Raw genomic sequence first — 57,671 nt, 5'->3', positions numbered from 1 at the left:
CGTTCGGGTCGATGCCCAGCGCGGCGATGCTGACCGGCAGCACGATCACGTTGGTGTCGAACACGTTGGTGTCCACGTCGCCGAGCTGACCGTTGACGGCCTGCAGGTCCACGGTCGGGTTGCCCGGCTGCGTCAGCGACACCGTGGCCGCCAGGAGCACGTCGGTCCCCGTCGCCTTCGTCACGAAGGTCTCGAAGTCCGGCGTGCCGTCGCCGGTCGTGTCGAAGTCGACGAACGGGATCGTGTTGCTGCCCAGGTTCGCGAAGTCGCCCCAGGTGGTGAGGCCGAACGCGAGCATGGCGTTCTCCGGTTCGCCCTGCGCCTTGGCGAGCGGGGCCGTCGACGCCGCGCCGATGTAGCGCAGGTCGCCGCCCTTCGCGGTGCCGTTGAGCGTGCAGTCGGACGAGACGCCCTCGCCGCACTCAGGCAGCTGCGCCGACTCCGCCTGCAGTTCCAGCACGCTGACCAGCGAGCGGTAGCGCTGCGCGCCGGTGCCCTGGTCGATGCCCTTGCCATTCAGGTTCAGCACGGCCTGGGTCTGGCTGCCGCCGAAGCGCACGCCGGCCGGCGTCGTGATGGCCGAGACCGGTTTCGGCGCCGAGTACACGGCCACCCGCAGCGGCACCGTGGCGCCGTTCTTCGGGGTGAACGCGACGCGGCCCGAAGCGTCGGCCACGAACTGGCGGGCGAGCCCGGCCTGCGTGGCCTCCATGGTCGGGTCCATGACCTTGCGCAGCGCCTTCGGGTCGGTGATCTTCAGCGTCACCTTCACCGTCGCGACCCCGCGCGGGTTGAGCTTCACCGAGCTCTTGTCCACTGTGTACTGCACGCCGGGCAGCGAGTTCACGGCCTCGTACGCCACCGCGTACTCCACCGGCGCGGTGCCCTTGTTGACGACCTTGATCGTCTTCTTGAGCGTGACCGGTCCCGCCGCCTCGACGGTGCCGAACGTGACGCTCACAGCGCCCGGGTCGTCCTGCACGTAGGCGAGGACCTGGTTGTCCAGCGCGGCCTTGGCGTCGATGCGACCGGTCCCGACGCGCTGCGGCGCGTAGGTGTGGCCGGCGCCGTCGGTGATGTCGTGCGCGGCCGAGCCCACGACGTCGGCCTTGACCTCCTCGACGTTCCAGTCGGGGTGCGCCTGGCGGACCAGCGCGGTGATGCCCGCGGTGTGCGGGGTGGCCATCGACGTGCCCGAGATGGAGAGCCGGCCGTTGCCGCTGCCGCGGAACGCCGACGTGATCGTGTCACCGGGCGCCGTGACGTCCGGCTTCACCGACGGACCACGGCCACCACGCGAGGTGAACGAGCTCGGGGTGTCCACAATGGTCTTGTCCGTGGTCTGCAGGCTGGCCCGGCCGGCGCCGAAGAAGCGAACCGAGAGCGTGCCCGCGGTCAAGCCCGAGCGCAACGCCGTGGTGGCCTTGCCGGTGAGCTGGAACATCGGCACACCCGCGTTGCCCGCGATGCCGGCGGCCGGGTGCTCCAAAGTGGACGAAAGCAGCACGCCCTTGGCCCCGGCGGCCTGCGCGTTGTTGGCGCGCGCGGCGGAACCACAGGCGCGGGTGGCGTCGTTGTCGTCCCACTCCAGCCACGCGATCTTGCCCGCGACCTTGGCCTTGTCCTCGGCGGAGAAGGCGGCGCAGCCCGCGTTGTTGGCCGCGGAGATCGGCACGACGGGCGCGGTGAGGTCGAGCGTGTCGTAGCCGGTGTAGTCCTGGCTGTACTGGCCTGGCTGCTGCCCCGACGTCGGGGCCGTGACGTCGAGGGCGTCCTTCAGCTCGCCGGCGTCGCGGCTGCTGGCGACGGTGAGGGCCTCGGGCGTGTTGCCCGGCGAGCCCGCGACGTCGTTGAGGTCGCCGCCGTTGCCAGCCGCGAGGACCGGCAGGACGCCGTTCTGGGCGAGCTTGCGCACGAACAGCGAGTCGGGGTCGTCCGGCGCGCCGAAGTCGCTGCCCAGCGACAGGTTGACGATGTCGAGGTGGTCGGTGAAGTCACCGTCGCCGTCGGGGTCGAGCGCCCAGTCGAGCGCCTGCGACGTGATGTTCGTGGAGCCGGTGCAGCCAAACACCTTGATCGCGTACAGCAGGGCCTTGGGCGCGGTGCCCGGGCCGATGCGCATGGCGTCGAGCTGCTTCTTGTTCAGCTTCTTGTAGTTGCCGGTGAACGTGGTGCCGTCGGCGTTCACGCCGAAGCCCGCGATGGTGCCGGCCACGTGCGTGCCGTGTTCGCCGCACGCGATGGGGTTGGGGTCCGGCTTCGGCGTCGGCGAGCCGGTCTTGCCCTCGGCGTCGTAGTCGTCGCCGGCGAGGTCCGTACCACCCACGACCTTGGCGCTCGGGAACAGCGGCGACGGCTTGGTCCGGTCCACTCCCTGGTAGGCCGCCGGCGTGCCCGGGCCGCCGAAGTCGGCGTGGGTGTAGTCGATGCCGTCGTCGATGACGCCGACGCGGATGCCGTCACCGAACTTGCCGGTCTGCTGCCAGCTGGCGAGGGTGTTGGTGAGCTGCTCGGCGCTGGCGTTGTTCTTCGTCTTCGGCACGACCGTGCGCACCGAAACGACGTCGGGACGCTTCGCGAGCTCACGGATCTTCGCCGCGTCGGCCGTCACCACGGCGCCCGCGACGGCGTTCGACGTCTGCGTGACCAGCTTCGTGCCCGCGTCGGCCTTCTTGAGCTGCCCGACGACGGAGTCCACCGCGGCGGCGACGTCCGCCTTCGCGGCGCGCGCGGCCTGCTTGGCCTTCTCCTTGCCGGTGCCCTTGCCCTGCTCGGCGTTGAACGCGTCGACGGCCGGCTTCTTCGCCAGCTCCACGAACGCGGTGATCTTGCCCCGCGCGGCGTCCAGCCGCGGCGAGATCTTGCCCTGCAACCCCGCGGCGGCGACCTTGGCCGGCGCGACCGGGTCGGCGAGCGGCGCACCCTGCGCGGACGCGCCCGACGCGGCGGAGACGGCCGCGGCCAGGACCACCGCGGACACGGCAGCCGTGGAACGCGCAGCCCACCCGGGCAACCGGGATCTGCTCATGAGTACCCAACCCCTTTACTCGAGGCCTGGATCGCGAACCTGCCTGGCGCTCCCCGATCAACCACCCCCGACAGGTGAGCACCGGCGCCGCACCGTGCTCTCACGGCGCGTGGTTCTGCCTCGCGGCACAGAACCTAGCTGCCCGATACACCTACTTTCGTGGCGAAAATGCTCCGTTATACGAATGTTGCCCGTCTGGGTGGACTCCACAAAGGAAAGCCCCTTCCCCCGCCACTCGGACGGGGAAAGGGGCTTTCGAAAAACAGGCGGGACTAGTTGAAGTCCACCGCGCGGATCGTGTGCGCACCCACGGTGGCGCCGATCGGCTCGAGAACGTTGCTGTCCACGTGGCGGTCGACGCGCAGCAGCATCACGGCGTCGGACCCGTCGGTGGTCTGGCTGATCTGCGCGGCCTCGATGTTGATGCCGGCCTCGCCGAGCAGCGTGCCGACGCGGCCCATCACGCCCGGGCGGTCCGGGTACTCGAGCAGCAGCACGTTGCCCTCGGCGCGCAGGTCGAAGTGCCGCCCGTTGACCTCGACGATCTTCTCGACCTCGTCCTTGCCCGTCACCGAACCGGAGACGGTGAGCACGGCGCCGTCCGCGTGGACCGCACGCACCGTGACGAGGCTGCGGAACTTCGGGCTCTCGCTCTCGGTGACGAGATCCACCTGCACGCCCAGCTCCTCCGCAAGCCGCGGCGCGTTGACGAACGTGACCTGGTCGTCGACGACACCGGCGAACACCCCGCGCAGCGCCGCGAGCTGCAGCACCGACGTGTCCTCACTGGACAGCTCGCCCTTGACCTCGACGGTCACCGACGTCGGCGCCTTCGGGCTCAGCGCCGTGAGCACCGTGCCCAGCTTCTGCGTGAGCGACAGGTACGGCCGCACGTGCTCGCCGACGGCGCCGCCGCCCGAGACGTTCACCGCGTCCGGCACGAAGTCGCCGCGCAGCGCCAGCAGCACGGAACGGGCGACGTCGGTGCCCGCGCGGTCCTGCGCCTCGGAGGTGGACGCGCCCAGGTGCGGGGTGACGACCACGTTGGGCAGCTCGAACAGCGGGCTGGCCGTGGTGGGCTCGGTGACGAACACGTCGATGCCAGCGCCGCCGACGTGGCCGCTGCGGATCGCGTCGGCCAGCGCCTCCTCGACGATCAGGCCACCGCGCGCGGCGTTGACGATGATCACGCCCGGCTTGGTCTTCTTGAGCGCCTCGGCGTCGATGAGACCCTTGGTCTCCGGCGTCTTCGGCAGGTGGATGGAGATCGCGTCGGCGCGCGCCAGCAGCTCGTCGAGCGGCACGAGCTCGATGCCGAGCTGCGCGGCGCGGGCGGCCGAGACGTAGGGGTCGTACGCGATCAGCTTCGTGCCGAACGCGGCGAGACGCTGGCTGAACAGCTGCCCGATCTTGCCGAGGCCGACGACACCGATGGTTTTGCCGTTGAGCTCGACGCCCGAGAACGAGCTGCGCTTCCACTCGCCGCCCCGCAGGCTCTGGTCGGCGGCCGGCACCCGGCGGGCGACGGCCAGCAGCAGCGCCACGGCGTGCTCGGCCGCGGAGACGATGTTCGACGTCGGGGCGTTGACCACCAGCACGCCACGCTCCGTGGCGGCGGGCACCTCGACGTTGTCCAGCCCGACGCCGGCGCGGGCGACGACCTTCAGCTGCGTGGTGTGGCCGAGCACCTCGGCGTCGACCTTCGTGGCGGATCGCACCAGGAGCGCGTCGGCACTCTTCACCGCCTCGAACAGCGCGGGACGGTCCGTACCGTCCACATGCCGGACCTCTACCTCGTCACCGAACACACTCAGCACGGAAGGCGCGAGCTTCTCCGCGATGAGGACGACGGGTTTGCTGGGCTTGGTCACGATGCGGCTCCCACTATCTGGTCACGAAATCGAGGACGCTCTCCTACGGCGCACGCCGTTGTGCCCGGATGGGCGGGAGTTTAGCCCGGTTGGGGGCCCCGGTGCTGCCCGCGTTGTTAACTCGCTCGTAATCCGCCGAAAACTCCATCGCGGGGCCGGTCAGCGGGGTCGGGGTCTCGACGGGCCGTCGGGGTGGGGATTGGGTTTGCGGCAAGGAAAACGGTGCCGGGGTGGTTGCGGTCGGGGTGCGGTGGGTGGGGTTTTGCGCGTTCCATCTGGTGAGATGGGATGGAGTGGTGAGCTTGGGGCGATTGGGGTGAAAGGGATTTATTACGTCGTGGTGGTCGGGTGGGTGATGGGGAGGTTCATTCGTTCGGGGGACTGTGGGGTGGGGTAAGGGTGAAGGGTCCCTTCATCCCTTCGTGGCCACTGCGGTCTGGTGTGCCGGTGCGTGAAGGTCCCGTTCAGGCCTTCTCGGTCGGGTGAAGGGGACCTCGTCCCTTCGCGGGCGGCGATCCGGCGCGCCGGGCGCATGAAGGTCCCCTCACACGTTCTCGCCCCGGATGAAGGGGACCTTCACGCCGCCCCGAACACCGACTGCAGTCGAGCGCGGGATGAAGGGTCCCTTCGTCGCTTAACGGCCGCACCGCCTCCGCAGCAATGGGTGAAGGGCCCCTTCACCGACTGCTCCTCACCCACGACCGGTCGCCGAAGGCGTGAAGAGGACCGTCATACCTTCGGCGGCGCGCTCCTGGCGCGACCGCCAATGAAGGGGACCTTCGCCCGCGGCTCGACACGCACAGTGACCCAGCGGTAGGTGAAGGGGACCGTCACTCCTTCCGCGGCGCGGTTCTGGCCTACTGCAGATGAGGTCCCCTTCATCCACGGTTCGGCACCTACGGTGACCCCGCAGTGGGTGAAGGGGACCTTCACCCCTTCCGGGGCGCGGTCCTCGCCCAACTGCCGATGAAGGGGACCTTTATCCACAGCTCGGCACCCACAGTGACCCAGCAGTGGGTAAACGGGACCTTCGTTCCTTCCGCGGCGCGCTCCTAGCGCGACCGTCGGTGAACGGGACCCTCATCCACAGCTCGGCACCCACTGCGACCCAGCAGGGCATGAAGGGGACCTTCATCCCTTCCCCACCCCAGCACCCACCACGCCCACGCCCGGCGGCCGGCGGCGTCGCCGTTGAGGGGCGAAAGCGGGGTGAGCGGGCGGTACAGTGGCGGAGCGCGGTGAGGGCCGCGTCCTGTCCGCGGAAAGGGCCGAGCCCACCCCCGAAGTCGAAGTGCGGTGTGTGCGCCTTCTTCCCTGCCCGGTGCCGGCGGACCACGGGCGAACCGAGGGAAGGAAGGACTCCCCCATGGCCACGTTGCCCGCAAAACCCGATCTCGCCCAGCTGCGCAAACGCGCGAAAGAGCTGGCGCGCGCGGAGTCGATCAAGTTGTCCGAGGCGCAGTTCCGTGTCGCGCGCGGGCACGGGTTTCCGAGTTGGCCGAAGTTGCAGGCGTATGTCCGGCGCGTCACCGAAGGCGGGCCGAATCTGCAGCACGCCTACCACGCCGACACCGAGTACTACAGCGAGCGCGCCCTCGGGCTGCTCGCGTCCGCCGAGGACGGGACGGCCGGGGCGCGCGAGGCGTTCGAGCGTCACCGGCAGCCGTTGACGCGCGAGGGCGCGCGGACGGTCGTCGCCAAGGAGCACGGGTTCGGGTCGTGGCGTGGGTTGCGTGAGCACGTCGCGGCGTTGGCGGACAGTGGTGAGCCGTTCGCAAGGGCGTTTCGCCTCCTGGAGGCGAGGGACGTCGACGGGCTGGCGGCGGTGGTCGACGAGTTCCCCGAGCTCGTCCACGCGCGCGGCACCAACGGCAACGACCTCCTCTGCATGGCCGGCGCCACCTGCGACGAACGGCTCTCGCGCGTCCTGCTCGAACGCGACGCCGATCCCGCACGGCGCAACGCCCACGGCTGGACCCCGTTGCACCAGGCCGCTTACAGCAATCTGCCGCTGCTCGCCGACCTGCTGCTCGACGCCGGCGCACCCCTCGACGTGTCGGCGCGCGGCGACGGCGGGACTCCTCTCGTCGTCGCGCTGTTCTGGGGAAACCAGGCCGTGGCCGAAAAACTGGCGACGCGCGAGCGGTCCCCTCGCAACCTCCGCGTCGCAGCGGGTATCGGGGACGCCGAGCTGCTGGACGAGCTCGTCCGTCCGAACGGGACACTCGCGCCGGCGGCGGGTGCGCACCGTGAGTTCTACCGGCCCCACAGTGGTTTCCCGTCGTGGCGCCCCGGCGACGATCCCCGCGAGATCCTCGACGAGGCCGTCAGCTGGGCCGCGCGCAACGACCGCACCGAAGCCCTGCGCACCCTCGCCGAGCGCGGCGCCGACCTGGACGCCGACGTCTACCGAGGCACCGCCCTCACCTGGGCCGCGGCGCAGGGCAAAGTCGCCTCCGTACGGACATTGCTGGAGCTGGGCGCGGACGTGAACCGCGTCGGGACATTCGGCGGGCCGAGGCACGGCGTCGGCATCACCGCCCTGCACCTCGCGGCGCAGAACAACCGGCTCGACGTCATCGAGGTCCTCGTCGAGGCCGGCGCCGACCTCGACGCGCGCGACGGCCTCTGGAGCTCCACGCCCGAAGGCTGGGCCGACGCGTGCGACAGCCCCGCCGCGCGCGACCTGCTGGCGAAAGCCTGGTAGACAAGCGGAGTCCGTAGTCCGTATCGTCGACGACACGAGACGGACTACGGACTCCGTTTCATCCACTGGGAGGACACCCATGACCACACCCCGACAAGTCTTCGAACGGCTCTCCGAGGGCATCACCGCCGGCCGGTTCGACGAGCTTTCCCGGCTCTACGCGGAGAACACCGTCGTCGAGCACCCCACCGCGATCCCCGTCCCCGGCCGCATCGAGGGGCGGGAAGCGGTGCACGAGCGGTTCGTGGGCGGACTAGGGGCGACGCTGCGGCTGTCGGCGAGCGACGTCGTCGTCCACGAGACGACGGATCCCGAGGTGATCGTCGCCGAGTACCGGTACACGGTGGAATCGTCACTCAGCGGCGAAAAGACCGAGACCGAGAACATCCAGGTGTTGCGCGTGCGCGACGGGCTGATCGTCCACAGCCGCGACTACCACGACTACCTGCGCATGGCCGCCGTCCAGGGCGCGGCGGCCGGACTCATCGACGCGTACGCCCAGGTCCCGCCCCACGAACCCGGCCCGGTCCAGCCGCGGCCCGCGCGGCTCGCCGACCGCAAGAGCCCGCTGGGCGTGTTCCAGCGGCTCTGCTTTGGCGTTTCCGACCAGCGCTGGTCCGAGCTGCCCGACCTCTACGCCGACGTCACCGACGTCCGCCACCCGTTCCTGCCGGGCGCGCCCGCACTGAAGTCCCGCGAAGACCTGCGCACGCACTTCGCACTGGCCGGCGAGATCGGCATCCGCATGCAGGCCACCGACCTCGTCACCTACCAGGGCACCGACCCCGAGGTGCTGATCGGCGAATTCGCCTACGAGGGGCAACTCGGCGCAACGCCGTTCCGCGTCAACAACATCTTCGCGATGCGCGTGCGCGACGGGGAGATCGTCGAGTCGCGCGACTACGGCGACCACCCGGCGCTCGCGGCCGCGGCCGGCCGGCTCCAGGAGCTGGTCGACAACGTGACCGCCTAAGCCTCGAGGTCCTCGGGCAGATCGAACTCGCCGTCGCGGACGCCCTTCACGAACGCGTCCCACTCCGACGGCGTGAACACGAGCACCACGCCGTCCGGTTTGGACGACTGGCGCATCGCGACGTACGTGACGCCGTCGGTGTGCGGCACGAACGCGTACTCCACGCAGTCCTCGAGCGTGACGCCTTCGGGCTCGGCCCTGATCCAAGGGGCGTCGGTGAGGTCCAGCTCGTGCCGGATGTGCGCCTTGTCGTCGACGGGCTGATCACTCATGCCACCAGCGTATCGACCCGCCACGGCAGGTCTCGCCGCTGAACGGCGAAACCACCGAAAAGGCCCCCTCACCTGCGGGCGAGGGGGCCTTTCCTGGAGATCACAAGACGATCAGGCGGTCTCGGTGATCGGCCGGTCCACCCACGACATGAGGGCCCGCAGCTTCTTGCCGGTCTCCTCGATCGGGTGCTGGTTGCCCTGCTCCTCGAGCTTGATGAAGTTCGGGCGCCCGGCCTCGTCCTCGGCGACCCACTCGCGCGCGAAGGTGCCGTCCTGGATCTCGCCCAGGATCTTCTTCATCTCTTCCTTGACCGCCGGCGAGATCACGCGCGGGCCGCGGGTGAGGTCGCCGTACTCGGCCGTGTCGGAGATCGAGTAACGCTGGCGCGCGATGCCGCCCTCGTACATGAGGTCGACGATCAGCTTGAGCTCGTGCAGCACCTCGAAGTAGGCGATCTCCGGGGCGTAACCGGCCTCGGTCAGCACCTCGAAGCCCGTCTGCACCAGCGCCGACGCGCCACCGCAGAGCACGGCCTGCTCGCCGAAGAGGTCGGTCTCGGTCTCCTCGGTGAACGTCGTCTTGATGACGCCCGCGCGCGCACCGCCGATGGCGGCCGCGTACGACAGGGCCAGCGCCTGGGCGCCACCGGTCGCGTCCTGCTCCACCGCGATCAGGCAGGGCACGCCCTTGCCGTCCACGAACTGGCGGCGCACGAGGTGACCCGGGCCCTTCGGGGCGACCATGGCGACGTCGACGTTGCCCGGCGGCTTGATCAGGTCGTAGCGGATGTTGAAGCCGTGGCCGAAGAAGATCGCGTCGCCGTCCTTCAGGTTCGGCGCGATGTCCTCGGAGTAGATGAAGCGCTGCTTCGTGTCCGGCGCGAGGATCATGATCAGGTCGGCTTCGGCCGCCGCCTCGGCGACGTTCAGCACGCGCAGGCCCTGCTCCTCGGCCTTCGCCCGCGACTTCGACCCCTCCGGCAGGCCGATGCGGACGTCGACACCGGAGTCACGCAGGCTCAGCGAGTGGGCGTGGCCCTGGCTGCCGTAGCCGATCACGGCGACCTTGCGACCCTGGATGATCGAGAGGTCCGCGTCGTCGTCGTAGAAGATTTCCACTGCCATGGGGGTACTGCTTCCTTTCGGGTTACTGCTGAAAAATCGACTTCTCAAGAATCAGCGGGGCGAGGTGGCGGTGATCGAGCGGGCCCCGCGACCCACCGCGACCATGCCGGACTGCACGAGCTCACGGATGCCGTACGGCTCGAGCATGCGCAAAAGTGCGCCGATCTTGTCCGATGTCCCGGTCGCCTCGACGGTGAGCGCCTCCGGGGACACGTCCACCACCTTGGCACGGAAGAGCTGGACGGTCTCGAGGACCTGGCTGCGCACGGTCGCGTCGGCCCGGACCTTCACGAGCAGCAGTTCACGCTGCACCGCGCTGGACTGTTCCAGCTCAACGATCTTGATCACGTTGACCAGCTTGTTGAGCTGTTTGGTCACCTGTTCGAGCGGTAGCTCTTCAACGGCGACCACGATCGTCATGCGGGACACCTCGGGGTTTTCCGTAGGGCCCACTGCGAGGGACTCGATGTTGAATCCGCGGCGGGAGAACAGGCCGGACACCCGGGCGAGCACGCCGGGCTTGTTCTCGACCAGCACGCTCAACGTGTGGACGGTCATCGGTCTTCTCCTTCCGCGGCGGCTTCGGCGGCTTCGAGGGTCTCGACGGCTTCCTGCGAAACCTCGTCGTCGTCGAACAGCGGCCGGATGCCGCGGACGGCCATGATTTCGTCGTTGCCGGTGCCCGCGGCCACCATCGGCCACACCTGGGCATCCTTCCCCACGACGAAATCGATCACGACGGGGCGGTCGTTGATCTCCATCGCGCGGCGGATCGTCGCGTCGACGTCCTCCTTGGTCTCACAGCGCAACCCGGCGCAGCCGAGGGCCTCGGCCAGCAGCGTGAAGTCGGGGATGCGGTGCTTGTGGGTACCGAGGTCGCTGTTGGAGTACCGCTCCGAGTAGAAGAGGCTCTGCCACTGCCGGATCATGCCGAGGTTGCCGTTGTTGATCACGGCGACCTTGATCGGCGCACCCTCGATGGCGCACGTGGCGAGCTCCTGGTTGGTCATCTGGAAGCAGCCGTCGCCGTCGATCGCCCACACCTGCGTGTCGGGCAGGCCGAACTGCGCGCCCATGGCCGCCGGGACGGCGAAGCCCATGGTGCCGAGGCCACCGGAGTTGATCCACGTACGCGGCTTCTCGTACTTCACGAACTGCGCGGCCCACATCTGGTGCTGGCCGACGCCCGCGGTGAAGACCGCGTCGGGACCGGCGAGCTCGCCGATGCGCTCGATGACGTACTGCGGCGACAGCGAACCGTCGTCCGGCCACTCGTAGCCGGCCGGGTAGGTGTCGCGCCACGAGTCGACCTGCGTCCACCAGTCGGTGAGGTCCGGCCGCTGCCCGTGCTCGAACTCGGCCTTCACGGCGGCGATCAGCTCGCCGATGATCTCGTTGCAGTCGCCGACGATCGGCACGTCCGCCTTGCGGTTCTTGGAGATCTCGGCCGGGTCGATGTCGGCGTGGATCACCTTCGCGTCGGGCGCGAACGACGACGTCGCGCCGGTGACGCGGTCGTCGAAGCGGGCGCCGAGGGCGATCAGCAGGTCGGACCGCTGCATCGACGCGACCGCGGCAACGGAGCCGTGCATGCCGGGCATGCCGACGTGCTGGGGGTGCGAGTCGGGGAACGCGCCGCGCGCCATCAGCGTGGTGGCGACCGGGATGCCGGTCAGCTCGGCCAGCTCCAGCAGCTGCTGCGACGCCTCGGCCTTGATCACGCCGCCGCCGACGTAGAGGACGGGCCGGCGCGCGTTCGCGATGAGCTTCGCGGCTTCACGCACCTGCTTGCCGTGCGGGCGCAGCGTCGGGCGGTAACCCGGCAGGCGCATCTCCGGCGGCCAGGAGAACGAGGTCATCTCCTGCAGCACGTCCTTGGGAATGTCCACCAGCACCGGGCCGGGTCGGCCCGTGATCGCGAGGTGGAACGCCTCGGCGATGGTCCGCGGGATCTCCGCCGGATCGGTGACGAGGAAGTTGTGCTTGGTGATCGGCATGGTGATGCCGCAGATGTCGGCTTCCTGGAACGCGTCGGTGCCAATGAGCGCACGCGACTGCTGCCCCGTGATGGCGACGACCGGCACGGAGTCCATGTTGGCGTCGGCCAGCGGGGTGACGAGGTTCGTGGCGCCCGGGCCCGACGTCGCCATGCAGACGCCGACCTTGCCGGTCGCCTGGGCGTAACCGGTGGCGGCGTGGCCGGCGCCCTGCTCGTGGCGGACGAGGACGTGACGGACCTTGGTGGAGTCGAGCAGCGGGTCGTACGCCGGGAGGATGGTGCCCCCGGGAATGCCGAAGACGACTTCGGCGCCGACGGCCTCGAGCGAGCGGACGAGCGACTGCGCGCCCGTGACCCTTACCGGGGTTCCCGCCGGCGGCGCCGGCTTCGGACGTGCTCCGGGGACACCGGGCGCGGTCGGCCCGGGCTTCGCGTCGCTGCGCGACGTGGCACTGGTCATCGGTTCTGCCTCGTGGGTTCTCGGTGTCACTCGTTCGGGTTGTCTGTGGCCGTACAGCCGGTCGGAATCCGGTTCTACGCAACAAAAAACCCCCGCCGACCGTAAGGTCGCACGAGGGTCGCGCGTCGACGCAGCGGACTCTTCCTAAGCGTCGACGCGCTGAGGAAGTACGAGGCCGGTCTGCGTTGTCACGGCGCTGACGTTAGACCGGCGTCCGCGCGAGTGTCAACTCTGCGAGACGGCGGTTCCGCATGCTGGACCGCCAGTACTGCCCTGCGGGCGGCCTCGCGACCCCGGCGCAAGCACGCCGGAGACGCGGTGCACCATTCATTGGTGGCCGAAAAAGAGCAGGACCAGCGCGCGGACGAAGGCCGGAAGGCCGTGTTCAAGATCCCCAGCACGGCGTACATGGCGATCGCGCTCCTGACCGTGTGTGTGACACCGATCGCACTCGGGGAGATCAACGGGCTGCAATGGCTGTACATCTTCCCGATCGCGCTGTTCGTCTTCGTCGTGCGCACGCGTACCGTCGCGACGCGCGAGGGCCTGGCCGTGCGGACGGTGTTCGGCAAGCGCGACCTTCCGTGGTCGGCGCTGAAGGGGCTCGCCATCACCGGCAGGGCGCGCGTACGTGCCGTGCTGGGCGACGACACACAGGTCACGTTGCCCACTGTGCGGACGCGCCACCTTCCGGTGCTCGCGCTCGTGAGCGAGGGGAAGATCAAGGACCCCTCGGGTGTGCTGAGTGACGAAGAGCTCAAGCCGGCCGCGGAAAAAGCCGCCGCGAAGCCGGCCGAGAAGGCCCCGGAGCAGGCTTCCGGCACCGGTCCCGCCGAGACCGGCGGTTCCGCGGCCGAACCCAGTGAGTAGAATTGGTAGGACCAGTTTGCGGAGCAGTCTCGTGACTCCGCCTGGACCAGCCTTCTGACCTGGGAGAATGCCGTGCCGCACCTCCGTTCCCGGACCACCACCCACGGCCGCAACGCGGCGGGCGCGCGCTCGCTCTGGCGCGCGACCGGGATGACCGACAGCGACTTCGGCAAGCCGATCGTCGCGATCGCCAACTCCTACACCCAGTTCGTGCCCGGCCACGTCCACCTCAAGGACCTCGGCGAGATCGTCGCCGAGGCCGTGAAAGAAGCCGGCGGCATCGCACGCGAGTTCCACACGATCGCCGTCGACGACGGCATCGCGATGGGCCACTCGGGCATGCTCTACTCGCTGCCCTCACGCGAGATCATCGCGGACTCCGTGGAATACATGGTCAACGCGCACCAGGCCGACGCCCTCGTCTGCATCTCCAACTGCGACAAGATCACACCCGGCATGCTCAACGCCGCCATGCGCCTCAACATCCCCACCGTGTTCGTCTCCGGCGGGCCGATGGAAGCCGGCAAGGCCGTGGTCGTCGGCGGCGTCGCCCAGGCCCCGACCGACCTGATCACCGCGATCGCCGCGTCGGCGAGCAGCGAGGTCGACGAGGACGGGCTGACCGAGGTCGAGCGTTCGGCCTGCCCGACCTGCGGGTCGTGCTCCGGCATGTTCACCGCGAACTCCATGAACTGCCTCACCGAGGCGCTGGGCCTGTCACTGCCCGGCAACGGCTCCACGCTGGCCACGCACGCCGCGCGCCGCGAACTGTTCTCCGGCGCCGGGCGCACGGTCATCGACCTGTGCAAGCGCTGGTACGGCGAGGACGACGCCTCCGCCCTGCCCCGCTCGATCGCCACCCGGGAGGCCTTCGAGAACGCGATGGCGCTCGACATGGCCATGGGCGGCTCGACCAACACCGTGCTGCACATCCTCGCCGCCGCACAGGAAGGCGAAGTCGACTTCACCATCAGCGACATCGACGCCATCGGCCGCCGCGTGCCCTGCCTGTCGAAGGTCGCACCGAACTCCGACTACCACATGGAAGACGTCCACCGCGCCGGCGGCATCCCCGCCATCCTGGGCGAGCTGTACCGCGGTGGCCTGCTGAACACCGGCGTCCACTCGGTCCACTCCCCCGACCTCGACTCGTGGCTGAACGAGTGGGACATCCGCGCGGAGTCTCCGTCGGAGAAGGCGGTGGAGCTGTTCCACGCGGCGCCGGGCGGGGTGCGCACGACCAAGGCGTTCTCGACCGAGAACCGCTGGTCGTCGCTCGACACCGACGCCGCCGGCGGCTGCATCCGCGACGTCGAACACGCGTACACGAAGGACGGCGGCCTCGCGATCCTGCGCGGCAACCTCGCCGAGAACGGTGCCGTGATCAAGGCCGCCGGCATCGACGAGGACCTGTGGCACTTCGAGGGCCCGGCGCGGGTGCTCGAGAGCCAGGAGGAGGCCGTGTCGGCGATCCTCAAGAAGGAGATCCAGCCGGGCGAGGTGCTGGTCATCCGCTACGAGGGCCCCGCCGGCGGGCCGGGCATGCAGGAGATGCTGCACCCCACCGCGTTCCTCAAGGGCTCGGGCCTGGGCAAGAAGTGCGCGCTGATCACGGACGGACGCTTCTCGGGCGGTTCGTCGGGCATCTCCGTCGGCCACATCTCCCCGGAGGCGGCGGCGGGCGGTCTGATCGGCCTGGTGGAGAACGGCGACCGCATCGTGCTGGACATCCACGAGCGGCGCCTCGAGCTCCTGGTCGACGCCGAGATCCTGGCGGAGCGCCGGTCCAAGATGGAAGCGTCGGAGCGGCCGTGGCAGCCGAAGGAGCGCGAGCGCCCGATCACGGCGGCGCTGCGCGCGTACGCCCGGATGGCGACCTCAGCCGACACGGGTGCGGTGCGGGACCCGAACAAGTGAGTCTTCGCTCGCGATTCAGAGTGCGGGAGGGCCGTCCACCTGGAGTGGGCGGCCCTTTTCGTTTGTTGCTGCTAGTGGTTCTCGACCGGCGAGGGCCGTCCACCCGGTGCGGGTGAACGGCCCTTTCCGCTGTTGCCGCCGAGTGGCGAACCGCAGGTCAGCGCGTCAAAACGATGACCACGACCGACGCCGCCGCGGCCAGGAGCAGCGAGACGATGCCGAGGGGTAGCGGCCGCTTGCGCCACGGCGTGTTCTTCTCCAGGGAGATGCGGCCGGCGCCGGTGAAAATGAGGGCGAGGGCGACGATGCCGATGAGGAGCTCGAACTCCCAGCCGCGGCCGTCGCCCTCGAAGAAGCCGCCGTGGAACTTCGCGTAGACGGCGTTCGCGGCGACGCCCAGGATGCCGGCGGCCGCGAGCGGCGTGAAGAGGCCGACGAGCAGCAGCGCGCTGCCGCCGACCTCGACGATGCCGGTGATCCAGGACAGCAGCGTCGTCTGCTTGTGGTAGCCGAAAGTCTCGAGCACGTGCGCGAATCCCGTGATCCCGGGTCCGCCGAACGCGCCGAACAGGTGCTGCAGGCCGTGGGCGCCCACGATCACGGCCAGCCCGACGCGCAGGATCAGCAGACCGAGACCGAGGCCGCCCTGGCGCACTTCGTCGTCGTTGTTGCTCGTCGAGTCCTCGACCCCGGACAGCAGGCCGGTCTGGTAGTCGTCCCCTTGACTGGTCACGCGCGAAGGGTAGGGGATACCGACCCCGGCCGCGAGCGAGCGCGCCGAGGTCAGGGGCCTCTTCGCGTCAGTATTCGCCGTGCACGATGTTGTCGGGCAGCTCGCCGCCCGCGTACCGCGCGATCTCGGCCGCGGCGACGGCGTACGAGCGTCGCCGCACACCGGCGACGGCCCCGCCGACGTGCGGCGTGAGCAGCAAGCCCGGCGCGTGCCACAGCGGGTGGTCGGCCGGCAGCGGCTCGGGGTCCGTCACGTCGAGCGCGGCGCGCAGGCGGCCGGCGGTGAGCTCGGCGAGCAACGCTTCGGTGCGCACGACCGGTCCCCTCGCGGCGTTGACGAGGACGGCGCCGTCGGGCATCGCGGCGAGGAACTCGGCGTCGACCATGCCCCGCGTGCGCGACGTGAGGGGGACCATCAGCACCACGATGTCGTGGTGGGGCAACAGTTCGGGCAGCTCGGCGACGCCGTGGACCCCGTCGCGCGCCGACATTCCGACCATCGTGCAGCGGACATCGAACGGCTCGAGCCGGCGCCGCAGCTGCCGCCCGAGATCTCCGGCGCCGACGATGAGCGCGTGCTGGCCCTGGAGCGTCTCGGCGGAGCGGCGTTCCCAGTGGCGTTCGCGGTGGGCGTCGGCGAAGACGTCCAGCTTCCGGTACATCGACAGCAGGACGGCGACGACCCACTCGGCCGTGCTGCCGCCGTGGGCGCCGCGGCAGGTGGAGAGCAGGACGCCGTCGGGGAGCTTGCCGACCCAGTCCTCGGCGCCGGCGGACAGCAGCTGCACGAGCTTGAGGTTGGGCAGCTCGCGCCACAGCTCGTCGCCCGCCGGGTGACGACCGGGGATGAGGACCTCCGCCTTCGCGGCTTCGGGCGGCACCGGGTCGCCCCACTGGTAGCGCACGGCCTGCACCTTGGGGAGCTCCGAGAGCGCCTCGACACCCTCGTCGTCGGGGACCAGCACAGTCAGCGTCATGATCGCCACGTTAGCCACTTACTCCGCGCTCACGCGGGGGCACCTAGGCTGGAGCATCATGCGTACCCGGTACCGGTGGTCGGCGCCGCTGGCCCTCCTCGCCTCGGGCGGACTCCTGCTGTCGGGCTGCGCGCGGTTCGACGACACCGCGGCCGGCCAAACGTTCAGCGCCGCCCCTGTGCCCAGCCCCGAGTCGCCGCCTCAGGTCCAAGACCCGGGCGACCCGTCGGGCGACGGCCAAGGCGGCGTGGGCCGCGGTGGTCAGCAGCAGTCGCCCACGCCGATCCCGCCGCCGCAGGGGTGCAAGGACTTCGACAAGGCCGTGATCGCCACGTGTTTGGACACCGTCGCGGCCGTGGCCGGCCTGCCGGGCGACGGCTCGACGCCTGCGGCTCTCGCCGGTGAACGGAAATCGGGCCGCGTGGTCCTCGCCACGGCCGGCCGAGACGCAACGCCGTTCGCGCAGCTCGACGTCGACGCCACGGGTGACGGCGGCCTCACCTCGCTGGCGCTGTCGCCGAGCTACGTCGAGGACCAGCTGGTGTTCGCCTACATCACCACGGCGACCGACAACCGCGTCGTGCGCTTCGCGAAGGGCCAGCCGCCGAAGCCGGTGCTCACGGGCATCCCGAAGGGCGCGACCGGCAACCGCGGCGCCCTCGTCGGCGACGGCCGCGGCTCCCTCCTCGTCGCGACGGGCGACGCGGGCAACCCCGCGTCCGCCGCCGACCCGAAGTCGCTGGCGGGCAAGGTGCTGCGCATCGACACGTCGGGCGCCCCGGCCGCCGGCAACCCGACCGCGGGCTCCGCCGTGTACGCCTCGGGCCTCCACGCCCCCGGCGGCCTCTGCACCTCCCCCGACGGAAAGCGCGTGTGGGTCACCGACCAGACCTCCGGTCCCGACGCGCTGTACCGCGTCCAGGCGGGCCAGGCCCTGTCGACGCCCGCGTGGACTTGGCAGGACAAGCCGGGCGTCCGCGGCTGCGCCGACTTCGCCGACCAGAACGGCATCCTCGGCATCGCGTCCTCCGTCGGCCTGCAGAACCTGCCGGTCAACCCGGACGGCGCCGTCACCGGAAAGCCGAGCGTCAGCCTCGACGGCAAGGGCAAACCCCCCACGACGTACGGCCGCCTCGCCGCCATGAGCATGATCAGCCCCCAACTGGCAGTCGCCGGCACCACCAACAAGGACGGCGGCAAACCCGTCTCCAGCGACGACCGCGTCGTCCTCATCACCATCGTCCAAACCGACGGCGGCCCGGGGAAGGACTGAGGTCCGGCTTCGGCCTGAGCTGGGTGTTTGTGGTTGTCGCCGTTGAGCGGCAACGGCTGGTGGCGGGCTGGTCCCCAGCCCGCTTGTTGCCTGAGCCGACAGCCCGTCGCCATCCACCCACGACCACCCGGCCTCCGCACCACCTCTCGCTGGCGCTTTCGCCGTTCGGCGGCGATGGGTCGCCCTACCTCGGCACCGCCCTGGTCACCGCACCTCGACCGCCGTGGTCGCCGCTCAGGGGCGAACCGCGGTCGCTGCTCAGGGACAGCGCCCTCGCCGTTCCGCTTCGAGCCGGCAGTCGCCGTTCATCTGCGAACTCCAGTTGCGGCTTCGCCGGCCGAGCGGCAGTCGCCATTCAAAGGCCAGCGCCCGGGTCGCACTTCCGGCGAAGTGGCAGTCGCCGCTTACTGGCGAATCACATCGCCGTTCACGGCTGAAGCGGCAGTCGCCACCCGGCGGCCATTCCCCCACGAAGCAGCAGTCACCGTTCAGACGCGAATCGCTGTGCACTTCACAAGCGAAGCAGCGGCAGTCGCCGGTCAGTGGCAAGCCTCCATTGTCGCTCTCAGCGGACCACCAGTCGCCACTCAACGGCGAATCCCAGCTGCCGCTCCAGACGAGCCACCGCTCGTCACTCAACGGCCAATCCCCGTTGCCGCTCGAGGCGAGCCGGCAGTCGCTGTTCAGCAGTGAATCGCGTTGTCGTTCAACCGCGAGCCAGCACTCGCCCCTCAACGGCTAATCCCCGTTGCCGCCCAAAGACGACTCGGCAGTCGCCGCTCAACGGCGAGGCCGCGCCGCCGTTCCCAGGCGTGCCGCCCGTCGCCGCTCAACGGCGAGGCTCCGTTACCGTTCCCGCGCGAGCCGCCAGTCGCCGTTCAGCGGCGAATCCCCGTTCTGGTTCCCGCGCAAGCCAGCTGTCGCCGTTCAGCGGCGAGGCGCGTTTACGCCCCAGGCGAACAGGCCGTCGCCGTTGAGAGGCGACGGCGAGTTCGCCCCTTAGCGGCGATACCGCGGAGCCCGACTTTCCGCCCGCGCAGCCCGGATGTCCAGGATCGAGGCGGCGATGGACACCAGCGCGGCGAGCAACGCGACGTACCGGCCAACCCCCGGGTTGATCATCACACCGGCGGTTTCCAGGAACGCCCGCTGGTCGCTGTCGAAAACCCAGTCCAGCGTCGTCCAGCCGATGACCATGAGCAGCAGCGCGGCGAGGCCCGCGACGAGCCACAGGTGCGGCAGGCCGCTGACCCGGACCTTCCGAACCTGCCCGAAGAACACCACCACCAGGCCGACCAGCACGAGCACCAACGGCGGGAACCACGAAAAGAAGTCCGAGTGCCAAGCCGATCGCACGACGTCGTCGTGGGGCAGGGAGTTGAAGGCGTCACGGACGTCGGCAGTGGCCGTGTCGGCGGTGAGGACCGTCCAGGGAAGGAACACCGCAACGAGCGCGAGCAGCCCGGCCCCCAGACCGAGCCACTCGCGCCACGTAACGCGTTTGATCGAGAACGCCACTCAGGAACCGACGCGCTCGATGATGAGCTCGCGCACGCGCTTGGCGTCGGCCTGGCCCTTGGTGGCCTTCATGACCGCGCCGACGATCGCGCCCGCCGCGGCGACCTTGCCGCCGCGGATCTTTTCGGCGACGTCCGGCTGTGCGGCCAGCGCCTCGTCGACGGCGGTGATCAGCGCGGAGTCGTCGGAAACGACCTTCAGCCCGCGCTTGTCCACCACCTCGCGCGGCGAACCCTCGCCCGCGAGCACGCCCTGCACGACCTCCTTGGCGAGCTTGTTCGTCAGCTCACCCGAGGACACGAGCCCGATCACCTCGGCCACCTGCACCGGCGTGATCGCCAGCTCGGAGAGCTCGACCTCGCGCGCGTTGGCCTCCTGTGCCAGCGTGTTGACCCACCAGCCGCGGGCCTCGTCCGGCTTCGCGCCGGCCTCGACCGTGGCCGCGACGAGGTCGACGGCGCCGACGTTCAGCAGGTCGCGCAGCGCTTCGTCCGACAGGTTCCACTCGGTCTGGATCCGCTTGCGCCGCTCGGCCGGCATCTCCGGCAGCGTCTTGCGCAGCTCCTCGACCCACTCACGCGACGGCGCGATCGGCACCAGGTCGGGCTCCGGGAAGTACCGGTAGTCCTCCGCGGTCTCCTTGGTGCGCCCGCCGGACGTGGTGCCGTCGGCCTCCTGGAAGTGCCGCGTCTCCTGCTTGATCGAACCGCCGCCCGCGAGAATCGCCGCCTGGCGGGTCATCTCGTACCGCACGGCGCGCTCGACGCTGCGCAGCGAGTTGACGTTCTTCGTCTCCGTGCGCGTGCCGAACTCGGTGGCGTCCTTGTCCATCAGCGACACGTTCGCATCGCAGCGAAGGGACCCCTGGTCCATGCGGACGTCGGACACGTCGAGCGCGCGCAGCAGGTCGCGCAGCGCCGAAACGTACGCGCGCGCCACCTCCGGCGCCCGCGCGCCGGTGCCCTCGATCGGCTTGGTGACGATCTCGATCAGCGGCACGCCCGCACGGTTGTAGTCCAGCAGTGAATAATCCGCGCCGTGGATCCGGCCGGTCGCGCCGCCCATGTGCAGCGACTTGCCGGTGTCCTCCTCCATGTGCGCGCGCTCGATCTCCACGCGCACGACCTCGCCGTCGTCGAGCGTGACGTCGAGGTAGCCGTTGAAGGCGATCGGCTCGTCGTACTGCGAGGTCTGGAAGTTCTTCGGCTGGTCCGGGTAGAAGTAGTTCTTCCGCGCGAAGCGGCACCACTCGGCGATCTCGCAGTTGAGCGCCAGCCCGATGCGGATCGCGCCCTCCACGGCCTTGCCGTTCACCACGGGCAGCGCGCCGGGCAGGCCGAGGCAGGTGGGGCACGTCTTCGTGTTCGGCTCGCCGCCGAACTCGTTGGCGCAGCCGCAGAACATCTTCGTCTTCGTGTTGAGCTCGACGTGGACCTCGAGCCCGAGCACCGGGTCGAAGCGCTCGACGACGTCGGCGTAGTCCATCAACTCGGCCACGGCAGTCACTTCGTTCCTCCCAGCTCCGGGACCTGGTGCACGAGCGACCCGCCGGCGGCGGCGTCGCGTGCGGCCTCGTAGGCGGCGCCGACGCGGTAAAGCCGGTCGTCGGCGAGCGCCGGGGCCATGATCTGCAGGCCGACCGGCAGGCCGTCCTCGTCGGACAGTCCACTCGGGACGCTCATCGCGGCGTTGCCCGCGAGGTTCGACGGGATGGTGCAGAGGTCGGCGAGGTACATCGCCATCGGGTCGTCCACGCGTTCGCCGATCTTGAACGCCGTGGTCGGCGTCGTCGGCGACACGAGCACGTCCACCTGCTCGAACGCGGACGTGAAGTCCTGCGTGATGAGCGTGCGCACCTTCTGGGCCGAGCCGTAGTAGGCGTCGTAATAGCCCGACGAAAGCGCGTACGTGCCCAGCATGATCCGGCGCTTCACCTCGGCGCCGAAGCCCTTTTCGCGCGTCAGGGACATGACTTCTTCGGCGCTGTGCGTGCCGTCGTCGGCCACGCGCAGGCCATAGCGCATCGCGTCGAACCGTGCGAGGTTCGACGACGCCTCGCTCGGCGCGATCAAGTAGTACGCGGGCAGCGCGTAGACGAAGTGCGGGCACGAGACCTCGACCACTTCGGCGCCCAGCGCGCGAAGCTGCTCGACGGCGGCCTGGAACGACCGCAGCACGCCGGCCTGGTAGCCGTCGCCGGCGAACTCCTTCACCACGCCGACGCGCACGCCCTTGAGGTCGCCATTGGCCCCCTCGCGCGCCGCGGCGACGACCGGTGGGACCGGTGCGTCGATCGACGTCGAGTCCATCGGGTCGTAGCCGGCGATGACCTCGTGCAGCAGCGCGGCGTCGAGCACCGTCCGCGCGCACGGGCCGGCCTGGTCGAGCGACGACGAGAAGGCGACGAGGCCGTAGCGCGAAACCCCGCCGTACGTCGGCTTCACGCCGACGGTGCCGGTGACGGCGCCCGGCTGGCGGATCGAGCCGCCGGTGTCCGTGCCGATGGCCAGCGCGGCCTCGAACGCCGCGATCGACGCCGACGAGCCACCGCCCGAACCGCCCGGGATGCGGGCGTGGTCCCACGGGTTGTGCGTGGGGCCGAAGGCGGAGTTCTCCGTGGACGAGCCCATCGCGAACTCGTCCATGTTCGTCTTGCCGAGGATGACGACGCCCGCTTCGCGCAGCCTGCGCGTGACGGTCGCGTCGTACGGCGGGATCCACCCTTCCAACGTGCGCGAACCGCACGTGGTGGGGATGCCCTCGGTGGTCAGCACGTCCTTGAGCGCCAGCGGCACGCCCGCCAGCGGCGACGCGGGCTGCTCCCCCGCGGCCAGCTTCTCGTCGACGGACTTGGCCGCGCCGAGCGCGCCTTCCGTGTCGACGTGCAGGAACGCGTGGACGTGGTCGTCGACCTCGGCGATCCGGTCCAGGTGTGCCTGGGTGACCTCGACCGCGGAGACCTCACGCGCGTGGATCTTCGCCGCCAGCTCGGCGGCGGTCAGCTTGACGAGTTCACTCACTGTTCTTCTCCCAGAATCCGCGGCACCCGGAACCGGCCCTCCTCGGCGGCCGGCGCGCCGGCCAGTGCCTGCTGCTGCGTCAGGCAGGGGCGGAGCTCGTCCTCGCGGAAGACGTTCGTCAGCGGCACGGAGTGCGAGGTCGGCGGGACGTCAGCCGCGGCGACCTGGCTCACCTTCGCCACCGAGTCCAGGATCTGGTCGAGCTGGCCCGCGAAGACGTCCAGCTCGTCATCGGTGACGGCCAGCCTGGCCAGCTTGGCGAGGTGCGCGACCTCGTCTCGGGAAATGTTGGGCACGCGGGTGACTCCCGGGGTGTGCTGTGCGGGTGCGGTCGGAAGCTGCAAGTCTATGGTGGCGGCGCCGGACGGCTCGACCGGGTTATGGCCGGACCTGCTGCGACCCGGGGTGTCCCGTTCGCCGGACAGCGGTCCCCAAGAAGTACCCGGTCTGTCACAATCGGCGCCCGGTTACCGCGTTCCGCGACAAGGCGGAACGCCTGAGGCGAGAGGGGCGTGTGGTGTCGTTCCTGCTGCGGGTCCAGCTTCCGGACTCCCCCGGCACCCTCGGCGCCGTCGCGACGGCGCTCGGCACCGTCGGCGCCGACATCCTCAGCGTCGACGTCGTGGAGCGCGGCGGCGGGGTCGCCATCGACGACCTCGTGGTCGAGCTCCCGTCCGGCCGCCTGCCGGACGCCCTCATCACCGCGGCCGAAAGCATCGAAGGCGTCGAGGTCGACGCCGTCCGACCGTACGCCGGGATTCTGGACACCCACCGCGAGCTGGAGCTGGTGGAGGAGATCGCCGCGCAGCCGAAGTCCGGGCTGGACCTGCTGGCCGAGGGGGTGCCGAAGATCATCCGCGCCGGCTGGGCCGTCGTCGTGGAGCACCGGGAATCGGGCACGCGCCGGCTGGCCTCATCGAGCGCGGCGCCGGAGAACCCGTTCACGGACCTGCCCTGGCTGCCGCTGGAGCGTGCCACCGTCCTCGATGGTGAAGAGGACTGGATCCCGGAGACGTGGAAGGAACTGGGCACGGAGCTGGCGGCGACGCCGCTGGGCAAGCCGGGCAAAGCTCTTCTCGTGGCCCGGCCCGGTGGTCCCAACTTCCGTGCCGCGGAGGTCGCCCGGCTGGCGCACTTCGCCGGCATCGTCGCTGTCGTCCTCGACGGCTGAGCGGAATTCTTCGCTGACCTGGGTTTGCCGCGGAACGGCGATGGCTTCGTGCGGGGAGCGACGGTCCTCTCAGGGCCGACTTTCCTAGCGTTCGACCGTGTCGCCGTTGAGAAGCGACGACACCTCATCCGGTAACGCCGACCAGTCACGCGTGAGCTGTGAGCTTGGCCGCCCGTCGACGACACCGATCTGTGGTCTCGCCATCTCGCGGCAACACCAAGAGCCGGCGAACCACAACCTCTCGACGCTCAGGCCATTCGCCCGACTGCCGCCGACGCGCTGTCGAGAGCCTCATCACCTCGGCGATCCGCCACCACAATCAGGCAGGCGTCCGACCCTGCCCACGCGCCCGGTTCCAGTCCCGCCCAACCCGTCGCCACTCAGCGGCAAAAAACCCTGACCAGCCCAAACCCCTTACAAATCGTACTCATACGCGATCAAGCTGACATTCGGCAACGGCCGCCAATCCCGCTCCGGCAATCGCCGAAACCCGATGCGCTCGTACAGCCGATGAGCCGTCCGCATCCGATCGAGACTGCTCAGCACGACCTTCCCCAGCCCCAACTCGCGCGCCCGCTCCAGCACCGCCCGCGTGAGCGCCTCGCCGATCCCACGCCCCCGCGCGGCACCGGTGACGGCCAGCATCCGGAACTCCAGCTCTCCCTCACGCGAGATCTCCGCGTACGAGGTGCCCGGTCGCACCACCGCGACCGTCCCGAGGACCGCGTCGCCCTCCGCAGCCACCAGCAGCTCGGCGTGCTCCGCCCGGTGGGCGACGTCGCGCAGCTCCTTCTCGTACCCGACCTCGTCGGAGAGCAGGCCGTCCAGGCGGTACGCCTCGACCGTCAGCTCCCCCACCGCCGCGAACTCCTCGGCCCGCGGCGGCCTGATCTCGACGTCACCCATCCGACGGCTCCCCGGCCGCCTCCTCGCCGGCGACGGTGTCCAGGGCCACCTCGGCGGCCTCGTCCGGGCCCCGCTCCAGCAGCACGCGGAAACCGTCCTCGTCGAGCACTGGCACCTTCAGCTGCACGGCCTTCTCGTACTTCGACCCCGGCGCTTCGCCCGCGACGACGAACGCCGTCTTCTTCGACACCGACCCCGCCGCCTTGCCGCCGCGGGCCATGATGGCTTCCTTGGCCTCGTCGCGGGAGAACCCGTCGAGCGAACCCGTGACCACGATCGACAGCCCCTCGAGGTGGCGTGGGATCGAGTCGTCGCGTTCCTCTTCCATCCGCACGCCGGCGCGTCGCCATTTTTCGACGATCTCCCGGTGCCAGTCGACCTCGAACCACTCCTGCACGGCGTGCGCGATGGTCGGCCCGACGCCGTCGACGTCGGCGAGCTCCTCCTCGCTCGCCTCCTCGACCCGCTGGATCGACCCGAACTCGCGCGCCAGCGCCTGCGCCGCCGTGGGCCCGACGTGGCGGATCGACAGCGCGACGATCACCTTCCACAAGGGACGGTCCTTCGCCGCGTCGAGGTTCGCGAGGAGCTTGTGCGCGTTGGCCGAGAGGTCGCCGGCCTTGGTGCGGAACAGTTCCACCTCGGACAATGCGTCCTCGCTGAGGTCGAACACGTCGCCCTCGTCGGCGACCACGCGCGCGTCGAGCAGCGCGACGGCCGCCTCGTACCCGAGCACCTCGATGTCGAACGCGCCGCGCCCGGCCAGGTGGAGCAGCCGTTCCCGCAGCTGCGCGGGGCAGAAACGGGTGTTCGGGCAGCGGATGTCCTTGTCGCCTTCCTTCTGGTAGGCGAGTTCCGTGCCGCATTCCGGGCAGTGCGTGGGCATGACGAACTCGCGCTCGTTCCCCGTTCGCGCGTCGACGACCGGTCCCATCACCTCGGGGATGACGTCGCCCGCCTTGCGGATCACGATGCGGTCGCCGATCAGCACGCCCTTGCGCTTGACCTCTTCCGCGTTGTGCAGCGTCGCGCGCGCCACCGTCGAGCCCGCGACCTTCACCGGTTCCGTGACGGCGAACGGCGTGACGCGCCCCGTGCGCCCGACGCCCACCTGGATGTCGAGCAACGTCGTGATCGCCTCTTCCGGCGCGTACTTGTAGGCGATCGCCCACCGCGGCGCGCGCGAGGTGGTGCCGAGCCGGCGTTGCAGCGCGACCTGGTCGACCTTGATCACGACGCCGTCGATCTCGTGTTCGGCATCGTGCCGGTGCTCGCCCCAGTACGCGATGTGGTCGGTGAGCTCCTTCGCCGTGTGCAGCACGCGCGTGTGCGGCGAAACGGGCAGGCCCCACGCCACGAGCGCGTCGTACGCGTGCGACTGCGTCACCGGCTCGAAGCCCTCGCGCTTGCCCAGACCGTGGCAGATCAGCCGCAGCCGGCGTTCCTTGGTGATGCGCGGGTCCTTCTGCCGCAACGACCCCGCGGCCGTGTTGCGCGGGTTCGCGTACGGCGGCTTCCCCGCTTCGACCATCTTCGCGTTGAGCTCCAGGAAGTCTTCGACGCGGAAGAAGACCTCGCCGCGCACCTCGATGAGCTTCGGCACGGGGAACTCGTCGGTGCCGGTGAGCTCGTCGGGGACCTGCTCCAGCGTGCGGATGTTGAGCGTGACGTCCTCGCCCGTGCGGCCATCGCCGCGGGTGAGGCCGCGCGTGAGCTTGCCGTCCTCGTAGAGGAGGTTAATGGCCAGGCCGTCGATCTTCAGCTCGGCCAGGTACTCCGTGGAGCCGATCTCCTTCTCGACGCGCTCCACCCAGGTGAGGAACTCGTCGGTGTCGAAGACGTTGTCCAGGCTCAGCATGCGTTCGAGGTGGTCGTACGCGGTGAACTCGGTGGAGAACGTGCCGCCGACGTTCTGCGTCGGCGAATCCGGCGTGACCAGCGCCGGGTACTCGTCTTCGAGCCCCTGCAGCTCGCCGAGGAGCGCGTCGAACTGCCCGTCGGAGACGATGGGCGAGTCCAGCACGTAGTAACGGAACTGATGGCCGCGGACGTCCTCGGCGAGGGCGGCGTGGCGTTCGCGCACGTCGGCGGGAACGTCGGTGACGTCCTGCACCTCCGCTGCCGGTTCGGCGGGGGCGGCCAGCTGGTCGTGGGGAAGGTCGCTGCTCACGGGTGGTAACCCTAGCCGGAGGTGCCGACAGTTTCGTCCTCTTGGCCGTTCAGACCCCGGACCAGGTCACGGAGCTGCAGGAGGCTGATCGTGCCCTCCGGCTCCGCCTCCGCGGTCTCGACGCGGCGTAGCCGTTCGGCGGCGACGCGCTCACCGAGCGTGGCATCCAGCGGGAGGAAGGTCATGGTGGTGCGCGCCGCCGGCTCCAGGTCGGCCAGCGCGGGGTGGTAGACGGCCACGTCGACCACGTCCTCGTCCACCTGCGCGACGACACGCACGTCGGCCAGCGAGATGCGGTGGTCGCCGAGGTTCACCGTGACCTCGGTCGGGTCCGGGACCGGCGGCACCGAGTCGTGGTGCTCCCAGATGGCGTCGTCCGGCGGGGCGGCGGCCTTCCAGGCATCGGTGAACGGCCGCAGCTCCGGGTCTTCCTGGCCGGTGACCACGAGCGCGTAGATGGCCTGATGGCCGCGTTCGAGCGAGAAGTGCAGCCGCGGGTGCAGAGCCTCGACCAGCACGCAGAGATCGTGCTCGACGCGGTGCGGTTCGCGGTCGCCCAGGGCCGCGTTGACCTCCGGGAGCAGCTCGAACCAGCCTTCCCAGAACTTCGCCGCGGCCGCCTCGACGTCCGACGGCACGGCCTGAACCGGCCACGGCGTGCGCGGGTCGGGCGGCGCGGCTTTGCCATCGGTGTCGGCGCCGGTGCGGGCAGCGCGGCGGCGGAACAGGCCCATGGAACATCCCCCGTTGTCGATCGTTGCCCGCCACGCTACCGCGCGCTCACCACGTCTCGGGCGGCTCCACGAAGGCCTTGCCGAGGTCACGGGTGAGGGCGAGGGCACGGCGCATCCACTCGTTCGTGGCGCCGGCCATCCCGCAGGTCGGCGTCGGGACGGCGCTTTGGGCCAGGATCGATCGGTTGAAGCCGAGGCGGTCCACGAGCCTGAAGGCGGGGTCGGCGACGTCCTTGAGCGTCGGGCGCGTACCGGGGTCCGTCGCCGGGACGAGGCCGAGGAACAGCGAAGTGCCGCTGTCCCACGTTTCGCCGATCGCGTCCAGCGTCTCGGCCGACGCCTTGCCGAGCAGCGTGACGTCGAACGCGATGGCGTCCGCGCCGGCCGCCCTGAGCAGCGCGAGCGGCGGCTTCGGCGCGCAACAGTGCACGACGACGGGCTGGTCCGTGATCGCCCGCACACCCTCGATCATGGTCGACAGGAGCTCTCGCGCCTCCGGCTCGGGCACGGCCGACACGTTCCCGTAGCCCGACGGCGTCGACAGACTCCCGGCAAGCACCGCCGGCAGCGACGGCTCGTCGATCTGCACGACGATCGGTGCCCCGATCCGCGCCTTCAGCTCCGCGACGTGCTGGGCCAAGCCGTCCAGCAGCGAGGACGTGAAGTCCCGCAGCGCGCCGCGGTCGGTGAGCACACGATGCCCACGCGGCAGCTCGATGCCGGCACCGAGCGTCCACGGCCCGGCCACCTGCGTCTTGAACACCGGCGGCACAACGCCCGCTTTTTCACGCGCTTCCTGCACGGCATCGAGATCCCACTGCAGCAGGTCCCGCCCTCGCCGGTGATCGTGCCCAGGCCGCCCCGCGACGCGGTACCCGCTCGGCACCACCTCCACGGCCAGGTCGACGAGCAACGCCGCGGTGCGACCGAGGATGTCGGCCCCCACCCCACGCCCCGGCAACTCCGGCAGGTGCGGGAAGTCGGGTAGCTCGCCGAACACCACGGCGGCCGCCTCGGCCGGGTCCGCCCCGGGCATCGAGCCGATCGCGGTCGCCGCGCCGTCGGGCCAAGCTCGTTCAGTCACGGGGCGAATTCTCGCCGAACCCACCCCGATGCCTCCCACCGCCCTCGCCGGGGTCACCCGAGTGAGCCGGACATTCGCCGCATATCCCTTTGCCAGCACCGAATTCGCGGAGACAGCGATACTCTGGATGGCCATGACGAGCTCCTCGCCACCACCGCCGGGCCGGCACCCCGACGAGGTGAGTCCCACCCGGCTGGGCCGGTGGGACGACGAGCCGCGCATCCCCGAACGCCGCTACCCGGGCCGCTCCTTCGGCGGGACCCTGTTCACCGAAGCGGTCCTCATCGTCAGCCGACGCGCCGAGGTCGTCGAGACCACCGAGGAATACAGCGTCTTCGACCGCGACGGCACCCGCGTCGGCGGTGTGGCCGACGTCAGCCAAGGGTTCCTCCACAAGGCCGCGCGCCTGTTGCCGAAATACGACCAGTACGTCACCCACAAGTTCGAAGTCCGCGACGCCAACCACAGCACGGTGCTGAAAGTGGCGAGGCCGGCCAGGGACCTGCGCACCCGCTTCGTCGTCACCCGCGCCGACGAAACCCCGATCGGCGAAATCGTCCCTGCCCGCGCCCAGGGCGACACCCGTTTCACCTTCGTCGTCGACGGCCGCACCGTCGGCCGCGTCGCGGCCACCGGCAGCCAAGCGTGGGACGTGGCCATCAGGAACCACGCCGACACCGAGGTCGCCCGCGTCAGCCGCGCGCCGTCCGGGCCCTCGCCGATCGCCGGCGACACCTACCTCGTCGAAATCCCAGACCAGCTGCCCGAACCCCTGGCCAGCATGGTCGTCGCCACAACGCTCACGATCGACACGGCCCTCACCCGCCAGACCACCTGACCACGTGACCGTTGTCTCAGGCCGCCCAGGTGGACACCGCGCCGGTGACGGCCCAATGTGAGGCGAAAGGCCGGGACGCCGGAGTCCTGCCTGGACGGAGGTCGCCGTGGAGCCGTTGCCCGAAGACAGCAACCGGAACTGGACAGAAGCCGGGGTCTACGAAGTGGCCGCCGGCGTCTACCGGATCCCGTTGCCGTTGCCGAACGACGCCCTCCGCGCAGTGAACGTCTACGCCGTCACCGATGGCACCACCCTCGCCCTCGTCGATTCCGGCTGGGCCCTCACCGAAGCGCGCCAGCTCCTGGCCGAGGCGCTCAAGGGCATCGGCGCCGAACTCGGTGACGTGCGCGAGTTCCTCGTCACCCACGTGCACCGCGACCACTACACCCAGGCTGTCGCCCTTCGGCGCGAATTCGGCAACAAGATCTCCTTGGGCCAGTTGGAGGAACCTTCGTTAAAGGTCACCGCCGACCCGGACCAGCTTCCGATGCACGCCCAGATCGAGCTCCTTCGCCACTCCGGCGCCGACGAAGTCATCGCCGCTCTGGGGCGAATGTTCGCCGACGTCCCCAGCCGCACCGACCTCGACCTGTGGGAGGACCCGGACGAGTGGCTCACCCCGGGCCGCCGCCAGGTCCTGCCGAACCGCCAGCTCGAAGTGGTCCACACCCCTGGCCACACCACCGGCCACGTCGTTTTCCTCGACGACGCCGCAGGCCTGTTGTTCTCGGGCGACCATGTCCTGCCCCACATCACACCGTCGATCGGCTTCCAACCGGTGCCGGCCGAGTTGCCGCTCAACGACTACCTCGACTCACTGCGCCTGGTCCGTGCCCTGCCTGACCAGCGCATGCTGCCGGCCCACGGCCCGGTCGCGGACAGCGTGCACAAACGCATCGACGAGCTGCTCGAACACCACCGCCAGCGCCTCGAGACGATGGCCGCCCAAGTCGACGCCGGAGCCAGCACCGCGTTCGAAACAGCCAGCCGGCTGGGCTGGACCCGACGTGGCCGCAAACTGTCCGAAATGGACGCGTTCAACCAGATGCTCGCCGTCCTCGAAACGGGCGCCCATCTCGACCTCCTGGTCTCGCAGAACAAGCTGACAGTCCAGCAGATCGATGGAGTTCGCCACTACCGGACGAACTGATCTCCTGACAACAGCAGCGACAACGACGTCACCCACGCTGGAATACTGATCACCATGCCCGGTATCACCGTAAGGAAAGCCCGCCGCGACGACGTCGAAGCCATCGTGCGCATGCTCGTCGACGACCAACTCGGCGCGACCAGGGACTCAGCCGACGACCTCGAGCCCTACCTGCGCGCCTTTGATGCCATCGACGCCGATCCGCAACAGCTTCTGGTCGTGGCAACGTCGAACGACGAACCCGTGGCGACGCTGCAACTGACGATCATCCCCGGTCTCGCTCGTCATGGCGCCCTCCGCGGGCAGATCGAAGCGGTGCGGGTCCGCAGCGACCACCGAAGCGCCGGCGTCGGCGGAGACCTCGTCCAATGGGCCATCGACGAGTCGCGGCGGCGCGGATGTGCCCTGGTACAGCTCACCTCCGACACTTCCCGGATCGCAGCCCACCGGTTCTACGAACGACTCGGTTTCGTGGCCAGCCACACCGGTTTCAAGCTGCACCTCTGACCTTTCCTCCGACTGCCATTCAGCACAGGTCTCCCCTGGCCGCCGCTACGCCCGACGACTCCACGTTGCCACAAATCAAACGTGACGCCAAGAAAAGTGCGCGAACGGCCCGTTCGTGCCATTTTGATGACCACGCACCCACTGATGCGTATCGTCGCCGCCATGACCAAATCGAAGTCGGCGACCACAGTCACCGACGATTCCAACAGCCCCGAAACCGCCGATCTCGACTTCCTTCTCCGTGCTATGCAAGGGAATCTCGAGATTTTCGAGCGCTTGCAGACGGGGCAGCTCATGCAGGTGGCCAAGGACGCGAGTCACCAGATCGCCCGACTTCAAGCGCTTCAACTCCACTGCCTCGCCGGGCTGCGCAGACGAAGATCGGACGCCCGAGAACTGGCGTCTGAAGTAGCGTTGACCTTGCACCTCACGGACAACCGCGCCGGCGCGATGATTTCCGCGGCCGAGGCGCTGGCGAGCCGACTTCCCAGGACCTTTCGCCTCATGGACAGCGGGTTCGTCGACCTGTATCGCGCCATGAAGGTCACTGAAGGCACCGTGTGGCTGTCCGACCATCACGCCCGGATCGTCGACACCCTGCTGGAAGACCGCCTGTCCGACAAGAACCCGACGCAGATCCGCAAAGCCACTGCGTACGCCGCGATGAAAACCGACCCCGAAGGCGCGGCGAACCGCGTCACGCAACGGCGCGCTGAACGCCGGGCCGTCCTGCACCACCAGTCCGAGGGCATCTCGCAGTTGTCCATCGACAATGCGCCCACGGAGAAGGCCACTGCCGCTTATCTCCGTATCGACAAAATCGCCCGGACTCTCAAGACAAGCGACGAGAAGCGGACTCTCGACCAGCTGCGCGCGGACGTCGCGCTCGACCTCCTCCTGACCGACAAGGGCGGCGCCGCCGAGCAGGCCGAGGTTTACCTGTACGTCGATCTCCAGACTTACCTCGGGCTCAATGACAACCCAGCCGAGATGGCCGGGCACGGGCACGTTCCGGCCGAGGTTGCTCGGCACATCGCGACCGGCCCCAACACGACGCTGCGGCGGATCATCACCGACCCGCTCACCGGGCAGGTGATCGAAGTCGGCAAGTTCCGTTACCGGCCGAGCATCGACGTCGAGGAGTTCGTACGGGTCCGGGATCGAGAGTGCCGTCAGCCCGGGTGCCCGCGGCCCGCGCACAACTGTCTGACTGAACCGACGCCGACGAAGGCCGATTCGGCAACCGACGCCGATGAGACGCTGAGCTACTGCATTCGCCACCGACGTCTCAAGAATCGAGCCGATTGGAAGTATCAGGTCATCGAGGACGGAAAGCTCGTCATCACGACGCCGACCGGCCAAACGGTCGAGAGCGTCCCGCCACCGCTGCATGAGCCTGACCAGCAGGTCAAGCAGCCCTTGGAGACGCGCAAGGGAGCTTGAGCGACGAGATCAACGCGTGCTGGAAATCTTCGCGCTGCCGAGGACGAGATCGCCCGCACCGGCGTCCGGCCGGTACAAGACCACGACCTGCCCCGGAGCAACACCCCGGAGCGGCTCGCGCAGTTGGACGCTGACGTGCTCGCCATTGGCCTCGGCCACGGCTTCGGCGATACCGCCGTGCGCTCGAACCTGCACGACGCATTCGGTCGGACCGTCGAGTACGCGCCCGCCGGGCCAGATCGCCCGGTCGGCCTCGATCACGTCAACGCCGAGGCCGGTCGACGACCCGACCTTCACCGTGCCCGAAACAGGCTCGAGCGAAAGCACGTAGCGGGGTCGCCCATCAGTGGCCGGCGCGTCGATGCCGAGGCCCTTGCGCTGGCCGACGGTGAATCCGTGCACGCCCGTGTGCTGTCCGAGAACGGCTCCAGTCTCCGCGTCGACGAGCTGACCCGGTCGCTGCCCCAGGCGGTTCTCAAGGAACTGCTTGGTGTCACCGTCGGGGATGAAGCAAATGTCGTGGCTGTCCGGCTTGTGAGCCACCGAAAGGCCACGCTGCTCCGCCTCGGCGCGGACGTCCGACTTCCACGAGTCGCCCAGCGGGAACATCGCGTGGCTGAGCTGTTCGGGTGTAAGGGAAGCCAGCACGTATGACTGGTCCTTGCCCTCGTCGGCGCTCCGGCGAAGCTCGAGCTCGCCATCAACCGTCGCCAGGCGCGCGTAGTGGCCAGTGGCCACCGCATCGAAGCCGAGCGCCATTGCCTTTTCCAGCAACGCCTCGAACTTGATCTTCTCGTTGCAAGTCACGCACGGGTTGGGCGTTCGGCCGGCCGCGTACTCACCGACGAACGTCTCGACGACCTCTTCGGTGAAACGCTCGGCGAAATCCCAGATGTAGAAGGGAATCCCGAGGATGTCGGCTGCGCGGCGGGCGTCGTGTGAGTCCTCGATGGTGCAGCAGCCGCGCGAACCCGTCCGCAGCGTGCCTGGTTTCGCGGACAGCGCCAGGTGCACGCCGACGACGTCGTGGCCCGCGTCAACCGCCCGCGCCGCGGCGACGGCCGAGTCGACTCCTCCGCTCATTGCAGCCAGTACCCGCATCGCTTACACCTCTTGCTTCTGGGTCTGCTTGCGCATGCCGGCAAGTCCTGCCTGCCGCGCCCGGGCGACGACCCCGCCGATCTCCCGCGCGAGCGCGGTCACGTCATCCAGTATCGATGTATGGCCCAGCGAGAAGCGCAAGGAGCCGCGCGCAGCCGCGGCGTCGGCGCCCATCGCCAGCAACACGTGGCTCGGCTGGGCGACACCAGCGGTGCAGGCCGAGCCGGTGGAGCATTCGATTCCCTTGGCGTCCAGCAGCATCAGCAGGCTGTCGCCGGCACAGCCGGGGAACGTGAAGTGGGCATGGCCGGGCAGGCGCTCGCCGCGACCGCCGTTGAGGATCGCGTCGGGGACCTCGCGCTGGACCGCCGCGATGAGTTCGTCGCGGAGCTTCTCGACGCGCGCGGCGTATTCGGCGCGGCCCTCGGCCGCCACGCGGACAGCGGTGCCGAAGCTGACGATGGCCGGGACATCGAGGGTGCCGGAACGCACGCTGCGTTCCTGGCCGCCACCGTGCAAAACCGGGGTGCACTCGGTGTCGCGGCCGAGGAGGAGGGCGCCAACGCCGTACGGGCCCCCGAGCTTGTGGCCCGTCAAGGTGAGGGCGGAGGAGCCGCTGGCTGCGAAGTCGACCGGGACGGCGCCGACGGCCTGGACGGCGTCGGTGTGCAGCGGGATGCCGTGCTCGGCGCAGATGGCGGCGAGCTCGGCGATCGGGTTGATGCTGCCGACCTCGTTGTTGGCCCACATGACCGTTGCGAGGGCGACGGTCTCGGGCGAGGACTCGATCGCGGCGCGCAAGGTGGCCGGCGAGACGCGACCCTGGTCGTCGACTTCGAGCCAGGTGATCTCGGCGCCACACTGGGACTCGAGCCATTCGACGGTGTCGAGGACGGCGTGGTGCTCCACGACACTGCACAAGACACGGCGGCGACCACGGTCGGCGTTCTGGCGGGCCCAGTAGATGCCCTTGACCGCGAGGTTGTCACTCTCCGTGCCGCCTCCAGTGAAGATCACTTCGGAGGGGCGGGCGCCCAGGGCTTCGGCAATGATCTCGCGGGACTCCTCCACGACGCGGCGTGCGCGGCGGCCCGAAGAGTGCAGTGCGGAGGCGTTGCCCACGGTGGACAAAGCCTCGGTCATCGCCGCAACGGCTTCGGGCAGCATCGGGGTGGTCGCCGCATGGTCGAGATAGGTCATCGCCACATCAGGGTAGTCCGCTCCAGCCCGTGACGAAGTCCACCCTGGGCCCGGAAGTGGCCTGTCACACCTTCCGCGGCCATCGGCTGGTCACTCGAACTCCCAGCAAAGCGAGCAGAACGAGGGCAACAGCGAGGATCGCCATCGCCGGCGACGGGTGAACGGCCGAGGCGACCACGGCCAGCAGGACGCCGCCGAGGCCGATGAGCAGGGCCGAGCCGACCCAGTCGGCCAGCTGCATCGCGGAGGTGTTGAAGCCGCGTTCGCCTTCCGGGGAGTAGCGGAGCAGGAGGACGGAGATCGCCGGCATGGCGATGCCCATCCCGGCACCGCCGATGGCGCAGATCACGAAGGCCAGCCACGCGGGGCACCAGGGCTGCGCGATGAAGCCGAAGCCCACCAAGGCCACGGCGACCAGGCCGAAGCCGATGCGGAGCGTCGCCTCGCGGGACCAGTCCAGGAACCGTCCCTGAAGTCCGGAGGCGGCCGACCAGCCGAGGGCGGTGATCGTCAACGGCAAGCCGGCCAGGGCGGGGCCGTAGCCGTGGACGGCGCTCATCGTGAGGGGCAGGTAGGCCTCCATCCCTGCGTAGGCGCCGGAAAGCAAAGCGCGGGAGGCGACGACGGTGGGCAGACCGGGGCGGAAGGTCAAAGTGCCTGCGGGGAGCAGCTTCCGAAGCGCCAAACCGAGCGCCACGAGGCCGACGGCCCCGTAGACGAGGGCGAGAGGCGACGGGTGCTGAGCGGCCCACGTCAAGGCGGCGACACCGAGCGCGGCGACGACGGCCGGGACGGCGCCGGCGCGGCGCGCCTCCGCGGCCGGGACGTGATCGGGCAAGCCGCGAACGACGACGACCAGCAGCGCGACGCCGAGGGCGACCAGCGGAACCAGGCCGAGGAATACCCAGCGCCACCCGATGCCGACGGTGATCAGGCCGGCGACCGAAGGGCCGATCACGGCGGGCAGGACCCAGGCGGCGGCGTTCGCGGCGTAGATGACGGGGCGTTCGCGGTCGGTGAACGTCAGGGCGATGAGCAGGGACACCGCGACCAGCAGGAAGCCTGAGCCAAGACCCTGGAGGGCGCGGCCGGCCAGGAGCATGGGCATCGACGTTGCGGTGCCGGCCACCACGAGGCCGGCGGCGAACAGCGCCGGACCGGCCAGGAGCGCGGGTGCCGGGCCGCGACGGTCGCCCCTGCGGCCGGACAGGACGGTCGCGACGACGCTGGCGATCAGGAACGTCGTGAACGGCCACGAGTACAGCGCGAGGCCGTGCAGTTCGGCGACGAGCGTGGGCATGGCCGTGGCGACGCCCATGCTTTCGAAGGCCACCAACGTGACCACGAGCAACAAGCCGATCGTCGTGAGCCGGTGCTCGCGGCTCCACAGCACGCTTCTTCGGGGCTGGGCCTGGGCATCGACGGTTCGGCTCATGATCGACAGCCTGCAACCTCCAGCCCTGTGGAGGTCAAGCCGCTTTTCACGCGGTCCGGTGCACCGCCACCGGATCGAGCCTCAGGTCGCGGGCGAGCGCGGCGGCCTCGCCGCGGGAGCTGACCTCGAGTTTCTCGAGGAGGTTGCGCACGTGGAACTTCACCGTGTGCTCGCTGAGCTGCAGCTGCGCGGCGATCTGACGGTTGCGCAGCCCCTGCGAAATGCCCGAAAGGACTTCGACCTCCCGCGCGTTGAGCCGGTCGAGCGGGCGCAGTTCGGGCGGCTCGACGGTGTCCAGCGGCAGGGCGGCGGTGATCGTCGCGCCCCAGCCCGGGACGGCGTCGACCTCCCAGCTGCCGCCGAGGGGCGTGATGCGTTCGGTGAGGCCCGGGTCGAGGACGACGTCGGGGATGTCCGGCGCGTCGTCGCGGACGGTGATGCGGAGGGCGGCGCCGTCGAGGCGCCAGGAAGCGCGGATGCGGGTCGTGCCGGGGCGGTCGAGGGCCGCGATGACCAGGCCGCGCGTGACGGTGCGGGCCGTGTGGGCGATGTCCTGCCGCAGCTGGCGGTCGTCGGTGGGGGCGACGAGGTCGACGGCGACGTCGGCGTGGCCGACCACCGGCGAAAGCTGGTCGGCGAGCACGCCGAACGCGGCGCGAGCGGACTCCGCGGACAACGCCTGGTCACGGTCCGCAACCGCGCGCAGGTCCAGGAGCGCGCGAGCGGCCAGGTCGGTCGCCGTCTGGCGCGCGGCCGCGTCGCCGAGCCGGCCCGAGCGCAGGACGGCCAGGAGCGCGACGAGCGTGGCCGCGTGCGTCTGGCCGAGGTCGGTGACGGTCTGGGCGCGCGCGGACGCGGCGGCGAGGTTGCTCGCGAGGACGTCGGGACCGGGGTCGACGGCGCGTTGACCGGCGTCTGTGCTGGTCAGGTGCCAGAGACGGGCGGCGAGCCCCAAGGCCTCGGCGGACGGCTCGGCAACGGACGGCACCAGGGCGATCACCGCACCGTTGCCGACGGCGGGACGAGAGGTGAGCAGGACCAGGCGGCGTTCGACGCCGGCGAGCACACCGTCGAGGACCACGGCCTCACCCGGGACGGCTCGCTCGGCGAGGTGGTCCAGCTCCGCGCTGGTCACGGCACCGGTGATGGTCGTGTCGCCGGTGACCTTGAACGGGCTGCGCGGGCAGTCGCCCGTCTGCATGGCGGCCGCGCGGTGCGGCAGCACGGCGGCGAGCTCCTGCGAGAAGCGCGGCAGCATCTCGGGCCGCGGTGCGGAGATGACACGCACGGCGACGTCGAGCACGTGGGCCGGGTTCGTCCAGGAGGCGTCCATGTGTCCACGGTAGGCGCGTACGAAGGGACCGGTCCTGCTCTTCCGGATAGTGAACGCTACTCGTCCGAGCGGTTCGGATCGCGACGCGGGACAGTTGACTCGAAGCAGGACGAACGACCGTCCCGAATCGAAGGAAAGTACGAGGAACCATGCGAGCCATCACCTTCGCCGCGTACGGCGGCCCGGACGTCCTGCAGCTCAGCGACGTCCCGCTGCCCGAACCCGGCCCCGGGCAGGTCCGCGTCGCCGTGCGGCGCGCGGGCGTGAACCCCATCGACTGGAAGATCCGCAGCGGCGCCATGGCCCAGGGCTCCGCGCCGAAGACCCCGCAGATCCCCGGCGCCGAGTTCTCCGGCGTCGTGGACGCGGTGGGCGACGGCGCGACGGTGGCCGTCGGCGACGAGGTCTTCGGGTGGTCGACCACCGGCGCGTACGCGGAGTATGCGCTGGCCACGGCCATCGCCCGCAAGCCGGCCAGCCTGTCGTGGGAAGACGCAGCGGCGTTGCCCGTAGCCGGCGAAACGGCGTTACGCGTCCTGCGGCTGCTGGACGTCAAGGCCGGCGACCTGCTGCTGATCCACGGCGCAAGCGGCACTGTCGGGCGCTTCGCGACGCAGGCGGCCGTCGCGCTCGGGGCAACCGTCATCGGCACGGCGGGACAACGCAGCCTCGACGACGTGAAGTCGCTCGGCGCCATCCCCGTCCTCTACGGCGACGGCTGGCCGGAGCGCGTCCGCGACGCGGCAGACCGGCCGGTGGACGCCGTGTTCGACGCGTCGGGTCACGGCGTGCTGCCGGAGTCCGTGGAGCTTCGCGGGTCGAAGGAGCGGGTGGTGACCATCGCGGACGGGGCGGCGTTCGAGCTCGGGCTGCCGTTCTCGGCCGGTGGCGCGGACGACCAGAAGCCCGAGGTGCTGGAGGAGATCCTCGAGTACGCGGGACGCGGGCTGCAGATCGCGCAGGGCAAGAGTTATCCGCTGGAGGACGCCGCGGCCGCACAGGAGGAGAGTCAGGCGGGGCATCCGGGAGGGAAGATCACGATCGTCGTTTCCTGACGATCTGAGGGGTCGAACGTCTCAGCCGGAGGTGGTTCGGCTGAGACAAGCTCCACCTGATCGTGTGGAGGTCTTCGATCATCACGCCGATTTCTTGGGATAATTGCCTGGTCAGAGAGTTTTGCCGCTGAAAGGCGATGGTGTCGGGTCGGTTGGTGAGGTCTTCTCCGGAGGCTGGTTGGAGGGGTGCTCGCCGACGTTGCCGCTGAGTGGCGACACGCGGGAAACGTCGTCCGGGCTCGGCGTTCTGTGGCTGGCCGGAGAACCGCTCGCACGGGATTTGCCGCTCAGTGGCGACGGCCTGCGAACGGCGCCTGGGGCGACGTCCGCGAGGCGGCAACCAGAGTCCGGCGTCTCACGGCAAGCGCGAACGCGAGGTCGGTCGCACGTGCTTGCCGGGTTTCGCCGTTCAGTGGCGACGCCCAGGCGACGCGACCGCCGCGTCTGAGTAGACAGCGGTTTGCGGGTGTCGCCGCTCAGTGGCGACGCGAGCGTTGCATCAGAGCAAAACAGTGGTTCGCGGGTGTCGCCGTTCAGTGGCGACACCCGCGAACCTGCAGGTCAAGCATCAAAGCCGGCTCAGTGAACCGGCTGCGCCTCGGCCGTCTCGACGGACGCCTTGGCCGGAGGAGCCGTGGACACCCGACGGCGACCCTGGGCCGGGATCCGGACTGTCCCAAGCGCCGAGTGCACCGACGCCTCCGCAAGGGCGGCGAGCGAGCGGCGGTCTTCCGCACGCCCCGGGGCGATCTCAGGGCAGACATGCGCCTCGAGGACCAAGCCGCGCAGCGAGGCCACTCGCCGCAGGGAGGCGATGAGGGACTCCGGTCCGATGAAGGCCGGCATGCTGGTCTCGCGGCCGTCGGCGAGGCGGTAGCGCAGGGCGATGGGGCGGACGGGCACGCCACCGTCGATGGCGGCCTGGAAGGTGGCCGTGGTGAAGCGGCCCGACGCGAGGCCGCACCACGTGGTGCCTTCGGGGGTGACGTTGACGAGCGAGCCGGAGCGCAGGGCGTCGGCGAGCTCGGTCATGGTGTCGGGCAGCGTGCGGAGGCGTTCGCGGTCGAGGAAGATGCTGCCGCCGCGGCGGACGAGGGTGCCGAGGACCGGCCAGGAGCCGATTTCGACCTTCGCGAGGGCGCGCATCGGACGCAGGGCGTTGATGGCGACGATGTCCAGCCACGAGATGTGGTTGTTCACCACCAGCGCGCCGCGGCCGGCGGGGGCGGCGAGGAAGTCGGCGCCGCCCTGGACGACCAGCTTCACGCCGAACGCGCGCAGGACCGAGTGGAAAATGGTCCGGACCAGGCGTTCCCGGCCCCGGCCGCGCAGCACGAGCAGCATGGGCGCGGTCAGGAGAGCCGCGAGGACGACGCCGATCGCAGACGCGAAGCGAACCACGCGGCGCGGGAACGAGACTGTGGCAGCGCCTTCGGTGAGGCAGCCATCGCCGCAGGGCGACGTCGGCATCCAGGCGTGGCTCATACCTGCACTCCGAGGAAGAACTTCAGGTAACGCTCGTCGATCTTGTGCAGGTCGAGCAGCACGAAGAAGTCGGCGACGCCGAAGTCCTCGTCGAGTGCCGGCGGGCCGCAGACCTCGGCGCCGAGCCGCACGTAGCCCTTGATCAGCGGCGGCAGCATGGCGCGGTCGGGGCGGGCGACGGAGTCGGAATCCCACGGGTGCAGCGGCGAAACGCGGCGCGTCTCGTCGGCGTAGTGCTTGGCGCGCAACACATCCCAGACGCCGGCGGCGTAGCTGCCGCCGTCGCTCAGTGGCACGGACGCGCAGCCGGCGAGGTAGCGGTGGCCGGAAAGCAGCATGTACCGCGCGATCCCCGCCCACACCAGGCTCACGACGGCGCCGCTGCGGTGGTCCGGGTGAACGCAGGAGCGGCCGGTCTCGACGAGCGTCGAGCGCAGGCCGGAAAGGGCTGTCAGGTCGAATTCGCTGTCGGAATACAGGCTGCCGGCCTGCGAGGCGCGCTCCGGCGGCAGCATGCGGTAGCAGCCGACGATGTCGCCGGTCTTGTCGTCGCGCACCACGAGGTGGTCGCAGAACTCGTCGAAGTAGTCGACGTCGAGACCAGGCTTCAGGGAATTGAGGTGGGCCCCCATCTCCTCGGCGAAAACCTGGTGCCGCAGCTTCTGCGCGGCGAGCACTTCTTCGTTCGCGTGGGCCACGAGCAGGGAGTACCTCGGCGCATCGGCCGGGAGCTCGACACCCGCCTGATCAGTGCTGACGAGGAGCTGAGACGACGTCATGAACACTGTGTACCTGCGACCTGGAAACCGCGGAGAGTGCCAATCGATGACCGATTAGTGCACGTTGAGTTAATTGCAGGTTCTCAGGCTTTTCTCAGGGTCCGACATACGCCGAAGGCCGCTGAGCGGTACATCGCCCAGCGGCCTTCGGTGCGGGAAAACGTCAGCCCTTGCGCTTCTCCACGGCCTCCGTCAGCTGCGGCGCGACGTTGAACAGGTCGCCCACGATGCCGAAGTCGGCGATCTCGAAGATGGGCGCCTCGGCGTCCTTGTTGACGGCGATGATCGTCTTCGACGTCTGCATGCCGGCGCGGTGCTGAATCGCTCCGGAGATGCCGAGCGCGATGTACAGCTGCGGCGACACCGTCTTGCCGGTCTGGCCCACCTGGAACTGCGCCGGGTAGTAGCCGGAGTCGACGGCCGCGCGCGAAGCGCCGACAGCCGCGCCGAGCGAGTCGGCCAGCTTCTCGACGACGTCGAACTTCTCGGCCGAACCGACACCGCGGCCACCGGAGACGACAATCGACGCCTCGGTGAGCTCCGGACGGTCGCCACCGACGATCGGCTCAATGCCGGTCACCTTCGCGGACTTCGCCGCGTCCTGCGCCGGAATCTCGACGGTCTCTTCAGCGGCAGCACCGTCGGCGGCCTCGGCCTCGACGGCACCCGGACGCACCGAGATCACCGGCGTGCCCTTGGCAGCCTTGGACTTCACGGAGAACGCGCCACCGAAGATGGACTGGTCCACCGAACCGTCGGCGTTCACGCCCACCGCGTCGTAGAGCAGACCGGAGCCCAGCCGCACGGCGACGCGCGCCGCCACCTCCTTGCCCTCGGCGCTGGCGGCGACGAGCACGGCAGCCGGCGAAGCCTGCTCCGCAAGCTTCGTCAGCACGTCGACCTTCGGGGTCACCAGGTAGCTCGTGGCGTCGTCGCCCTCGGCGACGTAGACCTTCGCGGCGCCGTGGCCGGCGAGCGCTTCCTTGGCCTTGGCCGCGGTGCCCGTGGGGCCCACGACGACGGCCGAGGGCTCACCCAGCGCGCGGGCGGCGGTCAGCAGCTCGAGCGTGACCTTCTTGACATCACCGTCGACGTGGTCGACGAGGACGAGTACTTCAGCCATTTTTCGTGATCCTCCTCGAAACCGTGTCTCAGATGAGCTTCTGCGCGACCAGGTACTCGGCGACCTTGGTGCCGCCGTCGCCCTCGTCCTCCACCTTCTCGCCCGCGGTGCGCGGCGGCTTCGGGGACGACTCGAGCACGGTGGACCACGCGTTGGCGAGGCCGACCTCGCCCGCGTCGATGCCGAGGTCGGCGACGGTGAACGTCTCGACCGGCTTCTTCTTGGCGGCCATGATGCCCTTGAACGACGGGTAGCGCGGCTCGTTGATCTTCTCGCCGACGCTCACGAGCGCCGGCAGATTCGCCTCGAGGTGGGTGATGCCGTCCTCGGTCTCGCGGTCGGCCTTCACACTGGAGCCCTCGACGGTCAGCTGGCGCACGTAGGTCAGCTGCGGCAGGCCGAGCAGCTCGGCGACGATCGCCGGCACGGCGGCGCCGCGGCCGTCGGACGCCTCGTTGCCGGCGATGATCAGGTCGTAACCCTCGACCTTGCCGATCGCGGCGGCCAGCACCTTGGCGGTGGCGATGGCGTCGGAGCCGTGCAGCGCCTCGTCGGAGACGTGGATGGCCTTGTCGGCGCCCATGGACAGCGCCTTGCGGATGGCGTCGGTGGCGCGGTCGGGGCCGACGGAGATCACGGTGACCTCGCCCTCGCCCGCCTCCTTGATCTTCAGCGCCTCTTCGACGGCCTTCTCGTTGATCTCGTCGAGCACGGCGTCTGCGGATTCGCGGTCAAGTGTGTTGTCGGCACCGGAGAGCTTCCGCTCCGAATAGGTGTCCGGTACCTGCTTGACCAGGACAACGATGTTCGTCATGGGTCTTCTTCGACCTCCCGGTTGGGGCCGGCTCTCGGCCGCGGGACAGTGCTCTACTGGCCGGTAGATTAGGGCCATTCAGGCGGCGGGACCCGCCGAGGTGACGGCATTCACCTGGATGAGCAATCTTTTGAGACCATCGTCCCGATAGTCCGCCGGTTAACCCGTCCAGCACACCGCTCGCCCGATCGGACCAACGGTGGGCTACTGGCAGTAGGCCGACAGGCGTTAACCTCCCCGACCATGCCCGCGCACATCGCCGTAGTCACGGACTCGACCTCGTGCCTGCCCGACAAACTCGCCGCCCGTTGGGGCATCGGCGTGGTGCAGGTTCAGCTGCACGTCGGGGATCAGACGGACGACGAACACCGGTTCGACCGCAACGAGCTCATCGCCGCCATGAAAACCGGCCACAGCGTCACCACCTCGCCGCCCGACCCGGGTGCGTTCTTCTGGACGTACCAGGACGCCGCCGCACGCGGCGCGTCCGCCATCGTCAGCCTGCACATCTCCGGCCGCCTTTCGGAGACCGTGCAGGCGGCCCGCGAGGCGGCGCAGCAGGTCCGGATCCCCGTGCACATCATCGACAGCGGAACGGCCAGCATGAGCCTCGGTTACGCAGCGGTGTCCGCCGCGCGCGTCGCCGGCGCCGGGGGCCAGCTCGCGCGCGTGCTCGAAGCCGCCGAGCGCCGCGTTCGCGCCGCCACCGAGCTGATCTACGTGGACACGCTCGAATACCTCCGGCGCACGGGACGCGTCGGAGCCGCCCAGTCGTTGGTGGGTACGGCGTTCTCGATCAAGCCGTTGCTCACCGTGCGTAACGGTGAAGTGTCGCCGCTGGCGCGCGTTCCCGGCACGAAACGCGCGATGAACCGTCTGGTGGACCTCGCGGTGAAGGCCGCGGGCGACCAGCGCGTGGACATCGCGGTGACGCGCTTCGGCTCCGACGAAACCGAGGTCGTGCGGCGCCTCAGGGACCGCATCCCCGGGATCACGGACGTCGTGGTCGGCGACGCGAGCACGGTGATCGGCGCGCACGTCGGCCCGGGCGCGCTGAGCATCACGGTGTCGCCGAGCTGACCGGCTTCCGTCCCGGTACGAGCAGCACGACGAGCGGCACCAGCACGCCCAGCGCGAGCGTTGACAGGATCATTACTCGGTCGCCCGTCGCGAAGTGGCCGACGTGCCCGAGGTGGTAGACAAAGTGCGGCACGGCGAACAGCAGCGCCGCGACGGCCGCCAGGCGCGCGACGGCTGTGGTGCCGATCACGGCGGCGCCGGTCAGCGTCGCGGCCAGCGCCAGATTGAGGGCGCCGAAGTCGCGGATGAGGTGTTCGTCGAACGCTCCGTCCATGCTGACCCAGCCGTGGCGGAAGCCGGGAAAGTCCTGGTAGAAGCCCAGGGGCGACAGGAGTGGCCACAGCCCCGTCGCCGCCGTGACGACGCCGAGCAGCACCAGCAGTACGCGCGTGAGGGTCCGTTGCATGGGGCGGGAACGAGACGGCGGTCGGGAACGTGACACGCGCTAGGGTCGCGCAGGTGACCAACGCAGCCACCCGGGCCGAGGCACTTCACCTCACCGGCGAACGGACCGTCCCCGGCATCCCCGAGGAGAACTACTGGTTCCGTCGCCACGAAGCCGCCTACGTCGCCCTGCTCCCCCACTGCGCCGGCGCGATGGTGCTGGAGGCGGGCTGCGGCGAGGGTTACGGCGCGGGTCTGATCGCGAAGACGGCGCGACGCGTGCTGGCGCTGGACTACGACGTGCCGACGACGGAGCACGTCGCGCGCCGGTACCCGGAGGTCGCGGTGGCACGCGCGAACCTGGCGTATTTGCCGTTGAGGGGCGAATCCGTGGACGTGGTCGCGAACTTCCAGGTGATCGAGCACCTGTGGGACCAGGACGGGTTCCTCGCCGAGTGCTTCCGCGTGCTGCGGCCGGGCGGGAAACTGCTGGTCACGACGCCGAACCGGCTCACGTTCACGCCGGACTCCGACACGCCGCTGAACCCGTTCCACACGCGGGAGCTCGCACCGTCCGAATTGGACGGTCTGCTGCGCGCCGCCGGGTTCGCCGTCCAAATGCTACAAGGGTTGCATCACGGGGACCGGCTGCAGGATCTGGAACGCGCGTACGGCGGCTCGATCATCGACGCGCAGCTCGAAGTGGTGATGGGCTCGCTGCCCGGGCAGGCCGTGTGGCCGGCGGGGTTGCTCGCCGACGTCGCGGCGATCGGGGCGGAGGACTTCTCCGTCCGCGGTGCTGACCTGGACGCGAGCCTCGATCTGGTCGCGGTGGCGGTGCGCCCGTGACTCCGCCCGCCTCGGAAGGCACGTTCTGCCTCGTGCTGCACAGCCACCTGCCCTGGTTGCCGCACCACGGCAGCTGGCCCGTCGGCGAGGAGTGGCTCTACCAGGCGTGGGCGCATTCGTACCTGCCGGTCGTCGACCTGCTGCAGCGTTTCGCCGCTGAGGGGCGACGCGACGTCCTGACGCTCGGCATGACGCCCGTGCTCGCGGCGCAGCTCGACGATCCGTACGCGATCCGCGCGTGCCACGACTGGCTCGGCCATTGGCAGCTGCGCGCGCAGCACGCGTCGACGCTGTGGGGCGGCGACCCGCTCCTGCGCGACCTGGCCGCGGCCGAACACCAGACGGCCGCGCGCGCGACGGAGCAGCTGGAGACGCGCTGGCGCCACGGGTTCTCGCCGATCCTGCGGTCGCTTGTGGACAGTGACACGATCGAGCTGCTGGGGGGACCGCTCGCGCACCCGTTCCAGCCGTTGCTGGACGAGGACGTCCGCTCGTTCGCCCTGCGCGAAGGCCTAGCCGATACGCAGCTGCGCGCCGGGCGGCGGCCGGAGGGCATCTGGGCTCCGGAATGCGGCTACGAGCCCGGCATGGAGCGCGGTTACGCGGCGGCCGGCGTGCAGCGGTTCCTGGTCGACGGGCCGTCGCTGCACGGCGACACGTCGGCGGCGCGCACGGTGGGCTCCTCGGACGTGATGTGTTTCGGGCGCGACCTCGAGGTGACGTACCGCGTCTGGTCGCCGAAAGCCGGCTACCCCGGCCACGCGGCGTACCGCGATTTCCACACGTGGGCGCACGAAGTGGGGTTGAAGGCTTCGCGCGTCACCGGCAAGCAGGTGCCGCCCCACGAGAAGGCGCCGTACGACCCGGCGCTGGCGGCCGGTGTGCTCGGTACGCACGTGAAGGACTTCGTCGACACGGTCGTCGCGCGGCTGCGTTCGCTGCGGGAGCAGCACGGGCGCGAGTCGCTGGTGGTCGCGGCGTACGACACGGAGCTGTTCGGGCACTGGTGGCACGAGGGTCCCGCGTGGCTTGAGGGCGTTCTGCGTGCGTTGCCCGAGGCGGGTGTGCGCGTGACGACGCTGAAGGGCGCACTGGAGGCCGGCCACGTGGGGGCGCCGATCGACTTGCCGGCGTCGTCGTGGGGCTCGGGCAAGGACTGGCGCGTGTGGGACGGCGAGCAGGTGGCCGACATGGTGCAGGACAACACCGCGTTGCAGAAACGCTTGCTGGACCTCGTTTCCGGGCACTTCGGGGAGCACGGGGGGACCGCTCGCGACACCGTGGCCGATCAGGCCGTCGCGGAGGCGATGCTGGCGTTGTCGAGCGATTGGGCGTTCATGGTCACCAAGGACTCCGCCGCGGACTACGCGCGCCGGCGCGCCCGCGTGCACACCTCGCGGTTCGACGAGCTCGCCGGGCTGCTGCGCTCCGGCGACCGGGCCCGCGCGCACGAGCTCGCGGCGGAGTACCGCCGCGCCGATGGACCGTTCGGACAGCTGGACGCACGGCAGCTGCTGCCACACAAGTGAAAGGGACACCGAGGAATGAGCATTCGCGACATCCCGCTGAAGACGCTCTCGGGTGAGGACACCACCCTGGGCGCGCTCGGCGGCAAGGCGCTGCTGGTGGTCAACGTCGCCTCGAAGTGCGGCCTGACCCCGCAGTACACCGGCCTGGAGCGGCTGCAGGAACGCTACGGCGACAAGGGTTTCTCCGTCGTCGGGTTCCCGTGCAACCAGTTCGCCGGCCAGGAGCCCGGGACGGCCGACGAGATCCAGACATTCTGCTCCACCACCTACGGCGTCACCTTCCCGCTGTTCGAGAAGGTCGAGGTGAACGGCGACGACCGTCACCCGCTGTACTCCACGCTCACCCAGACCGCGGACGCAGAGGGTGAAGCGGGCGACGTGCAGTGGAACTTCGAGAAGTTCCTGATCAGCTCCGACGGTGATGTCGTGGGCCGATTCCGTCCGCGGACCGAGCCCGAGGACGACACCGTGGTGAAGGCGATCGAGGCTGTGCTGCCTGCCTGATTTTGACGTCGGCGAAGGGCGGGGACTCCGTTGGGGTTCCCGCCCTTTTTCCGTGTCGCCGTTCAGTGGCGAAACGTCTCTAGCTGGGGTTTTGCTGCTCCTGGGCGGCTTCGACGGCCGGGGACGAGCCGCGGGCGATGACGGCGCGGTTGCGGGCCGCCGCGACATCCGCGTCGAGTTTGGTCAAGCGGCGGTCGTAGGTGAGGAGGCCGTTGACCTCGTTTTCGACGTCCGTGGTCTGGGTGTAGATCGCGCCTGAGAGGCCCAGTTCGTCCACGAGGGATTCCAGCCGGGTGCTGAGCTCCGCGTAACGGCGCGTGAGGTGCTCGGCGTCAGCGGTCATCTCGTACGCGTTGGGCGGGCCGGGCCAGCGGTGGTCGTCGAGGACGAGACCGAGGCCACCGTACTCACCGTCGACGAGCGCGCGGTGGTCCTGCACGCGCGGCTCGCCGGGGCCGACGTAAGTGTGGTCGTCGTAGACGTCGCCGGCACCCACGTCGGTGCGGGAGAAGCAGCAGTTGACGCCGCTGTTGGCCACGACGAGGCGAGTCGGGTCGAGTTCCTTCACCAGCTCGGCGATCCGCGCCGTGTCGAACTCGCCCCAGCCCTCGTTGAACGGCACCCACGCGACGATCGACGGCACGTTGCGCAGCTGCCGCACCATTTCCCGCAGCTCGGCCTCGAAGCGTTCCTTACCCTCGGGCACCGGGTCCGGCGCCGGCCCGGGCGGCCCGTCGAACGACACCACCAGCGACGGCATGTCCTGCCACACGAGCAGCCCCATCCGGTCGGCCCAGTGGTACCAGCGCGCGGGCTCGACCTTCACGTGCTTGCGCACGAAGTTGAAGCCGAGCTCTTTCGTCTTTTCGAGGTCGAACCGCAGGGCGTCGTCGGTGGGCGCGGTGTAGCCGCCGTCGGGCCAATAACCCTGATCGAGCGGGCCGTGGAGGAAGGTGATCCGCCCGTTGAGGGCGATGCGGGGGCGGCCGGCGGCGTCCGGGACGAGCTCCACGGTGCGCAGGCCGCCATAGCTGGTGACCTCGTCGAGCACCTCGCCGTGGTGGTCGAGCAGGCGCACGGTGAGGTCGTAGAGATACGGATCGTCGGGAGTCCACCAGTGGGGCTCCGGGACGTCCGCCCGCAGCCGCGTGCCGACCGCTCCGCGGACGCTCACGATCTCGTCGCCGCTGGGTGGCGAAACGCTCAGCTCGACCTGCGCGCCACCCTTGATCTGCGGAAACACGGTGAAGCCCGCGAGGTCCGGAGTGATCTCCAGGTCCTCGATGCGGTCGGAGGGCACCGGTTCGAGCCACACCGGTTGCCAGATCCCGGACGTCGGCGTGTAGCAAATGCCGCCCGGCGCGTTGCGCTGCTTGCCGAGCGGGAACGGCGAGATGTCGGTGCGGTCCTCGGCGCGAACGGTCAGTTCCTGCGGCCCGGACGCACGCAGCGCATTGGTGACATCCGCCTCGAACGCCGTGTAGCCACCCTCGTGGGTGACCACGAGCTGGTTGTTCACCCAGACCTTCGCCGTCTGGTCGACCGCGCCGAAGTGCAGTAGCACCCGTTCGCCACGCCAGTCGTCCGGGACCACGAACAACCGCCGGTACCAGACGACCTCGTCGCGCCGGTTGATCCCGGAGAGTGCCGATTCCGGTGCGAAGGGGACCAAGATGCGCTCGCCGTAGCCGACGGGCCGGGGTCCCTCGGGCGAGGACGGCCACCCCGCGTAGTCCCAGACGCCGTTGAGGTTCAGCCACCGCGGCCGCCTCAGCTGCGGTCTGGGGTAGTCGGAGAGCACGTCGGAGGGGCTGACGAGGTCGGTCCACGGCGTCGTCAGGGGCGGGTCCGCGCGCTGCCACTCGGGCTGGCTGGAAGTCATCACCTCCGATGGTGACAGAGTTCGAAGGCGGCGACAGCCGGGCCGCCCGGCGGAAGCGACTGGCGAGTAACCTCTGGCCATGCGCGTGCTGATGTTGTCGTGGGAGTACCCGCCCGTGGTCATCGGCGGGCTCGCCCGGCACGTGCACGCGCTGGCCCGGCACCTCGCCCAGCAGGGCCACGACGTGGTGGTTCTCTGCCGTCACCAGGCCGGCACCGACGCGTCGACGCACCCGCGCAGCGACCGCGACGTCGAGGGCGTGCGGCTGATCCGCGTGGCCGAGGACCCGATGCACCTGACGTTCGAGCGCGACCTCGTCGCCTGGACGCTCGCCATGGGACACGCCATGATCCGCGCCGCGCAGGACCTGCTGCGCACGTGGCAGCCCGACGTCGTCCACGCGCACGACTGGCTCGTGACCCACCCGGCGATCGCCATCGCCGAGGCCGCGCGGGCGCCGCTCGTCGGCACCGTGCACGCGACCGAGGCGGGCCGGCATTCCGGCTGGCTTTCGCACCCGCTCAACCAGCAGGTGCACTCCGTCGAGTGGTGGCTGGCCAACCGCGCCGACGCGGTCATCACGTGCTCGCAGGCGATGCGCAAGGAAGTGGCGCACCTGTTCGAGATCGAGGCCGCCGACGTCACCGTGATCCACAACGGCATCGAAGAACGCAGCTGGCGCGTCTCGGCCGCCGAGGTGGCGAAGATGCGCGAACGGCACAGCCCCGACGGCGCGCCGTTCCTGCTGTTCTTCGGCCGGCTGGAGTGGGAGAAGGGCGTGCAGGACCTGCTGGCCGCGCTCCCCCGCATCCGTCGCCAGTTTCCAGGCACTCGGGTGGTCGTTGCCGGTAAGGGACGACACCACGACGAGCTGGTCGCGCAGGCGCGCAAGCTGCGGATTCGCCGCGCGGTGGACTTCGTCGGTCACCTGCCCGACCGCGACCTGCGCGCGCTGCTGGCCGCGGCGGACGCGGTGGTGCTGCCGAGCCGGTACGAGCCATTCGGGATCGTCGCCCTGGAGGCCGCGGCCGCGAAGGCGCCGCTCGTCGCGTCGACGGCGGGCGGACTCGGCGAGGTGGTCGTCGACGGGGAGACGGGCCTGGCGTTCGAACCGGGCGACGTCGCGGGTCTGGCCACGGCGGTCACGACCGTCCTGGGCGACGCCGTCGCCGCGACCCGACGCGCGCGAGCGGCCCAGTCGCGCCTCGCGGCGGACTTCGACTGGGGACGCATCGCCGAGGCGACCGCGGAGGTCTACCGGCGCGCGCGCATGGGTGAACCGATCGAGCTGGGACGCCCGAAGATCGCGACGGGCAACGCGTTCGAACTCTGAATCGGCCCGCCGTCAGAAGTGGCAGGGCCGGACGCACGCGGCGTGCGCCTACGCGGGCGCCGAAACCGCCGGCGTCGCGGTGAGAGCAACGGCGAAAACGGCGAGTAAAGCAGCGACGACGGCTCTGGATCTGCTGGTCACGACGGCTCCTTGGATTTTCGGTGGGTGTTCGAAGCATCCGTCGGTCGTCGCGCGCGAAACAATGGGGGAAGCAGTAGGTAGGCCTACCTGAACGCGGCGAGTGACCGGTTCGTCCGGCTTCGTCGCGGGAACGTGGAACGCATGGTGTCGCCGCTCATCGACCACGCGGCCGGGCTCGTCCCGGCTGTCGTCGGGATGCGTTGTGCGCCAGTCTTTTGCCGTTTTTCGACCCATGGATTGTTCAACGATCCGCGTTCCGCCCTGCCTGGGCCGGTGACGAGGCCGTGGTGAGGACATTGTTCTTCGATCGAATCGACGCCGGACGGCGACTCGGGCGGATCCTGGCCAGGCAGCCGTGGGTCGAACCTGTCGTGCTCGGGTTGCCCCGTGGGGGCGTGCCGGTGGCGGCCGAGGTCGCCAAGGTACTCGGGGCTCCGCTGGACGTCGTGGTCGCTCGGAAGATCGGGGCGCCTGGGCGGCGAGAGTTCGGCGTCGGCGCGGTGACGGCGGAGGGGCCGCCCTACTACTCGACGCCGGCGTTGCGCGCGTTCGGGCTCACGCCGAAGGCGATGGAGCCGGCGTGTGCGCTCGAGCGGGCCGAGGCGCGTCGCCGTTTGGCGGCCTATCGCGACGGGCGCGCGGAAGTCGCGGTGGCCGGCCACGACGTGATCGTGGTCGACGACGGACTGGCGACCGGCGTCACCGCGATGGCCGCCGTCCGCGACCTTCGCGACGCGCGACGCGTGGTGCTGGCTGTACCGGTGTGCGCGCCGGACGCCGTCGCGGAGTTCGAGGGCGAGGTGGACCAGTTCATCGCCGTCGCCGCGCCGAGGCGATTCAGCGCCGTGGGCCGTTGGTACGTCGACTTCACCCAGGTGTCGGACGCGACCGTGATGCGGCTCCTCGGGAAGGGATGAAGGGGACCTTCATCCCACTATCCACAACGGACAGTGACGATCGCCGCCGAACGGCGAAAATCCCTGGCACGATCGGCGGTTCAGGGCGCAAGGTATGCGTGCGTCGCCACCCCGGCGATGGGCCGACGTCGACAATGAGGAGAAGCCCGATCATGGACGTCTGGTTCACCGCCGACACCCACTTCGACCACCAGCTGGTGGCCGGCCTGCGCGGGTTCGAGTCGCCGCCCGAGCACGATGAGTTCGTGGTCGAGCGGTGGAACGCCACCGTCCGGCCGGGCGACCAGGTTTGGCACTTGGGCGACGTCGGCATGGGCCGGCTGGCGCGATTCTCCGACACGCTTCGGCAGTTGAACGGCGAGATCCACCTCATCACCGGCAACCACGACGAGCCGTGGCCGGGGCTGCGCCAAGCGCATCGGCACCAACGCGCGTGGCTGGAGCATTTCGCCACGGTGCAAGCGTTTGCGCGCCGGCTGATCGCGGGGCAGAACGTGCTGCTCAGCCATTTCCCCTACGAAGGCGACCATGTCGGCGAGGACCGCGGGTCGCAGTACCGCCTGCCCGACGAGGGGCTGTGGCTGCTGCACGGTCACGTCCACGGCGCGTGGCGCAAGCGGGGCCGGCAGCTGAACGTCGGGATGGACGTGAACGACCTTCGCCCCCTTCACCTCGACGCCATCACCACGGAGTTGGCCGAGCTCGGAAGTCCGGCCGAAACCGGCCTCTGACCAGCGAAATCCTGCTGTCGGTGATCTGTTGCCGCTCAGTGGCGACGAGGCTCAGGGCACGCGGCCGGTCAGGATCGTCACGCGCACCGGTTCGCTGAACGGCGCGTGAGGCTCGATCGCCGAGCGGATGCGGTTCTCGAAGGCCGGCCGTTCGCCGCTGGGTGGTAACTCGTCCTCACCCATGGCCGAGTAGACGCCGCCGATGATCTCGTCGGCGGTGAGGTCGCCCGTGTAGTCAATGGTGCGGAGGCCGACGTCGTAGCCGGCGCCGGTCAGTGCGGCGCGGTAGCGGTCCTGGCTGGCGTCGTCCGTTCCGCAGGTCGCCGTGAGGGGGTGGCCGAACCAGTCGGACAGCACGTTGAGCAGCGCTCGCGACCAGTCGCTGTCTTGGAGCCAAAGCGGCGAACCGTTGGTGACCACCGCGATGCCGCCGCCCGGCCGGAGCATGGGCTTCACGGCGGCGAACAACGTCGGGTGGTCCATCCAGTGCAGCGCTTGCCCGATCGTGACGGCGCCGAGCCCGTCGAGCAGGGAACTCAGCGCGGTGACGTCGGTGTCGCCGCCCAGGAGCCACGACGCGTTGGTCACGCTCGCGTCGGCCGCGGCGCGGCGGGCGCGCGAAAGCATGTCGGGTGAGGGGTCCATGCCCGCGACCGCGCGGACCCGCGCGGCCATCGGCAAAGCGAGCTGTCCCGTGCCACACCCGAGGTCGAGGACCACGTCGTCCCCGGCCAGGGCGAACTCGGCGGCGATCGCATCGAACACCGCCGTCGGGTAGCCGCGGCGATAGCGGTGGTAGAACTCCGTGACTTCTCCGCTGAATCCCAGGCTCATGACTGGATCCTGGCGGCACGTCAGGGAGAAATCACGCGCGTTCGCTCACGGCCGAGGATCAGAAGATCGGGAACTCTTTGCCGTATTCGGATTCCGGGCGCTTGCCGAAGATCCAGCGTTCGCTTTCCGCGATCGGGCGGTCGTTGATGCTCGCCTCGCGGCGGCGCATGAGGCCTTCGTCGCTGAACTCCCACAGCTCGTTGCCGTAGCTGCGGAACCACTGGCCCTCGGCGTTGTGCGACTCGTACTGGAACCGCACGCCGATGCGGTTGCCGCGGAAGCCCCACAGTTCCTTGCGCAGCGCGTAGTCGAGCTCGCGCTCCCACTTCTGGGTCAGGAACTTGACGATCTCCGCGCGGCCGACGACATACTGGTCGCGGTTTCGCCACACGGAGTCCTCGGTGTAGGCGAGCGAGACCTTCTCGGGGTCACGCGTGTTCCAGGCATCCTCGGCGGCCTGGACTTTCTGGCGGGCGGTGTTCTCGTCGAACGGCGGGAACGGCGGACGCGGTGTCATGGCGGGCTCCTGCGCGGATCACGGGAGAACGTGCGTTCTCCCTGGTTCGGCTAGCATAGAGAACGTTGATTCTCCACACCAGAGGGACACGACGTGAACACCGCGGAAGCGACCGAACGGCTACTCGAGGCCGCCGAAGACCTGTTTTATGCCCAGGGCGTGCAGTCCGTGGGCATGGACGCCGTGCGCAGCCGCTCCGGCGTCTCGCTCAAGCGGCTCTACCAGGTGTTCCCGTCCAAGGACGACCTCGTGGCCGCCTACCTGAACACGCGCGACGAACGCTGGCGCCGGTCGCTGCGCGACTTCGTGGCCGCCCGGGGCGACGACCCGTTGGCCGTTTTCGACTGGCTGCACGAGTGGTTCAGCGAGCCCGACTTCCGGGGCTGCGCGTTCGTGAACTCCTTCGGCGAGTTCGGGACGCTCGCGCCCGGCGTCGCCGCGGCCATCCACCACCACAAGGACGAAGTACGCGCGTACCTGCGCCGGCTGGTCGCCGACGACGACCTCGCCGACCAGCTTTTCTCCCTCATGGAGGGGGCCACCGTGCTCGCCGCGATCAAGGGCGACCCCGGCGAGGCCGGCACGGCCCGCGCGGCGGCGGCGACGCTGTTGGCCGCGCGGCGATAACCCGCGGCCCTGAATTCGCCGATGAACGGCCAATCAGACTGTCGGGGATTCGTCGCCGCACAGTCAGTCGGGCGTCGTGATTTGGCTGTTGAACGGCCGGCTGCGCCATCGTGACGTCACCTCAAGCGGCCAGCCGCGCCGCCGCGACTTCGCCGTTGAACGGCCAATCGCACCGTCGGGACTTCACCACTGAACGGCCAATCGCGCCATCGTGACGTCGCCGTTGAACGGCAGTCGGGCCGTCGGGACTTCGCCGTTGAACGGCCAGCCGGGCCGTCGGCACCTCGGCGCTGAGAGGCCAATCGGGGCGTCGTCATGTCGCCGCTGAACGGCCAATCGCGCCGTCATGACGTCGCTGAGCAGCAGGGCGTCGGGGATTCGCCGTTGGGCGGCGATGCGGGCGTCGCGAATTCGCCGCTGAACGGCCGGCCGGGCCGTCGCCACTAAATGGCAACCGGCGCCGTCGTCGACAAATCGCCACCCAACGGCGAGCCGTACCTGCCCCGACGCGGTCGGAAGGGTACGCGCGGCGATCGTCCGGCGCGGCGAAACAGCGACCCAAGAGCGTGTCGCCGAATAACGGCGACAGAGCCATAGCCGCCCACGGGCGAAAGGCCAAAAAGCGCCGCCCACCAGCACATAGCCACTGGATGGCAACAGACGAAAACCCGGGTCCGGTGGCGGGGAGCCTCCGCCACCGGACCCGTCTCGCCGCACCGTCCCAAAAAGCAGTGCGGGGAAACCGGCCGCCCCCGGTCAGGTCAGGGGCGGCCGGAGCGTGGTCACCGCGCGTCGCACAGGTGGCGGGCGTAGGCGCTCGTCGTGAGGAAGCTGGGGAGCTTCTCGCCGAGGGCGGTCTCGGTGAAGATGGCGCGGGCGTCGTCCAGGCGGTGGCCGGCGGGCAGGTCGGCGCGGACCGACTCGAACTCGTCGTCCAGGAACTCGACAGCCAGCTCGCGAGTAAGCGCGGTGCCGTCCGCGAACTTCGTGCCGTTGCGGATCCACTGCCACACCTGGCACCGCGCGATCTCGGCCGTCGCGGCGTCTTCCATGAGGTTGTGGATCGCGGCGGCGCCCGTGCCGCGCAGCCAGGAGTCGATGTAGCGCAGGGCGACGTTGATGTTGGCGCGAACGCCGGCCTCCGTCACCTCGCCGCCAGCGGAAGCGACGTCGAGCAGGTCCGCGGCGGTGACGTCGACATCCTCACGCAGCCGGCCCAGCTGGTTGGGCCAGCCACCCAGCACGTTGTCGAAGACCTCGCGGCAGACGGGAACCAGACCGGGGTGCGCGACCCACGAGCCGTCGAACCCGTCGCCCGCCTCGCGTTCCTTGTCCTGGCGGACCTTCTCGAACGCCGTCGCGTTGGCGTCAGGATCCTTGCTCGGGATGAACGCCGCCATGCCGCCGATCGCGTGCGCGCCGCGGCGGTGGCACGTGCGGACCAGGAGCTCGGTGTAGGCGCGCATGAAGGGGACCGTCATCGTGACCTGCGCGCGGTCCGGCAGCACGAAGTCGGCGCCGTGCTCGGAGAAGTTCTTGATGACGCTGAAGATGTAGTCCCAGCGTCCCGCGTTGAGGCCGGCGGCGTGCTCACGCAGCTCGAAGAGGATCTCGTCCATTTCGAACGCCGCGGTGATCGTCTCGATCAAAACCGTCGCCCGGACCGTGCCGCGCGGGATGCCGAGTTCGTTCTGCGCGAACAGGAAAACGTCGTTCCACAGGCGCGCCTCGAGGTGGTTCTCGAGCTTCGGCAGGTAGAAGTACGGGCCGCTGCCGCGGGCGATCAGCTGGCGCGCGTTGTGGAAGAAGTACAGCCCGAAGTCGACCAGGCTCGCCGCCAGGGGGCGACCGTCGATGCGGATGTGCTTCTCCACCAGGTGCCAGCCGCGCGGGCGGGCGACGATCGTCGCCGGGTCCTCGCCGATCGTGTAGCGCTTGCCGGACTCGGTGGTGAAGTCGATGTTGCGGCGGATGGCGTCGAAGAGGTTCAGCTGGCCGTCGACGATGTTGTGCCACGTCGGCGAAGTCGCGTCCTCGAAGTCCGCGAGCCAGACCTTCGCGCCGGAGTTCAGAGCGTTGACGGTCATCTTGCGGTCGGTCGGGCCGGTGATCTCCACGCGGCGGTCCTCGAGACCGGGCGCCAGCGGCGCGATGTGCCAGCTGTCGTCGGCACGGATGCGCCGCGTCTCCGGCAGGAAGTCCAGCTGCTCCTCCCCCGACTGCACGCGCTCGCGACGACGGCGGCGCTCGTCGAGCAGCTCGCGGCGGCGTCCGGCGAAGGCGTTGTCGAGCTTGGCCACGAACTCCAGCGCGGCCGGGGTGAGGATCTCGGCGAACCGGTCACCGGCAGGACCGGTGATTTCGATGCGGTAGTTCAGCTTGTCGGCCATCTCGTACCTCCGCGAGGGAAAGAAGGGGGTGCGGGCCGGTGACCGAGTCGCCGGCCCGCGGAGAACGTCAGTGGAACTGGTCTTCTTCGGTCGAGCCCTTGAGCGCGGTGGTCGAGCTCTCCGGGTTCAGGGCCGTGGACACCAGGTCGAAGAACCCGGTGCCGACCTCGCGCTGGTGCTTGGTCGCGGTGTAGCCGCGCGCCTCGGAGGCGAACTCGCGCTCCTGCAGGCCGACGTAGGCGGTCATGCCCTCACGGGCGTAGCCGTGGGCCAGGTCGAACATCGAGTAGTTCAGCGCGTGGAAGCCGGCGAGGGTGATGAACTGGAACTTGTAGCCCATGGCGCCGAGCTCGCGCTGGAACCGCGCGATGGTGTCGTCGTCGAGGTGCTTCTTCCAGTTGAACGACGGCGAGCAGTTGTAGGCCAGCATCTGGTCCGGGTACTCGGCCTTGATCGCCTCGGCGTACTTGCGGGCGATCTCGAGGTCCGGAGTGGACGTTTCCATCCACAGCAGGTCGGCGTACTGCGCGTAAGCCAGGCCGCGGTCGATGCAGGGCTCGATGCCGTTGTTGACCTCGTAGAAACCCTCGGCCGTGCGACCGCCGGTCAGGTACTTCTGGTCACGCTCGTCGACGTCGCTGGTCAGCAGCGTCGCGGCCTGCGCGTCGGTGCGGGCGACGACGAGGGTCGGCACGTTCAGCACGTCCGCGGCGAGGCGGGCGGCGTTGAGCGTGCGCTCGTGCTGCTTGGTCGGGATCAGCACCTTGCCGCCGAGGTGGCCGCACTTCTTCTCGGACGCGAGCTGGTCCTCCCAGTGCACGCCCGCGGCGCCGGCGGCGATCATGCCCTTCATCAGCTCGAACGCGTTCAGCGGGCCACCGAA

General features: G+C 69.8%; 49 protein-coding genes (2 of these 49 running past the window's edge). 19 read left to right on the top strand and 30 right to left on the bottom strand.

The genetic code is table 11. From position 1 onward, the window contains the following. A protein-coding gene (locus tag AB0878_RS12815; protein ID WP_366579332.1) for a S8 family serine peptidase crosses the window boundary here: on the bottom strand, positions 1-3,028 show its 5' portion. 314 nt of this gene lie to the left of the window's left edge; 3,028 of the gene's 3,342 nt are visible here — the first part of the coding sequence; the start codon lies at positions 3,026-3,028; the stop codon falls past the left edge of the window. Between the two features lie 272 nt (positions 3,029-3,300). After that, the gene (gene serA, locus AB0878_RS12810) at positions 3,301-4,899 is read right to left on the bottom strand and encodes a phosphoglycerate dehydrogenase (RefSeq protein WP_366579330.1); all 1,599 of its coding nucleotides are present in this window, start codon (positions 4,897-4,899) and stop codon (positions 3,301-3,303) included. 1,366 nt (positions 4,900-6,265) lie between these two features. On the opposite strand from serA, the gene AB0878_RS12805 reads away from it, so the two are divergent. Both AB0878_RS12805 and AB0878_RS12800 read left to right on the top strand, forming a co-directional pair. Next, positions 6,266-7,606, top strand: a complete 1,341-nt coding sequence (locus tag AB0878_RS12805; RefSeq protein WP_366579328.1) for an ankyrin repeat domain-containing protein — start codon at positions 6,266-6,268, stop codon at positions 7,604-7,606. A gap of 79 nt (positions 7,607-7,685) precedes the next feature. Next, complete coding sequence (locus AB0878_RS12800) at positions 7,686-8,579, top strand: nuclear transport factor 2 family protein (protein ID WP_366579326.1); 894 nt, start codon at positions 7,686-7,688, stop codon at positions 8,577-8,579. Here the strand turns inward: AB0878_RS12800 and AB0878_RS12795 are convergent. The 4 genes from AB0878_RS12795 to AB0878_RS12780 form a co-directional block, all read right to left on the bottom strand. Then, entirely contained in the window at positions 8,576-8,851 is a 276-nt protein-coding gene (locus AB0878_RS12795) for a DUF397 domain-containing protein (RefSeq protein ID WP_220237610.1), read from the bottom strand. The two genes, AB0878_RS12800 and AB0878_RS12795, sit on opposite strands and share 4 nt — an antisense overlap. Before the next feature lie 111 nt (positions 8,852-8,962). Next, positions 8,963-9,976, bottom strand: coding sequence for a ketol-acid reductoisomerase (gene ilvC, locus AB0878_RS12790; RefSeq protein WP_285969689.1), 1,014 nt, complete (start codon positions 9,974-9,976; stop codon positions 8,963-8,965). Positions 9,977-10,027: 51 nt separating this feature from the next. Further along, positions 10,028-10,534: an acetolactate synthase small subunit gene (gene ilvN, locus AB0878_RS12785; RefSeq protein WP_220237608.1), complete on the bottom strand. Its 507-nt coding sequence runs from the start codon at positions 10,532-10,534 to the stop codon at positions 10,028-10,030. Next, complete coding sequence (locus tag AB0878_RS12780; protein WP_366579323.1) at positions 10,531-12,435, bottom strand: acetolactate synthase large subunit; 1,905 nt, start codon at positions 12,433-12,435, stop codon at positions 10,531-10,533. The genes ilvN and AB0878_RS12780 overlap by 4 nt, the downstream gene beginning before the upstream one ends. Before the next feature lie 333 nt (positions 12,436-12,768). Here AB0878_RS12780 and AB0878_RS12775 point away from each other — a divergent pair, with 333 nt between their 5' ends. Next, positions 12,769-13,305, top strand: a complete 537-nt coding sequence (locus AB0878_RS12775) for a PH domain-containing protein (protein ID WP_366579321.1) — start codon at positions 12,769-12,771, stop codon at positions 13,303-13,305. Between the two features lie 72 nt (positions 13,306-13,377). After that, the gene (ilvD, locus tag AB0878_RS12770) at positions 13,378-15,222 is read left to right on the top strand and encodes a dihydroxy-acid dehydratase (RefSeq protein WP_366579319.1); all 1,845 of its coding nucleotides are present in this window, start codon (positions 13,378-13,380) and stop codon (positions 15,220-15,222) included. A gap of 157 nt (positions 15,223-15,379) precedes the next feature. On the opposite strand, the gene AB0878_RS12765 is transcribed toward ilvD, so the two are convergent. After that, positions 15,380-15,955, bottom strand: a complete 576-nt coding sequence (locus AB0878_RS12765) for a DoxX family protein (protein ID WP_366579317.1) — start codon at positions 15,953-15,955, stop codon at positions 15,380-15,382. Positions 15,956-16,022: 67 nt separating this feature from the next. After that, on the bottom strand, positions 16,023-16,931 hold the full coding sequence (locus AB0878_RS12760) for a 2-hydroxyacid dehydrogenase (RefSeq protein ID WP_366579316.1): 909 nt from the start codon (positions 16,929-16,931) through the stop codon (positions 16,023-16,025). A 58-nt stretch (positions 16,932-16,989) separates the two neighbouring features. Between AB0878_RS12760 and AB0878_RS12755 the strand changes: the two genes are divergently transcribed. Then, positions 16,990-18,204 (top strand): PQQ-dependent sugar dehydrogenase, encoded by a 1,215-nt coding sequence (locus AB0878_RS12755; RefSeq protein WP_366579314.1) that lies wholly within the window; start codon positions 16,990-16,992, stop codon positions 18,202-18,204. 999 nt (positions 18,205-19,203) lie between these two features. Here the strand turns inward: AB0878_RS12755 and AB0878_RS12750 are convergent. From AB0878_RS12750 to gatC, 4 genes are read right to left on the bottom strand one after another with little or no spacing between them, the layout of a single operon-like run. Beyond that, positions 19,204-19,722, bottom strand: coding sequence for a hypothetical protein (locus tag AB0878_RS12750; protein ID WP_366579312.1), 519 nt, complete (start codon positions 19,720-19,722; stop codon positions 19,204-19,206). Continuing rightward, the gene (gene gatB, locus AB0878_RS12745) at positions 19,723-21,228 is read right to left on the bottom strand and encodes an Asp-tRNA(Asn)/Glu-tRNA(Gln) amidotransferase subunit GatB (protein WP_366579310.1); all 1,506 of its coding nucleotides are present in this window, start codon (positions 21,226-21,228) and stop codon (positions 19,723-19,725) included. Then, positions 21,225-22,742 (bottom strand): Asp-tRNA(Asn)/Glu-tRNA(Gln) amidotransferase subunit GatA, encoded by a 1,518-nt coding sequence (gene gatA, locus AB0878_RS12740; protein WP_366579308.1) that lies wholly within the window; start codon positions 22,740-22,742, stop codon positions 21,225-21,227. The genes gatB and gatA overlap by 4 nt, the downstream gene beginning before the upstream one ends. Then, entirely contained in the window at positions 22,739-23,038 is a 300-nt protein-coding gene (gene gatC, locus AB0878_RS12735) for an Asp-tRNA(Asn)/Glu-tRNA(Gln) amidotransferase subunit GatC (RefSeq protein WP_364055905.1), read from the bottom strand. The genes gatA and gatC overlap by 4 nt, the downstream gene beginning before the upstream one ends. Before the next feature lie 221 nt (positions 23,039-23,259). On the opposite strand from gatC, the gene AB0878_RS12730 reads away from it, so the two are divergent. Then, positions 23,260-23,913, top strand: a complete 654-nt coding sequence (locus tag AB0878_RS12730; RefSeq protein ID WP_285969701.1) for an amino acid-binding protein — start codon at positions 23,260-23,262, stop codon at positions 23,911-23,913. A gap of 414 nt (positions 23,914-24,327) precedes the next feature. On the opposite strand, the gene AB0878_RS12725 is transcribed toward AB0878_RS12730, so the two are convergent. The 4 genes from AB0878_RS12725 to AB0878_RS12710 are packed head-to-tail and all read right to left on the bottom strand — an operon-like array spanning position 24,328 to position 28,807. Continuing rightward, positions 24,328-24,819: a GNAT family N-acetyltransferase gene (locus AB0878_RS12725; protein ID WP_366579306.1), complete on the bottom strand. Its 492-nt coding sequence runs from the start codon at positions 24,817-24,819 to the stop codon at positions 24,328-24,330. Next, positions 24,812-26,989, bottom strand: a complete 2,178-nt coding sequence (ligA, locus tag AB0878_RS12720; RefSeq protein ID WP_366579304.1) for an NAD-dependent DNA ligase LigA — start codon at positions 26,987-26,989, stop codon at positions 24,812-24,814. The genes AB0878_RS12725 and ligA overlap by 8 nt, the downstream gene beginning before the upstream one ends. An 11-nt stretch (positions 26,990-27,000) precedes the next feature. Continuing rightward, positions 27,001-27,723 (bottom strand): hypothetical protein, encoded by a 723-nt coding sequence (locus tag AB0878_RS12715; protein ID WP_366579302.1) that lies wholly within the window; start codon positions 27,721-27,723, stop codon positions 27,001-27,003. A 46-nt stretch (positions 27,724-27,769) separates the two neighbouring features. Further along, the gene (locus tag AB0878_RS12710) at positions 27,770-28,807 is read right to left on the bottom strand and encodes a methionine synthase (protein ID WP_366579300.1); all 1,038 of its coding nucleotides are present in this window, start codon (positions 28,805-28,807) and stop codon (positions 27,770-27,772) included. Between the two features lie 133 nt (positions 28,808-28,940). Here AB0878_RS12710 and AB0878_RS12705 point away from each other — a divergent pair, with 133 nt between their 5' ends. From AB0878_RS12705 to AB0878_RS12690, 4 genes are all read left to right on the top strand, one after another. After that, the gene (locus AB0878_RS12705; protein ID WP_366579299.1) at positions 28,941-29,645 is read left to right on the top strand and encodes a scramblase; all 705 of its coding nucleotides are present in this window, start codon (positions 28,941-28,943) and stop codon (positions 29,643-29,645) included. A 106-nt stretch (positions 29,646-29,751) separates the two neighbouring features. Continuing rightward, the gene (locus tag AB0878_RS12700; RefSeq protein ID WP_366579297.1) at positions 29,752-30,795 is read left to right on the top strand and encodes an MBL fold metallo-hydrolase; all 1,044 of its coding nucleotides are present in this window, start codon (positions 29,752-29,754) and stop codon (positions 30,793-30,795) included. A 54-nt stretch (positions 30,796-30,849) separates the two neighbouring features. After that, positions 30,850-31,302 carry a GNAT family N-acetyltransferase gene (locus AB0878_RS12695; protein WP_366579295.1) on the top strand — a complete coding sequence of 151 codons (453 nt, stop codon included), beginning with the start codon at positions 30,850-30,852 and terminating at the stop codon, positions 31,300-31,302. A gap of 162 nt (positions 31,303-31,464) precedes the next feature. Beyond that, positions 31,465-32,745, top strand: coding sequence for a DUF222 domain-containing protein (locus AB0878_RS12690; RefSeq protein ID WP_366579293.1), 1,281 nt, complete (start codon positions 31,465-31,467; stop codon positions 32,743-32,745). Between the two features lie 9 nt (positions 32,746-32,754). On the opposite strand, the gene mnmA is transcribed toward AB0878_RS12690, so the two are convergent. The 4 genes from mnmA to AB0878_RS12670 form a co-directional block, all read right to left on the bottom strand. Next, complete coding sequence (mnmA, locus tag AB0878_RS12685; protein WP_366579291.1) at positions 32,755-33,846, bottom strand: tRNA 2-thiouridine(34) synthase MnmA; 1,092 nt, start codon at positions 33,844-33,846, stop codon at positions 32,755-32,757. Between the two features lie 3 nt (positions 33,847-33,849). Beyond that, positions 33,850-35,046 (bottom strand): cysteine desulfurase family protein, encoded by a 1,197-nt coding sequence (locus tag AB0878_RS12680; RefSeq protein WP_366579290.1) that lies wholly within the window; start codon positions 35,044-35,046, stop codon positions 33,850-33,852. 64 nt (positions 35,047-35,110) lie between these two features. Beyond that, positions 35,111-36,481: an MFS transporter gene (locus tag AB0878_RS12675; RefSeq protein ID WP_366579288.1), complete on the bottom strand. Its 1,371-nt coding sequence runs from the start codon at positions 36,479-36,481 to the stop codon at positions 35,111-35,113. A 46-nt stretch (positions 36,482-36,527) separates the two neighbouring features. Continuing rightward, positions 36,528-37,814 carry a LuxR C-terminal-related transcriptional regulator gene (locus AB0878_RS12670; protein WP_366579286.1) on the bottom strand — a complete coding sequence of 429 codons (1,287 nt, stop codon included), beginning with the start codon at positions 37,812-37,814 and terminating at the stop codon, positions 36,528-36,530. 149 nt (positions 37,815-37,963) lie between these two features. On the opposite strand from AB0878_RS12670, the gene AB0878_RS12665 reads away from it, so the two are divergent. Beyond that, the gene (locus AB0878_RS12665) at positions 37,964-38,869 is read left to right on the top strand and encodes an NADP-dependent oxidoreductase (RefSeq protein WP_366579285.1); all 906 of its coding nucleotides are present in this window, start codon (positions 37,964-37,966) and stop codon (positions 38,867-38,869) included. Positions 38,870-39,448: 579 nt separating this feature from the next. Here AB0878_RS12665 and AB0878_RS12660 read toward each other — a convergent pair. The 4 genes from AB0878_RS12660 to AB0878_RS12645 form a co-directional block, all read right to left on the bottom strand. Then, positions 39,449-40,354, bottom strand: coding sequence for a lysophospholipid acyltransferase family protein (locus tag AB0878_RS12660; RefSeq protein ID WP_366579283.1), 906 nt, complete (start codon positions 40,352-40,354; stop codon positions 39,449-39,451). Continuing rightward, positions 40,351-41,133 carry a GNAT family N-acyltransferase gene (locus AB0878_RS12655; protein WP_366579281.1) on the bottom strand — a complete coding sequence of 261 codons (783 nt, stop codon included), beginning with the start codon at positions 41,131-41,133 and terminating at the stop codon, positions 40,351-40,353. Before AB0878_RS12655 ends, AB0878_RS12660 begins: the two co-directional genes overlap by 4 nt. 163 nt (positions 41,134-41,296) lie before the next feature. Next, a complete protein-coding gene (locus AB0878_RS12650; protein ID WP_366579280.1) occupies positions 41,297-42,256 on the bottom strand; it encodes an electron transfer flavoprotein subunit alpha/FixB family protein in 960 nt (319 codons plus the stop codon). 28 nt (positions 42,257-42,284) lie between these two features. Continuing rightward, on the bottom strand, positions 42,285-43,070 hold the full coding sequence (locus tag AB0878_RS12645) for an electron transfer flavoprotein subunit beta/FixA family protein (protein WP_366579278.1): 786 nt from the start codon (positions 43,068-43,070) through the stop codon (positions 42,285-42,287). A gap of 243 nt (positions 43,071-43,313) precedes the next feature. Here AB0878_RS12645 and AB0878_RS12640 point away from each other — a divergent pair, with 243 nt between their 5' ends. Next, positions 43,314-44,150 (top strand): DegV family protein, encoded by an 837-nt coding sequence (locus AB0878_RS12640; RefSeq protein WP_366579276.1) that lies wholly within the window; start codon positions 43,314-43,316, stop codon positions 44,148-44,150. On the opposite strand, the gene AB0878_RS12635 is transcribed toward AB0878_RS12640, so the two are convergent. Next, entirely contained in the window at positions 44,131-44,556 is a 426-nt protein-coding gene (locus AB0878_RS12635; protein WP_366579274.1) for a hypothetical protein, read from the bottom strand. The genes AB0878_RS12640 and AB0878_RS12635 overlap by 20 nt on opposite strands. Positions 44,557-44,609: 53 nt before the next feature. Between AB0878_RS12635 and AB0878_RS12630 the strand changes: the two genes are divergently transcribed. Genes AB0878_RS12630 through AB0878_RS12620 form a run of 3 tightly spaced genes read left to right on the top strand, consistent with a single transcriptional unit; the run spans position 44,610 to position 47,416 of the window. After that, positions 44,610-45,383: a class I SAM-dependent methyltransferase gene (locus AB0878_RS12630; RefSeq protein ID WP_366579272.1), complete on the top strand. Its 774-nt coding sequence runs from the start codon at positions 44,610-44,612 to the stop codon at positions 45,381-45,383. Beyond that, entirely contained in the window at positions 45,380-46,912 is a 1,533-nt protein-coding gene (locus AB0878_RS12625) for a glycoside hydrolase family 57 protein (RefSeq protein WP_366579270.1), read from the top strand. Before AB0878_RS12630 ends, AB0878_RS12625 begins: the two co-directional genes overlap by 4 nt. Positions 46,913-46,927: 15 nt before the next feature. After that, a complete protein-coding gene (locus AB0878_RS12620; RefSeq protein ID WP_366579268.1) occupies positions 46,928-47,416 on the top strand; it encodes a glutathione peroxidase in 489 nt (162 codons plus the stop codon). A gap of 79 nt (positions 47,417-47,495) precedes the next feature. Here AB0878_RS12620 and AB0878_RS12615 read toward each other — a convergent pair whose 3' ends face one another. Then, a complete protein-coding gene (locus AB0878_RS12615; protein WP_366579266.1) occupies positions 47,496-49,298 on the bottom strand; it encodes a sugar-binding domain-containing protein in 1,803 nt (600 codons plus the stop codon). Positions 49,299-49,377: 79 nt separating this feature from the next. Between AB0878_RS12615 and AB0878_RS12610 the strand changes: the two genes are divergently transcribed. The 3 genes from AB0878_RS12610 (at position 49,378) to AB0878_RS12600 (ending at position 52,420) form a co-directional block, all read left to right on the top strand. Then, positions 49,378-50,631 carry a glycosyltransferase family 4 protein gene (locus AB0878_RS12610; RefSeq protein WP_366579264.1) on the top strand — a complete coding sequence of 418 codons (1,254 nt, stop codon included), beginning with the start codon at positions 49,378-49,380 and terminating at the stop codon, positions 50,629-50,631. Between the two features lie 428 nt (positions 50,632-51,059). Further along, the gene (locus AB0878_RS12605; protein ID WP_366579262.1) at positions 51,060-51,689 is read left to right on the top strand and encodes a phosphoribosyltransferase family protein; all 630 of its coding nucleotides are present in this window, start codon (positions 51,060-51,062) and stop codon (positions 51,687-51,689) included. A 152-nt stretch (positions 51,690-51,841) separates the two neighbouring features. Further along, positions 51,842-52,420 (top strand): metallophosphoesterase family protein, encoded by a 579-nt coding sequence (locus AB0878_RS12600; RefSeq protein ID WP_366579260.1) that lies wholly within the window; start codon positions 51,842-51,844, stop codon positions 52,418-52,420. Positions 52,421-52,471: 51 nt separating this feature from the next. Here AB0878_RS12600 and AB0878_RS12595 read toward each other — a convergent pair whose 3' ends face one another. Together AB0878_RS12595 and AB0878_RS12590 are read right to left on the bottom strand one after the other, a co-directional pair. Further along, positions 52,472-53,254: a class I SAM-dependent methyltransferase gene (locus tag AB0878_RS12595; protein WP_366579258.1), complete on the bottom strand. Its 783-nt coding sequence runs from the start codon at positions 53,252-53,254 to the stop codon at positions 52,472-52,474. A gap of 58 nt (positions 53,255-53,312) precedes the next feature. Further along, the gene (locus tag AB0878_RS12590) at positions 53,313-53,771 is read right to left on the bottom strand and encodes a nuclear transport factor 2 family protein (RefSeq protein ID WP_366579256.1); all 459 of its coding nucleotides are present in this window, start codon (positions 53,769-53,771) and stop codon (positions 53,313-53,315) included. Positions 53,772-53,864: 93 nt separating this feature from the next. On the opposite strand from AB0878_RS12590, the gene AB0878_RS12585 reads away from it, so the two are divergent. After that, the gene (locus AB0878_RS12585; RefSeq protein ID WP_366579254.1) at positions 53,865-54,398 is read left to right on the top strand and encodes a TetR/AcrR family transcriptional regulator; all 534 of its coding nucleotides are present in this window, start codon (positions 53,865-53,867) and stop codon (positions 54,396-54,398) included. A 782-nt stretch (positions 54,399-55,180) separates the two neighbouring features. Here the strand turns inward: AB0878_RS12585 and aceB are convergent. Together aceB and aceA are read right to left on the bottom strand one after the other, a co-directional pair. Then, complete coding sequence (aceB, locus tag AB0878_RS12580; RefSeq protein WP_366579252.1) at positions 55,181-56,788, bottom strand: malate synthase A; 1,608 nt, start codon at positions 56,786-56,788, stop codon at positions 55,181-55,183. Between the two features lie 67 nt (positions 56,789-56,855). Continuing rightward, positions 56,856-57,671 carry the 3' portion of an isocitrate lyase gene (gene aceA, locus AB0878_RS12575; RefSeq protein ID WP_366579250.1) on the bottom strand. It continues 474 nt past the right edge of the window, so 816 of the gene's 1,290 nt are visible here — the last part of the coding sequence; its start codon lies off the right edge, out of view; the stop codon is at positions 56,856-56,858.

This window comes from Amycolatopsis sp. NPDC047767 (assembly GCF_040704195.1).
Lineage (GTDB): Bacteria > Actinomycetota > Actinomycetes > Mycobacteriales > Pseudonocardiaceae > Amycolatopsis.
This window is presented reverse-complemented; position numbering and strand designations above follow the sequence as displayed.

Coding starts and splice junctions, on each gene's coding strand:
- AB0878_RS12805 (WP_366579328.1), top strand. CDS start 6,266: ATGGCCACGTTGCCCGCAAAACCCGATCTCGCCCAGCTGCGCAAACGC.
- AB0878_RS12800 (WP_366579326.1), top strand. CDS start 7,686: ATGACCACACCCCGACAAGTCTTCGAACGGCTCTCCGAGGGCATCACC.
- AB0878_RS12795 (WP_220237610.1), bottom strand. CDS start 8,851: ATGAGTGATCAGCCCGTCGACGACAAGGCGCACATCCGGCACGAGCTG.
- ilvC (WP_285969689.1), bottom strand. CDS start 9,976: ATGGCAGTGGAAATCTTCTACGACGACGACGCGGACCTCTCGATCATC.
- ilvN (WP_220237608.1), bottom strand. CDS start 10,534: ATGACCGTCCACACGTTGAGCGTGCTGGTCGAGAACAAGCCCGGCGTG.
- AB0878_RS12780 (WP_366579323.1), bottom strand. CDS start 12,435: ATGACCAGTGCCACGTCGCGCAGCGACGCGAAGCCCGGGCCGACCGCG.
- AB0878_RS12760 (WP_366579316.1), bottom strand. CDS start 16,931: ATGACGCTGACTGTGCTGGTCCCCGACGACGAGGGTGTCGAGGCGCTC.
- AB0878_RS12755 (WP_366579314.1), top strand. CDS start 16,990: ATGCGTACCCGGTACCGGTGGTCGGCGCCGCTGGCCCTCCTCGCCTCG.
- AB0878_RS12725 (WP_366579306.1), bottom strand. CDS start 24,819: ATGGGTGACGTCGAGATCAGGCCGCCGCGGGCCGAGGAGTTCGCGGCG.
- AB0878_RS12715 (WP_366579302.1), bottom strand. CDS start 27,723: ATGGGCCTGTTCCGCCGCCGCGCTGCCCGCACCGGCGCCGACACCGAT.
- AB0878_RS12705 (WP_366579299.1), top strand. CDS start 28,941: ATGACGAGCTCCTCGCCACCACCGCCGGGCCGGCACCCCGACGAGGTG.
- AB0878_RS12695 (WP_366579295.1), top strand. CDS start 30,850: ATGCCCGGTATCACCGTAAGGAAAGCCCGCCGCGACGACGTCGAAGCC.
- AB0878_RS12690 (WP_366579293.1), top strand. CDS start 31,465: ATGACCAAATCGAAGTCGGCGACCACAGTCACCGACGATTCCAACAGC.
- mnmA (WP_366579291.1), bottom strand. CDS start 33,846: ATGCGGGTACTGGCTGCAATGAGCGGAGGAGTCGACTCGGCCGTCGCC.
- AB0878_RS12680 (WP_366579290.1), bottom strand. CDS start 35,046: ATGACCTATCTCGACCATGCGGCGACCACCCCGATGCTGCCCGAAGCC.
- AB0878_RS12675 (WP_366579288.1), bottom strand. CDS start 36,481: ATGAGCCGAACCGTCGATGCCCAGGCCCAGCCCCGAAGAAGCGTGCTG.
- AB0878_RS12670 (WP_366579286.1), bottom strand. CDS start 37,814: ATGGACGCCTCCTGGACGAACCCGGCCCACGTGCTCGACGTCGCCGTG.
- AB0878_RS12665 (WP_366579285.1), top strand. CDS start 37,964: ATGCGAGCCATCACCTTCGCCGCGTACGGCGGCCCGGACGTCCTGCAG.
- AB0878_RS12660 (WP_366579283.1), bottom strand. CDS start 40,354: ATGAGCCACGCCTGGATGCCGACGTCGCCCTGCGGCGATGGCTGCCTC.
- AB0878_RS12655 (WP_366579281.1), bottom strand. CDS start 41,133: ATGACGTCGTCTCAGCTCCTCGTCAGCACTGATCAGGCGGGTGTCGAG.
- AB0878_RS12650 (WP_366579280.1), bottom strand. CDS start 42,256: ATGGCTGAAGTACTCGTCCTCGTCGACCACGTCGACGGTGATGTCAAG.
- AB0878_RS12645 (WP_366579278.1), bottom strand. CDS start 43,070: ATGACGAACATCGTTGTCCTGGTCAAGCAGGTACCGGACACCTATTCG.
- AB0878_RS12640 (WP_366579276.1), top strand. CDS start 43,314: ATGCCCGCGCACATCGCCGTAGTCACGGACTCGACCTCGTGCCTGCCC.
- AB0878_RS12635 (WP_366579274.1), bottom strand. CDS start 44,556: ATGCAACGGACCCTCACGCGCGTACTGCTGGTGCTGCTCGGCGTCGTC.
- AB0878_RS12620 (WP_366579268.1), top strand. CDS start 46,928: ATGAGCATTCGCGACATCCCGCTGAAGACGCTCTCGGGTGAGGACACC.
- AB0878_RS12615 (WP_366579266.1), bottom strand. CDS start 49,298: ATGACTTCCAGCCAGCCCGAGTGGCAGCGCGCGGACCCGCCCCTGACG.
- AB0878_RS12610 (WP_366579264.1), top strand. CDS start 49,378: ATGCGCGTGCTGATGTTGTCGTGGGAGTACCCGCCCGTGGTCATCGGC.
- AB0878_RS12600 (WP_366579260.1), top strand. CDS start 51,842: ATGGACGTCTGGTTCACCGCCGACACCCACTTCGACCACCAGCTGGTG.
- AB0878_RS12595 (WP_366579258.1), bottom strand. CDS start 53,254: ATGAGCCTGGGATTCAGCGGAGAAGTCACGGAGTTCTACCACCGCTAT.
- AB0878_RS12590 (WP_366579256.1), bottom strand. CDS start 53,771: ATGACACCGCGTCCGCCGTTCCCGCCGTTCGACGAGAACACCGCCCGC.
- aceB (WP_366579252.1), bottom strand. CDS start 56,788: ATGGCCGACAAGCTGAACTACCGCATCGAAATCACCGGTCCTGCCGGT.